Genomic DNA, 56,830 nt, shown 5'->3' on the forward strand with positions numbered 1-56,830 from the left:
CTGGCGCTCCGGAACGTGGGTGGAAGCAACGGTACAGATGCGTACCGTCACCAGTGACGGGGGGTTCGGCACTCCGGCACAACGAGGTGGCGTACGCGCAGCGTGGTGCGAACGCGCAGCCCACCGGCAGCTTGAGTGCGCTCGGCGCGATACCCGGAATCTGTTTGAGCGGTTCGCCGCGTCGGGCCTTTTCGGGCACGGAGTCGATCAGCCCGATCGTGTAGGGGTGGCGCGGTCGTTCGAGAATCTCGTCGACACTGCCTGTTTCAACGACCCGGCCGGCGTACATCACGCAAATGCGGTCCGCCAGCCCCGCCACCACCGCGAGATCGTGACTGACCCACACCATCGACGTATTCGAGCGGGCGCACAGCTTCTGCATTTCCGCGAGAATCTGCGCCTGGATCGTGACGTCGAGCGCGGTGGTCGGTTCGTCGGCGATGATCAGTTCTGGGTCGTGCAGCAGCGCGATCGCAATCGCCACACGCTGCCGCATGCCGCCCGACAACTGGTGCGGATAGGCACGCAAGCGTTCGTCCGGCGACGGAATGCCGACCGACGCGAGGGCGTCGCGCGCCCGTTGCCGCGCCGCGTGCTTCGATACGCGCGCATGAGCCTGGACCGCCTCGATCATCTGTGTGTCGATACGCAGTACCGGGTTCAGCGTCATCATCGGATCCTGAAAGATCATCGCGATGCGGTTGCCACGCAGCCGGCGCAGCGCTTCAGGCGTGAGCATCGTCAGGTCTTCGCCTTTGAACAGCACGCGCCCGCCGACGATGCGTCCCGGCGTGTCGATCAAGCCGAGCACGGAGAAGCCCGTAATCGATTTGCCTGACCCGGATTCACCGACGAGGCCAACGATCTCGCCAGGCGCCACGTCGAAGCTCGCGTCGTCGACTGCCTTCGCGACGCCCGCACCGGTAAAGAAATGCGTGCGCAGATTCTGCACGGACAAGGTAGGGGTGGACATGCGGAATCCTATTTCTGCAGACGCGGGTTCAATGCTTCGCGCAGACTGTCGCCGACTATATTCATGCTGAACACGAGCACGAGCAGCAACAGGCCGGGAAAAACACTGATCCAGTAAAAGCCCGCGATCAATTGCTGATAGCCGTTCGCGATCAGCAGACCCAGCGAGGGCTGCGTGACCGGCAGGCCGATACCGAGAAAGCTCAAAGTTGCTTCGGCTGAAATGGCGGCGGCAATCTGTACGAGGGCAATCACGATGACGGGCGGAAGGCAGTTCGGCAGCAACTGGCTGAACAACGCGCGCCGGTGGCTCAAGCCGAGGCACAGCGCGGCCTCCATATACTCCTTGCGGCGTTCGACGGCGGCGACTGCTCGCACGGTGCGGGCAAAATAGGCCCACTGCACGACTACCAGCGCGAGGATCACCTTGTCGACGCCCTGGCCGAGAATCGCGAGCATCATCAGCGCGACGAGAATCGTCGGAAAGCCGAGCATCAGATCGACGGCGCGCATGATGAGCGTATCGACGTAACGGCCGAAGTACGCGGCGACGAGGCCGAGCGTCGTGCCGAGCGTCATCGCGAAGACGCCGCTCAGCAGGCCCACACCAAGACTGATGCGCAGCCCGTACATCATCGCGGCGAACATGTCGCGCCCGAGCGCATCGCTGCCGAGCAGGTACAGATGACCGTTCACACCACGCGCGCCGGGTGGAAGGCGGCCATCGACGATATTGAGCGCGGCGAGATCATAGGGATTCTGCGGCGCGATCCACGGCGCAAGCAGCGCGATTACAACGAGCGCCAGACATACACAGGTCGCGGCGGCAACGGCCGGCTTGCCGAACAGGCTGCGCAGCACAATGCCCAACGTCGTATTGCGATCAACCTGCCACGCAGAAAAGCTTGCGCTGCTTCTCATGCCGCCTCCAGCCGCACGCGCGGATCGAGCAGCGAATAGATGATGTCGACGGCGAGGTTGAGTAGCGTGAACATCGCGACCACGATCAGCAGATAGGCAACGATCACCGGACGGTCGAGCTTCGTGATGCTGTCAATGATCAGCTTGCCGACGCCAGGCCACGCGAAGATCGTCTCCGTCACGGTGGCGAATGCGATCAACGAGCCGAATTCCATACCCACAACCGTGACGATGGGAATCAGGATGTTCTTCAGGACATGCACGAAGATCACGCGCCGCTCGCGCAGGCCTTTGGCTCGGGCGAATTTCACGTAGTCGAGCGGCAGCGTTTCGCGCACGCCAGCGCGCGTGAGACGCGTGACGAGCGACATCTTGAAGAGCGACAGATTGAGCGCGGGCAGCAGCAGATGCCGCAGGCCGTCCCACGTCGCGAGACTGGTGTGGATGCCGAATAGCATGCCGGGTTGGCCACGGCCGGCCGACGGCAGCCAGCCCAGCGTGACCGAAAAGATCAGCACGAGCATGATGCCTTGCCAGAAGTTCGGCAGGCTAAAGCCGAGGATCGAGCCCGTCATCACCGTGCGGTCGAGCACCGATCCCGCCTTCAGCCCAGCGATCAGGCCGAGCGGCAGACCGACTATCAGCGCAAGCACCAGCGCCACGAGCGCGAGTTCCAGCGTTGCCGGCAGGCGTTCAAGAATCAGCTGGATCGATGGCTGGTTGAACACGAAGGAGCGCCCGAGATCGCCGTGCAGTGCTCGTCCGATGAAATGCAGATACTGTTGCCAGAGCGGCTGGTCGAGTCCGAGCGATTGCACGGCCTGGGCGATTTCGGCCGGGGTCGCGTCCGCCGGGACGAGAATCGCGATCGGGTCGCCGATGGCGAACACGCCGCAGAAGACGAGCACGGACGTGAGCAGCAACACGCCGATGCTCTGGATGAGCCGCCGGATGATGAAGGCGATCATTGCGTGTGAAACCTCAAATGATGAAAATGCGGGGGGTCCGGTGGCGCAAACGGTACCGGGCTCATGCAACGCCCCGATCATTCGACGGCAAAAAACTGTCCGCAACCTTATGTCGAATCAACATAACCCTATGCAGAACCTGAAATGAACCTTAAGCAACTCGAAGCTTTTGTGGCGATTTCGACGCTGCATACGACTACGGCAGCCGCGCAACGGCTGGGATGCTCGCAGTCGGCGGTGAGTCGCCTGCTGAGCCAGTTGGAGGAGGATCTCGGCCTGAGCCTGTTTGTGCGCGAACAGGGCCGCCTGACGCCAACGCGTGAGGGCGACGCGCTGGTGCAGGAAGTGGAGACGATCGTCGAAGCGGCGCGGTGCCTCGAACGGCATGCCCAGCAACTGCGACTGGCCGGCACGCAGCGCAAGCTCGTGCGCATCATGGTTCCGAATACCTTTGCCCAGTTCCTGCTGCCCGCTGTGATGCAGCATTTCTACGAAACGCATCGCGACGCGGTATTGGAAGTGTTTTCGGGTACTTACGACGCTTCAGAACGCGCATTGCTGAGCCGGGAGGTCGATCTGGCGTTCGTTCGACTACCGACGCGCCTGTCCGGCTTTTTAGTCAAATGGCGGTTCAACAGTGAATCGGTGTGCGTGATACCACGCTCGCATCCGCTCGCCCGGAACGCGACCGTCACCGCGCGCGATCTGGACGGCGTACCGCTCGTGCTGCTATGGCGTCAGAGCGCGCTTCGTCACGAAGTGGACGCGGCGTTCCGCAGCGCGCGGGTCACGCCCAATGTGGTCGCAGAGGTGCATTCGGTGAGCGTGGCGTGCGCGATGGCGGCACGTGGGGTCGGTGCGGCGATCGTCAACCGGTTGATCGCGCAATGCTGCGACACGGAACAGTTCGTGATGAGGCCATTTGTGCCGACGATCAGCTTCGAGACCGGGATAGCATCTCTCGAATCCGATCCGATCAGCGGAACTTGCCACGCATTTGCCGCGTGTCTCGCCGAAGCGTTGGACAATCTCCATGCCCTGCGCGAGGTTGACTAGTTTTACTGCGCGCCGCTATCACTTGAGGCTTCAATCCCTTTGGTGGGACCCGGTTTTTCCATTGCCTCATGTGCATCGCCCACACACGGCATGTTCGACGCAGTTCGTTGAACTGGCCGAGCGAAGGACAATCTTCCGTTAGAATGGCATTTATCTGAATAAACTTCCGAGAATGCCGTGACCACCCGAAATCGCCCACTGGACAACCAGGATCGGAAGATCATGCGCGAATTGCAGAAGAACGCGCGCCTGAGCAACGCCGAACTCGCCGAGCTGGTCGGCATGTCGACCACGGCCTGCTGGAATCGCACGCGTCAGTTGGAGACGGAGGGATACATCCGCGGCTACGTCGCGTTGCTCGATCAGCAGAAGCTCGGTTTCGCCGACGTGGTGCTGCTCGAAGTCACGCTCGACCGTCACGACGACGACGCCCTCGCCCGCTTCGGCGCCGAACTGGCGACCTTGAGCGAAGTGCTGGAGGCGTATCTGGTGTCAGGCGATTACGACTACCTGGTCAAAGTCGCAGTCGACGGGACGGCGGGCTACGAGCGGTTTCTGCGCGAGAAGCTCTATAAAATCGCGGGCATTCGCCATAGCCGCTCGATGTTTGCCCTCCGCTGCATGAAGAGCATTCCGTCGATTGCGATCTAGCAGACGTCACGTTGCGCTATTCAGTGCTTATGGTGCAGCCAGTCCTTGATCGGATGTGCGTGCAGCCAGCGGGCGACCGGTTGGTCGTTGTGCTCCCGCCTGTAACGTATCGCGGTAAATATCACGATGCATAGCACCACCACGATTCCCACTACAAAACTGGTCATCGACTCGGTCATGGCAACCTCCTTTGAGGTCAGAACCATGCCTATATTTTAGGTGACCAGAGAAATCGCGCCTGGCCGTTCTCATTCGTCTGCAGGGACCGCGACTCGCTGCAGCACGGTCATCGGGCCGAGCCTCTTGATGACGTCCATCTGCGCCGCGTCTCGCACGAAGAGCGATCCCGCGAACCCCAGCGCATTCACCGAAATTCCCTCGACACGTTCCGAAGACCTAGGCACAAGCAGTATCCATCGAGGCGCGACAAGCAGGTTGTACGGCGCCGAAGTGTGCAACTCGCCATTCACCTCGATCGCGCGCAGGCCAATCGCTCCGAGCAACGCGTGATAGCAATCGAATGCGGCCTGTGCAGCGTGCCTTAGGTCAGCAGACGCCAGCTCCAGATGGGCGAACGCGTGCCTGAAAGGCAGACCGGGTACCGTGCCATCAATCGCATCGTCCATGCACGCGGACTCGAGAACGGACTCAATAGGGACCGACGGACCTGACTCTCCAAGCGGCAGCGGCACGATCTGCAGATGCTTATGGAGTTGACTCGCGCCGGCCTCCGCGCCGCCGTTGTAGAAACCCAGACCGTCGTACTCAGCCATGCACGCAACCAACGCGGCAAAGTCCGCCAGGTCGAGCAGCGCTTCCTGCGATTTGAAGCTGCGGGTGACGATCAGAAGATGATGGTCGATGACGTTGAACTTGTTGAGCAAGGCAAGGTGAGTGCCCGAGATATCGGCCACAAAAAGGTCCGGGTCATAAGGAAGGAACGGATTGAATGTCCCTGCGTCGGGCTTAGGCGCCTGTCGGGCTTCATCCTTGCGAGTGAGGCTCGATACCTGGCGGACAAGAAAACGTACGCCGCCTTCTTCAATCACCGCCTGAGAGGTCTCGATCGGTCGCAGCGCACCACAGCGCAGCGCATGCTCAGTCTGGCGCAGGATGGCCGGCCACAGGGTGCCGGACTGAATTTGCATATCGAACCTCGCTCTGCGCACTGGCTACGATGAGACGCATGACTGCGCATTTGCTGCACTAGAATTAATTTTCAGACTACCAGAAAGCGCTGGCGAGCCGTAGCTGGTCAACGCAGTTGGGAATCGTGTTGGAGAAGCGCAATGCCGACGTACCAATATCGTTGCGAGAAATGTGGCGAGTTGTTCGAACACGCTGAACATCTCGCGGAACATGAGGTCGCCCATCCGCGATGCCCGAAATGCGGAAGCGAGACGTGTCAGCACGTACCGACACCATTTGTCGCCAAGACGTCGAGAAAGAGCTGAGACCTGCTCCTTGAGCCCCCGTCAACGCTGGATGATTTTCGTTGCGAGCACAGGCGGCGCGCTCGAGGTATTCGATTACGCCGTCTATGGATTTTTCGCACAAAGCATTGGCCGCGAATTCTTCCCGGCACGAATAGGCCTGCCCGCAGAAACACTGTCGTTCGCGGTCCTGGCTGCCGGTTCCATGTCGAGGCTCGTGGGCGGCATCTTCCTCGGCCGGCTAGGCGACAAGTACGGCCGGCGCATTGTGTTCACCTCGTCGGCAATGGTCGCTGCTGTGTCGACCTTGTTCATCGCAATACTTCCTTCATACGAATCGCTGGGCGTTGCCGCGCCAATGCTCCTGGTTCTGCTGCGAATCACACAAGGTTTGTGCCTGGGCGGTGAATTGCCGGGCGCAGTTATCTATGCTGTTGAAACAGAGCACGCGAAACCCGGAATCTTATGCGGCATGGTGTTTCTCGCTGTCAATATCGCGCTCATGCTTGCCATCAGCATCAATCTCGGCGTGCAGATGATTTTCACTTCGGATCAGGTCCGTGCATTCGGTTGGCGGATCGGTTTTCTGGTTGGCGGTCTCCTAGGTCTGCTGAGTTTCGTTGTGCGGCGTACGTTGGCGGAAACCGACGAATATGCGCGGGGAGTGAGCGCCCGGCACCGCGAGCCGCTCGCTGTTCTGTTCCGCAAGCATGCCGCGTCAGTGCTGACGGGCGTCGCCGCGGCGTCACTGGTGGGGGCGTCCAGTGGTCTCTTCGTGGCGCACATGCCAGCCTACCTTCAGACGCTGCACTATGACCCGCGGAAGATTGCGAGCGCCCAGTTCCTGTATGTGGCCGCCATCTCGGGCTGCATCCTCGTCACGGCCTACTTCGGGGAGCTGCTGTCGCGACGTTATGTCTTCATGTCGGGTGCGGTACTGTCGGCTCTGTTCGCTCCTTTCTTTTACGTTGCGGTGACCCGGCATCAGGTCAGCTTGCCCCTGCTGTTTCTGATGGCCGGTGTCGTCGCTTCGTTTGCAAATGGAACCTACGCGTGTGCGATTGCGGAGATGTTTCCCGTCGACGTGCGATTCAGCGGCCTCGCCACCGCCATGAATGTCGGTCTCGCCGCACCGATGGCAATAGCGCCGCTCGCCGCAAGCATTCTTGCATCCACAACAAACTGGACATTTTCACCTGCGCTTGTCGTGGTGCTTTGCGCGACATTCGCATTCGTTGCGTCGTTCCGAATGAAGCGTCACCGCGAGGAGGCTGTAAGCGTCAAGATGGGCAATGAGTCGCTGTTTCAGGAGCGCAAATGAATCCTCAGGAGTTCGTCAGGATCGGAGACACCGAACTCGATATCCAGCGCTACGAATTGCGTCGGGCTGGACAGCAGATTCCTCTTGAGCGCCTGCCGATGGAGTTGCTGATCCTGATGGCGTCCCGCGATGGACAACTCGTAACGCGCGCAGACATCGTCAGGGCGCTATGGGGCGGTAACGCTTTCCGCGAAACGGACAACAGCATTAACACAGCAATTAGAAAAATCCGGATCGCACTAGATGAAAATCCCGACCACCCATTGCATCTGACTACAGTCAAGGGGAAGGGGTATCGGCTAAACGGCACGAGGACGTTCTCCGAGGAGCCTTTGCAAATTCCCGCGGAAGCGGTTCGCGTGCTGGTTTTGCCCTTCGAAAACAACACCGGCGACTCAAGCGAGGACAGTCTCTGCGACGCGCTTGCGGACGAGACCTCCGCGAACATCGGGGTGCTCAATCCCGAGCGGATTCTCGTCATTGCCAGGACAACGGCCGCCCGCTACCGGCGGGTGAATAAAAGCATCGCGGAGATCGCGCACGAACTGTCAGTCGACTATGTGCTCGAAGGTTCGCTAACACGGGACGGAGGAAGGGTTCGCATCCTGGCGCATCTGATCCGCTGTGTCGATCAGGTGCAGATCTGGAGCCGTGCACATGAGCCGATGACGCGCGGCGCACTGGATATCCAGAAAGAGGTCGGAACCGCCCTTGCTCAAGAAGTCTCGCCGGCGCTCGCGCAACAGCAGCAACACATGCTCGCAAGACGTCTGCCGGTCGATCCGATGGCGCACGATGCCTACCTGCGTGGCCGATACTACTGGACTCGGCGCGTTCATTTCGATGCGGGATTCGCCGCGCATCATGCGTTAAATGACGAGGACTTCATTCGCGCGCGGAGCTACTTCGAAAGTGCTGTCGATCGCGACCCGACTTACGCGCTCGGCTATGTCGGCTTGTCGAATATCTTCGGATCGACCGCCACGCATGGGTTCTACGCGCCGTCGCACGGCTACCCCAAAGCGCGCGAATCGGCACTTCGCGCCCTCGCGCTCGACGCAAATCTTCCGGAGGCTCACCAGGCGCTTGCCGGTGTGCACTACTTCTACGACTGGGATTGGCAGCGCGCGGAAGCCGAGTTTCTGAAGGCATTGCGGCTCAACCCGAGCCATGCGGAAACCAGCCGCCTGTACGGACGGCTTCTACTGGTGCTCGGGCGAGAAGCGGAGGGACGAGCGCAGTTCGAGCTCGCCGAAAGTGTGGACCCACTGGGATTCGAAGGTTCGCGCGTATTCGGGCTCATACAGTCGGGCAGATACGAGGAGGTGATCCGCGAGTATCTCAACAGCGGGCACGGGAATAGATCGCCGTTGATCTACCAGTTGCTGGCTACTGCATTCGAAGTCCAGGGGCTATACGAAGAGGCGATCGAAGCGACCGTCGATGCATTGACACGGTGCAACGAGTTTGCCCGGGCGGCGTCCATTCGAGCGATCTGGGACTCGGGCGGCTATCAGAAGGTTCTGCAGTGGTATCTGCAGGATCTACAGACAAGGAGCCGAAAGCGCTATACATCGCCGCTCCTGTTTGCGGAATTGTACGCACGCCTCGCACAGGCAGACGAGATGTTTCACTGGCTTGAGGTCGCGGTTGCCGAGCGCTCGCCACGTTTATGTGAACTGCGCACTAACCCATGGTTCCAGCACTATCGGTCGACAGGACGGTTCCGGAAAGTCGAAAAGCAGGTTGGTTACTGATCGGGTGGTCGTCGCAAAGCCCGGAAGTAATCAATGCAGTGGCTTGTCGACTGGGTCCCGCTGAGCCTCCACACGCACCGTCATACGTTGCGTGTATTACGCTCCTTCGACGTGAAGGCCCTCTTGGGACGCAGGGTGCCGGTTCGTCATTTGCCGCGGTAGAACTCGCTCCGCAAGCGGCTTTGTTCTCCGCTTTGCTGTGCACGAATGAGATCCTGGTAAACCTGTTGCCGCGAGAGCGTCGCTGTGGATCCTGATTCGCCTGTCGACGCGCTGACTGTGCCGCCGACGTCCTGAGCCGCAGGTGGTGTTGCAGACTGCACCGGGTTGTCTTGCGCCCACACTTGTCCAAGAGAGAGGGAGGCGGCGCATATCGCCACGAGTCGAAGTGTTTTCATGTTGACTGACTCCAGCAAGGTAATGCGGACACGGTCAACACACGAACAGACGGTTGGCCGCAATGGCGTTTCGAACGACTTCGCACGCGGCGTCTCGTTCGTAGCGCTTGCCTCATGTTGCGGTCGGACTGCAGAAATCACTATCGAGGCAATATGAAGAAATCGTTAACTTGCACGGGCCCACGCACACGCGTGGCGGTAGGAGCAAAGCGTGCCGGCGAAGCGCAGTCGTAAGCATGTGCTGAGGACATAGTAAACTGCGTCAATCAGGAAGTGATCCTTGTCCGGCACGGCTGGCCGCGCCGGATATCGCAAATGGAAGCAACAACACAAGGACCTCATGAGCCGTCTCGTCGTCGTTTCAAATCGCACTGCCGATCCTCGCAAGCCTGCAGCCGGCGGACTCGCCGTAGCTGTACGAGAAAGCCTGCAGCAAACCGGCGGCCTCTGGTTCGGCTGGAACGGCAAGATCCGCGAAGCCGCGGATGGCACGCAATCCGGCCAGGGGGAAGTTCATGTCCAAACGGCCGGCAACGTCACGCTCGCGACGCTCGATCTGAGCCGCGAGGATCACGACACGTATTACCTCGGTTACTCCAACGATGTCTTGTGGCCGGTATTCCACTACCGGCTGGACCTGGCCAATTTCGACACGCGATTCGCCGCGGGCTATCGGAGGGTCAACCAGTTATTCGCGCAGAAGCTGCTGCCGCTCCTCAAACCGGACGACCTCATCTGGGTTCACGATTACCAGTTGATCCCGCTCGCGGCCGAGTTGCGCGCCATGGGATGCACCAACCGCATTGGCTTCTTCCTGCATATTCCGATGCCGCCGCCGCTGATCATGGCCGCGATTCCGGAACACGAATGGCTGATGCGTTCACTCTTCGCATACGATCTGGTGGGCTTCCAGAGCGAAGCCGACCTGACGCATTTTTCTCACTACGTCGAATCGGAAGCGCACGCGGAACGCTTGAGTCCAGATCGCCTTCGAGCATTCAATCGAACGCTGCGGGTCGGCGCCTATCCGATCGGTATCGACGTCGACGATTTCAAGCGTCTTGCCGATTCGAAGGAAGGGCGCGACATGTTCGTCCGGATGCGCGACGAGTATTCGCGGCGGCGTTTGCTGGTAGGCGTCGACCGGCTGGACTACTCGAAGGGGTTGCCGCAACGCGTGCATGCTTTCCGCGAACTGCTGACCTACTACCCGGAAAACCGCGATAGCGCGACGCTGATCCAGATCGCGTCCCCTAGCCGCGAGGACGTCGGTGCCTACGACAATCTGCGGCGGCAGATGGATAGCTTGTGTGGCGCGATCAATGGCGACTTTGGTGAACTGGACTGGATGCCGGTGCGCTACATTCATCGGAACGTGGCCCGTAAGCGCCTGCCGGGTCTTTTTCGCGCGAGTCGAGTGGCGCTCGTCACACCGTTGCGGGACGGCATGAATCTGGTCGCAAAGGAATTCATCGCCGCACAGGACGCTTCGGACCCGGGCATGCTGGTGCTCTCGCGTTTTGCCGGAGCCGCCGAGCAATTGAAGGAAGCGCTGCTGGTCAATCCCTACGACACGCAAGGCACGGCGCAGGCCATTCAGCGGGCGCTAACCATGTCGCTCGACGAGCGGATCAACCGGCATGAAGCGCTGCTTAACCGCATCCGCAAGTTCGATGTGCACTGGTGGAGTTCGACGTTTCTGCAGGCGCTGGAAGACTGCGAGCCGAATGAAGTGACGGCGAACGGCACCAGCTGAACATCTGGCTGAACGGCATCAACCTCCAGACGCCAGGCGTCGCGCGTGGCGTCTATCATCACCGCCTGTCAGGCAGCAGGATCCGCTCGTCCACCTGACGGATGTCCGTGTGGCCGCAAAAGGCCATGGTGATGTCCAGTTCCTTCTGGATGATCTGCAGGCACTTGGTAACACCCTCCTCGCCCATTGCACCCAGCCCATAAAGGAAACTGCGGCCAATCAGCGTGCCTTTCGCACCGAGCGCAACGGCCTTCAGCACATCCTGTCCGGTGCGAATGCCGCCATCCATCCACACTTCAATGCGCGAGCCGACCTCGCGTGCGATCTCGGGAAGCGCCGAGATCGAAGAAGGCGCGCCGTCGAGTTGTCGGCCGCCATGGTTGGAGACGATCAACGCATCAGCGCCGCTGTCCGCGGCAAGGCGCGCATCTTCGACATCCATGATGCCTTTCAGAATGAGCTTGCCGCCCCACATCTTCTTGACCCACTCGACGTCTGCCCAGCTCAGCGCCGGATCGAACTGCTCGGCGGTCCACGAGCTCAGGGACGACAGATCGCCCACGCCCTTCGCATGACCGACGATGTTGCCGAACGTACGCCGCTTGGTGCCGAGCATGCCGAGGCACCAGCGCGGCTTGGTCGCGAGATTGATGAGGTTCGCCGGGGTCAATTTGGGCGGCGCCGACAACCCGTTCTTGATGTCCTTGTGGCGTTGGCCGAGGATCTGCAGGTCCAGCGTCAGCATCAAGGCGCTGCACCGTGCCGCTCGAGCGCGCTCGATCAGCCGCATGATGAAGTCGCGGTCGCGCATCATGTAAAGCTGGAACCAGAACGGTTGAGTGGTCTGGGCGGCCACGTCCTCGATCGAGCAGATGCTCATCGTCGACAAAGTGAACGGCACGCCAAACTTCTCCGCCGCGCGCGCCGCCAGGATTTCACCGTCGGCATGCTGCATGCCGGTCAACCCCGTCGGTGCGAGCGCCACGGGCATGGCGGCCGTCTGACCGATCATTTCCGTGCGCGTGCTGCGGCCCGCCATGTTGACCGCCACACGCTGGCGCAACTTCAGGCGTTGGAAGTCGCTTTCATTGGCACGGTAGGTACTTTCGGTCCACGAGCCGCTGTCGGCGTAGTCGTAGAACATGCGCGGCACACGCCGCTCGGCAAGCACGCGTAAATCTTCTATGCAGGTGATGACAGGCACGGTTTCTCTCAGCGCAGGGAACAAGCGATGAGTGTACGTGCTTAAGACAGTCGTCCGGTACTCCGGGAATACCTGGGGATCATTCAGTCAGGCTCTGCGTAACGGCTTCTGGCAAGCCGCCAGCAGCGCGCCGGCTGCGAGCAGCAAGGCGGAATAGACCAGCCCACGGGCGAGACCCGCGCCATCCGAGACCCAGCCGATAATCATCGGCCCGACGATCTGTCCGAACGCGAACACGATCGTGAATGCGCTAATGCCCTTGCCCCAGTGGCTCGCCGGCAGATTGTGGCGCACGAAAGCCGTGGTCGATGCAACGGCCGAGAGAAACGTCGCGCCGAACAGCACGCCGGAGACAAACGCGACCCACGGTTGCGTGAACAACGCGGGCAACAGCGTCGCCACGGCGAGCAACGCGTTGAGTATGGCGAGCGCGTGACCGCCGCGCATGCGGTCGAGCAGACTGGACCACAAGCGTGCCGACACGACCGTCGCCACGCCAAGCAACAGGTAGAAGCCCGTCACCACCGCCGCGCTCATGCCCGCGTTGCGGAGCAGTGCGACGATGAACGTCATGTAGCCGATATAGCCGACGCCGAACAATCCGTAGCCCGCCAGTGCGGGGCTGAAACGCGGCCAACGTGGTGCGTCGGCGGTATTGGAAGCATCCGCGGTCGAGGACCGGGTTGTGTGCACGCTTTCGATTTTTCTAGCGGCGCCGATGGCAATCGCGGAGAACGCCGCGCACGCGACGGCCAGTGCGAACCAGGCGAACTGCCAGCCATGCACGACGTTGAAAATCGTCAATGGCACCAGCACCGACGAAGCGACGATGCCCCACCCCGTCCCGCCGTAATACAGGCCGAGCACAAGCCCTGCATCGTGCGGTCTCGCCGACGCCAGTCGCGCCGCCAGCACGCCGCCGCTGACGAAAACCGCCGCACTGCTCACGCCGGTGATCACGCGCAGCACGAGTAGCGAATGCGTGTCGTCCAGCAAACCGCTAATGGCCATCAGCAACGCAGTGGCCACGCAGCCCGCGCCGAACAATACGCCGGCCGACCAGCGGCGTGCGAGCCGCGGATAAGCCAGCGCGCCCAGCAGATAGCCCAGCGCGTTGGCGGTATTCATCGCGCCGGCTTGAGCGAAGCTCCAGCCGAGGTCGAGTTTCATCGACGGCAACAGCAACGCGTAAGCGAAGCGCGCGAGGCCCAGCGCGATCGCGCTGCCTAACGACAGGCCGGCGGCCAGCATCAAGGTGGGGAAGCGCTGCGCCGCTTCGGTGGGCGTGGCGGTCGATGCGGCGTCGAGAGATTTTGTTGGCATTGGCTAGCGTGGGTAGACAAGGATGCGGCAGGCTTGCTGCGGCATTTCGCCATCATATCTGGGGGCGCTCTGTTCGGCTGACGGTTAGTTGCGGATCAGACGCCCGACGCACGGCTGCAAGGCCTTCCGGCCGTGCGCGTCCAGTGCCAAGCCTCGGTTAATGCCCTGTCCAATTCATTTTCTAAATGCGAATGATTTGCATTTACATGAAAATTGGCTCATTATTCGGTCCATGCCATCAGACGAATACCGAAATCATGATCACAGCCGACCTCAGCCGCCCCGAAACCAAAAGCAAACGCACAGCCGCCGCGACGCCTGACACGGCCGCTGGGTCGAAGGCAGCGGCCGCGCTTGAAGTGCTGCTGTCGCGCCAGTCCCACTGGCCGCTCACCGAGCCGGCCCCGGCCGACGCCGAGCTCGATCTGATCTTCGATGCCGCCTTGCGCGCGCCCGATCACGGCAATTTGCGGCCGTGGCGCTTCGTCACGATCCGCGGCGACGCACGCGGCCCGCTCGGCGACGTGCTGGTCGACCTCGCCTGCGCCCGTTCGCCGGGCGAGCCGCGCTCCGCGCATGCGCATCGGCGGCAGAAGGCCTACGCGGCGCCGATCGTGATCGCGCTCGGCGCGGCAGTTTCGTCCCAATCGAGCGTGCCCGAGACCGAGCAATTGCTGGCGGTCGGCGCGGCCACGATGAACATGCTGAATGCGATCCACGCGCTCGGCTACGGCGGCTTCTGGGCTACGGGCGCCGACAGCTATGAGCCGCAATTGCACGACGCGCTGGGTTTCGCGCCGAATGAGCGATTGCTCGGCTTCCTCTTTGTCGGCACGCCAAAGAACGCCGGCCAAGCAACGGCACGCCCAGCACGCAGCGAACACGTGCGTGAATGGCTGCCGCCGCAGCCGGCTAAAAATTGAAGCAAGCATCTGGCGCAAGCACTGCGTCACCGCCTATCCGTCGCGAGCGACAAGCGCTGGCCTGCGACGTGGCCTCCTCCGATCAGGCCGGCGCGACTCATTGGATCGTGTCCATTCAGGAGCCTCGATGAACTTCCGCTCTCAATACAGCAGCCGTCCCGAACTGGTCGACGATCACGTCACGGATTCCACCGACGCGCCCGATCGCACGGTCCTCAGCGCCGTGCGCACCTGGCTGCGGCCGGCATGTGAAACCGTGCGCGGCGGAGTGCATTGGCGCGACATCCTGATCGGCGTGGGCTTGCGGCAAGACGGCATTGAACATTTCGATCTGCTGATGCGTTCGCTGATGCACGTGTCCTATCGTCCGCTCGACATGCGATGCCGCTGCGCCAGCGATCTCGGCAAGGACGAAGCCGTGATCCTGCAAACCATCGCGCTGCTGCAAAAGACGCACAGCGGCGCTGCGTTGCGCATGCTGAGCGAATGGCTGCCGGCGCCGGCCGTGAGTGGCGTGTTGAAGCTGATCCGCTGGTTCGCCATCGATCTGCTCGACGCCGGTGTCGAACTCGACGTGCAAGCGCGCCGCGTCACCTATATGCATTGAGGACCCGAGCGTATGCCGTCGGAACTCGCTTATCTCGCGCCCTCGCGTGTGCGTGACAGCATCGACTCGCAGGCGACGAATAGCGCTAATACGTTGCAAGCCGATCACCCTGCTTCACTGGTTCAACCTGCTCGAACCGCACACGCGATCGTCAGCGCGGCCGCGCCGCAATTCGTCTCGCATCCGCTAACGCGCCACTATCCGCAGCGCGTCGCCGCGCTACGCGCGGGTGAATTGCATATGTGGCGATTCCGCTGCGAATGGCTGCCGGTGCCGGTGCAGGAAGGCGAAACGTGGATTTCGAAGGGAGAGCGCGAACGCGCAAAGCTTCACCCGAACTCGGCGCTACGCAAACGCTTTATCAGCGCACGCGTGGTAACGCGCTGGATCGTCGCGAATCTGTTCGACTGCGAGCCGCATGAGGTTGATCTGCAAGACGACGGGAACGAGAAACTGCGCGCGCGAAATCCGCACGACGGTCGGGGCATCACGATTGATATCGCTTACGCCGGTATTTGGATCGTGATCGGCATTGCGTCGACAACACTTGGTCTTAGCGTCGTCGTCCCTTCGCCTGGCGCTGCGCTTGACGAGGCTCAGGAAAACTCACGTCAACGCGCGCGTTACGGCAGCTTGTGCAATGCGTTGCGCTATGCGCCTGTCGATGTCGATCTGGATCTGCTCTCGAGCAACACCGCATCCTGTGCGTTCGATCTTGCCGAACATGGCCGCTGGCATGTGCTCGATCTGCCGATGTCGGGCAAGATTCGCGCAGCGGTTGCAATCGCCCAGCCAGTCACGCAGGTGCATGCGGTTGGATGGCCGAAGGCGTTGGTGTTTGGCGAACGAAAAGTTTAGCCGGCGAACGTTTTCGTCGACCAAGCCACACATGCTGCGTAGGCTTCAGGCGCTGCGATCCAGCACGCGGCGATCTCGCGCATGTCATCCGGAATCTCATTGCGTAGCGTCACCTCGGCGCTGTCACGCGGCAGCACTGTCAGATGCTGCAAGCCACGCGTGATGCCCACGCCCGTCGTTTTGACGAGCGATTCTTTGGCGACCCATGCGTCGTAAAACGCGGCGTGCTGCTCTTCCACGTCGAGGTTGTCGATCCACGCCGCTTCGCTCGCGTCGAGCGTCAATGTCACGATCGAATGCCAATCGAAGCTGTCGCTGCGATGTTCGATATCAACACCGACATGCCGCTTAGGCGACATCGCGATGAGCCCATGCGAGCCTGCATGCGATACGTTGAAGTCGAGCGCATTGGAATCGGCTAGATGCGGGCGATGGTTTGCATCTAGCGTGAACCGGACGGCCTGTGTCGCAAGCCCGAGATACTGCGCGAGTTGCTCCCGTAGCACCACACGCACGGAAGCGAAACGCAGCGCATCTTCATGGCGGTGAAATTTGCCGGCTCGCGCGCGTTCGTCGTCGCTGAGTACGGCGAAGGCGGCATCCTCTAACGATGCCTCGAAAGCGAAATCAACCCGCCACAACGAAACGTCAGACGGGCCGTCATGCGGCAAGGGAACAGGTTCGATTGAAGACATCGCGAAGGTTCGAACGCAAGTGGTAAGGTCGTAAGGAAATATTCGCGACTCTACCCGATATGACGATCGAATCGGCTCTATCTCCTGCCCCGTCGGTGTGTATAGTCAATTTTTTACAAGCGCATTCGGATGGAATGGATCAGAGTATTGGTCACATTGCGCTAAGAAGCTCGGCTGGGACACGCCGGTTTGCGGGCGCTCTTCACTAAACCAGTCTGGAGGTTGCAAGACATGAAGGCCGCACACTATGCCTCAAAAGGCTCCGCTCGAGACGTTCTGGTGGTTGACGAGCAGCCTGATCCGGCCCCTGAAGCGGGCGAAGTCCTGGTGCGCATCGCGCACTCAGGCGTGAACCCTTCGGACGTTAAATCGCGCTCGGGCCTCACCAGCCCCGCCATGGATTTTCAGCGCGTTATTCCGCACAGCGATGGAGCCGGCGTCGTCGAGGCAGTGGGGGAAGGCGTGTCGAAACAGTGGATCGGACAGCGAGTCTGGACGATCAACGGCCAGTGGCAGCGGCCATTCGGTACCGCATCCGAATTGATCGCGTTGCCCGAAAGCCAGGTTGCTCGGCTTCCCGACAATGTGTCGACCGAGACGGGCGCCTCACTCGGAATTCCGCTTCTGACGGCCTGGTACGCGGTGCATGTTTGCGGAGAACTTCTCGGCAAGACGGTTCTTGTCTACGGCGCCACGGGCGCGGTAGGCGGCTACGCCGTGCAATTGGCCGCGCTCTCGGGCGCCAGAGTGATTGGCGTGGCCGGCAGCCGGGAGAAGTGCGAGCTCGCTTCTCGCCTAGGCGCCGAGTGGGTCATCAATCGCAACGAGCAGGACGTGGTGGCTTCAGTACGTGAGGTCACCGCGAGCAAAGGTGTGGACGCCATCATCGAAGTCGACGCCGCAGCCAATGCCAGCAAATATGGCGAACTGCTGAAGTTTGGCGGTGACGTGATCATCTATGGTTCGGGGGCTGCATTGATCGAGGTCCCCTTCAGATCGATGATTGTTGGCTTCGCGAATCTGCGATTCTTTATCGTGTATAAATTGCCCGTTGAGGTAAGGAAAGCCGCCATCGATGTGCTCACCCCGTTGCTGGAACGCGGGGCGCTGCAACATCCTCAGGTCGAGGTTTTTCCTTTGTCGGAAATCGCGAAGGCCCACGAACGTGTCGAGTCGGGCGCGACTGCCAAGATCCTCGTCGATACGCGCAGATAGGCGAACACCGCAGGAGGCCCTGATGAAGGATCGCGTCGAGTACAAACGCAGCAAGGAGATTCCAGGTCTCGTGCTGAGCGAGGCGCGCTTCTCCGAATTCCGCTTCGATCGGCACTACCATCTGGATTACCACATCGCGCTGGTGACCGAAGGTGTTCAGCGGCAGGGATTCCATGGCGAAACGCTGCTACTGACGCCGGGCAGCATCCAGTTAATGCCACCCGGCGAAGTACATGACGGCAACAGCGCTGGGGACGAGTCGTACACACTCAAGACATTTCGCCTCTCACCCGAGTTACTGAACGGACTCGGTGAGGAAATCTCGGCGCAGAATCGTTTCCCTGCACTGGGTGGAGCGGTCCTTCAGGATTCGTCGCTTGCCGGTCATCTGTCGCGATTGCACGATGCACTGCGAGCGGCTCGGGCGGGTTCCGAGCCCCTGGCAGAACAGTCTGAATGGCTGACGCTACTTGACCGCCTGTTCGTCCAGACACGCATGGTCAAACCGCAGTTTGTCAAAGGCACACTCACCTCGGTGCAGTGGCGGCGCATCAAAGAGTATTGCGATGTCCACCTCGCCGAAAAAATCACGCTCGAAGAGCTTGCGGCCCTCTGCAACCTCGAGCGCTTCCATTTCCTCAAGCTTTTCAAGCAAACAGTCGGCATGACGCCACACGCCTGGGTCGTACGACTGAGGCTGGAGCGCGCGTGCTCTTTGCTGAGTCACACTGACCACGGTCTGTCGCGGGTGGCTAACGAGGTCGGCTTTTACGATCATAGCCACTTCAGTCGTGCGTTCCGGCAAGCCTTTGGTGTATCGCCGTCGAAGTATTGACAGAGCCGATCGCGGCGGACCGCGCAGCCCAAGCGCCGCACCCTCCATCACTCCCGCACCACTCGGACGAAGCTGCGTCAACGCAACGTTGACGCGGCACTAACGTCACGCTGCGCGTCCCGCGGACGACTGAACCCCACAAGCGAAAACCCTCAACTTTTTACAAGCGGGGCAGGCGCACGTCCTTTAACTTTGAGTCATGCGGAAAGTACGTTGTCTTTCCTGATGGTCGCACTGTACGAATCGCCCTGGAACACGAAATGACGAAACTCAGATACTACGACAGCGACGAACTGACGATGAACACGCAGGTACTCGACTGCTCGCCCGCCGACGATGGCAAGTTCCGTGTGACGCTGGCCGAGACCCTGTTCCATCCGCAAGGTGGAGGTCAGCTCTCAGACCAAGGGACTATCGCTGGCGTAAGAATCGAGCGCGTGATTCACGAGGGCGACAAGGTGATTCACATCGCCGACCAGGAAGTCGCCGTCGGCGATGCACTGATTGAAGTATCGCCTGAGATCCGCATGCTGCACGCACGACTCCACTCTGCCGGCCACCTGATTTCCGGCGTCGTGGAGCAGATGGGGTGGTACGCGAGCAAAGGTCACCACTGGCCCGGTGAAGGACGAGTCGTTTTTGAGCCACGCGACAACCCGCAGCCGCTGACTGTCGAGGGCGTGGAACAGACCGTCAACCAGCTCATCGCGGATGATGTGCCGCGCCATCTGGCCGTAAAGGATGGCATCAGGTCGGTGTGCTTCGGTGACCAGCCGATGCATGGCTGTGGCGGCACGCACGTCAGCTCCGCTGGACAGATCGGCCGTATCAGGATCCTGAAGATCAAAGAGAAGAAAGGACAGCTCTCGATCCAGTACGACATCGAATCCTGATTCCCCAAATTTCACTTGTGCCGTGTGCGTCACGCGCCGGCACCTATTTCATACTCAAGGAGATCTCATGAACCGCGCTGAACTGGATGCCCGTCTCGCAGAACTCGGCATCGAACTGCAACCGCCGAAGGCGGCGATCGCCAACTATGTACCCACCGTTCTGGCAGATAGCTTCCTGCACATTTCCGGACAGGTCGCCTTCAAGGACGGCAAGCCGTTTGCGCTCGGCCAGGTCGGCCAAGAAGTGAGTATCGAGCAGGCGAAAGAAGCCGCACGGTTGAGCGGCATGGCGATTTTGTCGCAACTTCGTTCGCAACTGACGGACGACCTGAGCGTGATCCGCGTCTGCTCCGTGACAGGCTACGTACACGCAGCCACGGAATTTACGGAGCACCCGGAAGTCATCAACGGCGCCTCGGAGGTCCTCGTTGAAGTCCTCGGTGAAAAGGGAAGGCACAGCCGCGCCGCCGTAGGCGTATCGAGCCTGCCGTTTCGTTGCCCGGTTGAGGTTTCCGCTGTCATCCAGCTCGGCAAACGATAACGCCTTTCACAAACGAAGTCCTGCTATGACACTGCATATCGAAACACCGCTAATCAAGTCGCGCGCGCTCTCACTCAAGACCGGCAGAACCGTTCTCCTGAAGCTTGAAGGGCTGCAACCGAGTGGTTCATTCAAGCTGCGAGGCGTTGGTTTCGCCTGCGAAGAACACAAACGCCGGGGTGCGTGCCGCTTCGTTGCTGCGTCAGGCGGTAACGCGGGGTACGCGGTCGCTTACGCTGGCCGGGAGCTTGGCATTCCCGTGACGGTCGTCGTGCCGCAGACGACATCCGAGCGTGCCAAGGCGCTTATTCGTGGTGAAGAAGCAGAGGTCGTGGTTCATGGGGCGTCGTTCGCTGAATCCAACGCCTATGCGCTTTCGATTCTGGGCGATGGCGACGCGTACCTCCATGCGTTCGACGACCCGCTGCTGTGGGAAGGCCACGCGACGATGATCGAGGAGATCGCCCGGCAAACCGAACGCCCTGACCTGCTGGTTTGCTCGGTCGGCGGTGGCGGTTTGCTGGCAGGCGTCGTTGAAGGACTGCAGCGAACCGGCTGGAGCGATATTCCGGTGTTGGCGGTCGAGACCGACGGTGCAAGCTCCTTCCACGAGGCGCTCAAGGCGGGTGCGCCAGTCGCATTGCCGAAGATTCAGTCCGTGGCCACCTCGCTGGGCGCCAACAAGGTCGCCGCACGCATCGTAGCGCTGGCCAAGGAACATCCGATCCGGAACTGCCTCGTGACTGACGCGGAAGCGATTCAAGGCAGCGTGACCCTGCTCGAAGAACATCGCCTTCTGACCGAGCCGGCCTGCGGTGCATCGGTGGCCGCACTTGCCCACGTTCCCGAGTATTTCCCGGACGCGCAGCGCATCGTGGTCATCGCCTGCGGTGGCGTCGGCACAACAAGCCAGCAGTTGCTGGAGTGGTCCGACTTTTACCGGCTGGAGGGCGAGCAGGTCGCCGTCAGTCATTCCGACGAAATGCATTCGCTCGAGAGTCCACAACGATGAACGACGCGCTGATCCATTCGCTTGGCGACGAGCTGTACACCGCAGCAAAAAACTGTCGCGCGCTCGACCCGCTCACCAGCCGCCACACCGATCTGACGATCGACGACGCGTACCGCATCCAGCAACGTGTGAACGCTCGCCGCACTGCAGCGGGGGAACGCATCATCGGCAAGAAGATCGGCGTGACCTCGCAGGTCGTGATGGACATGCTCGGGGTCTATCAACCCGATTTCGGCATGCTCACCGACGCGATGCTTTACGAGGAAGGCGATGCGATTCCGATTGCTTCGCTGATCCAGCCCAAAGCTGAGGGCGAGATTGCCTTTGTGCTCAAGCATGATCTGCGGGGAGCTGGCGTGACTGCCGCGGATGTCCTCGCCGCCACCGCAGGCGTGATGGCTTGCTTTGAGATCGTCGACTCGCGCATCCGCGACTGGAAAATCCGCATCGAAGACACGGTAGCCGACAACGCGTCGTGCGGCGCCTTCGTGCTGGGCAAGCGCGTTGTCGATCCGCGCGAGGTCGACCTGGTCGGATGCGCGATGAAGCTGGAGAAGAACGGTGAAGTGGTCACCACCGGTTCGGGTGCTGCAGCGCTTGGGAACCCGCTTGAAGCAGTGGCGTGGCTGGCCAACACATTGGGCGAATTGAACGAGTCATTGAAGGCAGGTGAAGTCGTGCTGTCCGGCTCGCTGGCGGCGATGGTTCCCGTCGCGGCCGGCGACAGCCTCAATGTTTCTATTGACGGCATCGGCAGCTGCTCGGTGCGATTCGTTTGACCCGAAGGAGGAGACATGGTGATCGAAGACACCGCGCTCACCCTGGCCAAGGAGAGATGATGCGACTAAGTGATTTTTTGGATGTCCACCCGGAAGTCGCTGCGGCGTTGGACGCAGGGCGACCGGTTGTGGCACTTGAGTCGTCGATCATCTCGCATGGCGCCCCTTGGCCAAAGAACGCCGAAACTGCGCTTGTGCTCGAAGCCGAAGTCCGTGCCCACGGCGCGATACCTGCCGCCTGCGCGATTCTGGACGGCCGTATCAAGGTCGGACTCACGCGTGAGGAGATTGAGCGCCTCGCTCGCGGCGGCCGCGATGTGGCCAAGGTCAGCCGACGCGATATTCCGATTCTGGTTGCGTGTGGCGCAGATGGCGCGACGACAATCTCGGCGACGATGCTCATCGCCGACCTGGTGAAGATCCGTGTATTTGCCGCTGGCGGTCTCGGCGGCGTGCATCGGGGCGCACAGGAGAGCTTCGACATCTCAGCTGATCTGCAGGAGCTCGCTCGCACGCCGGTCGCATTGGTGTGTGCCGGCATCAAATCGATCCTCGACGTCCAGCTCACCCTGGAATACCTTGAGACGCACGGCGTACCGGTGATCGGCTACGGCACCGACAGTCTTCCCGGATTCTTTACGCGCGATAGCGAGTTCGGTGTCGATGTACGCCTCGACGATCCTCAACAGATAGCGCGTGTCATGAAAGCCAACTGGGCGCTAGGCCTGAACAACGGCCTTGTGGTTGCCAATCCGATTCCCGAGCCATTCGCCTTACCACGTGAGGACATCGATCTCGCGATTGAGCAGGCACTGGCGGAAGCAGATGCGGAAGGTATCACCGGTAAGGGCGTGACACCGTTCCTTATTTCCCGTGTAAATGCATTGACCGATGGCGCAAGCGCGGAATGCAGCGTTCAGATCGGTCTCAACAACGCCAGGCTGGCGGCTGCGATAGCGGTTGCTTATGCGGCTCTTTAGAGCGGTACCGATCCAGACATCATCAACGCGTGTTTGATCAGCGGCCCGCACACGTCTTAGATCCGCTTCGCTTCCTTCGGCACGCCGAGCAGCAACGCCACGCCGCTGACGAACAACAGCGCGGTCAGTACATACAACGCATTGTCCATGCTGCCCGTGTGCGTCTTGATCAGACCGATCACCCACGGGCTGACAATCCCGCTCGTAATGCCGATGCTGCTGATGAGCGCAATTCCGGCCGCCACCGCAGTGCCCGATAGATAGCCCGACGGCACCGTCCAGAAAATCGGCAACGCCGCGAAGATCAGCACGGCCGCCAGCGAGAGAATCGCAAGCATCGCCAGGAAGCTGCTCAGATGCAGCGTCAGCAGAGACAGTGCGATGCCGCCGCCGATCGTGCAAACCGCAAAGTGCCTGCGCCGTTCGCCACGACGATCCGAGTGCCGCGCAATCAGAATCAGGCCCACTGCGCCGACCGCATTCGGAATCACGGTATATAGACTGATCGCAAGCACATCGTGAACGCCGAAGTCGCGAATCATCAGCGGCATCCAGAAGCTCAGCGTCAGCGACGCGCAGGTCAGCGAAAAATAGATGAACGCGAACAGATACACCCGCGGGTTACGCAGCGCTTGCATGACGGAGCGCGATGAATGCGCGTCCGATGAAACGCGGCGGTCTTCATCGCGCTGCGCGATCAGTTGTGCCTTCTCAGCGTCGTTGAGCCACGTTGCATGCTGCGGACCGTCAACCAGATAAAACGCGGCAAGCAGGCCGAGTACGATGGCAGGCGCACCTTCGATCACGAACATCCACTGCCAGCCGAACAGCCCCATTACGCCGCCCATATCGCGCATGATCCAGCCGGACACCAGGCCGCCGAGCACACCCGCCACTGCGACGCCAGCGAAGAAAATCGACAGCACGGCTGCGCGCCGCCGCGCCGGATACCAGTAGGTCAGATACAGCACGATGCCGGGAAAGAACCCCGCTTCGAACACGCCGAGCATGAAACGCAGCACGTAAAAGTGCGTGGGTTTCGACACCAGCATCATGCCGACCGATGCGATGCCCCACAGCAGCATGATCCGCGTGAACGTGCGGCGCGCGCCGAAGCGCGCGAGCAGCATGTTGCTCGGCACTTCACACAACACGTAGCCGATATAGAAGACCGCCGCGCCCAAACCGTACATGGCATCGCTGAAACCAAGGTCGTGCTTCATCTGCAATTGCGCGAAGCCGATGTTAATGCGGTCGAGGAACGACACCACGTAACACAGAAAAAGAAACGGAATGATCCGCATCGAGACCTTGCGATACAGCAGATCGTCGTGCGCAACGGCGGACGCGCCCAGCGCGGGGGCGAGGGATTGGCTCATCGGTTATCTCCTAACGTGAGGGTCCAGCGGACCCGCTGGGTCCGGCGTCTTGATGCGCCGCGTTTCGGTCTTCTACTGGAGACGGCATGCGGCGGTATAAATACGCCGCGCGCCGTGGTGAATTGCACGTGGCTCGAACGGCCACGCGCGTGCAGCGTTATATCGTTACTGCTTGTCGTGATTCATGTTCAGGCAACCAGCGAATGCGTCTGCGCACCTTGCCCAGAAATATCGGTCACACCTTCACGTGCGTGCCGCATCGCTTCAAGCAACGTCGCGTGATCGCCGATATGGTTGGCTAGCAACAAGATCAGTTGCGCGTTGGCTGACTGACTCTGCGCATCGTCCAGATCGCGATGCATGTCGATCAGCGCCTCGTAGAAATCGTCGGGGCGGGCGAGATTGGGTTGCGTGTTCAATGCCATCACTGTCTCCTGCTATTTTCTTTTGCCGATGTGCCGCGTTTGCCCTGCCTTCAGGCCGTACCCTCAACGCACAACGCTCGCTTCAACGCATCTTCCACAAAGCTCGCGTCGAGTTGCCGACGACGCGCACACACATGCTGGTCCGGCCGGATCAAATAGAACGTGCCCGGTTTGCCGTCGTAACGAGCGGCTGCAAGACCGTCGACGTCGTGCACCACCTTTGCACCCGAAGCCACAGCGACCTGGACATTGTTACTCGTCACCACGACGACGAGCTTCAGCGGAATCGGCCCACTTTGCAACGCATCCAACGCAGCTTGCGTCATCTGATCGATACCTTCCGAGCCGCAGAACAACACGCCTGTGAACTGCTGACCGAGTTGCTGTAACAACCATGCGGATTCCCCGGCGACATGAACCGGCGCATCGACGCACGATGCCCCCGGCACCATCAGACCTTCAAAGCTGTCGCTGTCCGCCGTATTCAACGGGGAATCACGCAACACCGCCGGCACCGACAAGCGGCCGCTATTCGTCAACTGCCGCGCAAACGGGTGATGCCGCGCGAGCTTCAACACAGCATCGCGGAATACGCGGCTAACCGGGCTCTTCGGCGTGATGAAATCGGTCGAACGCGTGGAGTTGCGGATGTTTTCATCAGCGGCGAATTCACGCTCGCTTGCATACGTGTCGAGCAAGGCATCAGAGGCTTTGCCTTCGAGCACCATCGCCAGTTTCCATGCGAGGTTTTCCGCGTCCTGCACGCCGCTATTCGCGCCGCGTGCGCCGAACGGCGACACGCCATGCGCGGAATCGCCCGCGAATAACACGTTGCCGTGCCGGAAACGGTCCATGCGCAAACACGAAAACGTATAGACGCTGACCCATTCCAGCTCGAACTTTGCATCCGGTCCGAGCAACGCACGCACGCGCGGGATCACGCGTTCCGGCGTTTTTTCCAGCACTGGATCGGCGTCCCAGCCCAACTGAAAATCGATTCGCCACACGTTATCCGGCTGACGATGCAACAGCACCGATTGATTCGGATGGAACGGCGGATCGAACCAGAACCAACGCTCGGTCGGAAACTCCGCTTCCATCTTCACGTCCGCGATCAGGAAGCGATCTTTGAACGTGACGCCGTGGCTGTCGAGTCCCATCAGATTGCGCATCGGACTGCGTGAGCCGTCGGCGGCCACCACATAGCGGCCACGCAACGGGTACTGACCATTCGGTGTATCGATCGTCAGCGTCACACTGGCATCAGCAGTACCAGCCGTGCCGTTCTGCTGCACGCCGACCACTTTGCTCTTCCAGCGGATCTCGAGATTCGGCATCTCCTGCGCGCGTTCAAGCAGAAAGCCTTCGACGTAGTACTGCTGCAGGTTGATGAACGCTGGCCGATTGTGGCCCGCTTCCGGTTGCAGATTGAACGTGTACACCAGTTCATCTTTCAGGAACACCTTGCCGACATTCCAGCTGATGCCCTTGTCTACCATGCGCTGCCCGCAGCCGAGCCGGTCGAAAATATCGAGCGAGCGCTTTGAGAAGCAGATCGCCCGCGAACCGGTGGACAGCGAACAGTCGTCGTCCACCAATACGACCGGCACGCCCTGTTGCGCGATATCGATCGCGGTAGCGAGGCCTACTGGCCCCGCGCCGACCACGATCACGGGATAGGCCACCTGTTCCGCGTCGCCCTGCTCCGCCTGCTCCCGGCACGGCTTATAGTCGAACGACAGCGTCTGGTAGTTGATGCTCATCTTGTGTCTCCGTCCTTCTCTGCTCTGCTTGACGCTTTCCGGCGTTTCTATGCTGTTATCAGGCTTGCAACGCGTCCCACATTTCCTTGTCGCGTTGCGCCGTCCAGATGCGCGGATGCGTGATGCCGCTCGCTTCGTCGAAAGCACGCGAGACGTCGAACGGCAGGCAGTGTTCGTAGATGAACACGTGGCCGAACTTCGGATCCATTGCCTTGCGCGTGTGCGCCATCGCGGCCTTCAGGTCGAGCTTCTGTTCGACGGCTTCGCGGCCTTGCTGCAATAGCGTGGTGACGAAGTCTTTCGTGTAATCGAGGCCCTTGTTGACGTCTTCCGGCGTGGTCAATGCAGGACCGCGGCCCGGCACCAACTTGTCCGCCTTCAATGAGCGCAGCGCTTCGAGCGTGGCCGGCCATTGTTCGAGTTGGGCATCGCCGCAATAGCAGGCTGCGTCGTATTCGACCAGGTCGCCGGAGAACAGTACCTTCTGCGAAGGCAGCCACACCACCGTATCGCCCTTCGTGTGGCCCGCGCCCAGATGCGCGATGCGCACTTCGAGCTTGCCTAGGAACAGCGTCATTTCTTTTTCGAACACGAGCGTGGGCCACGTCAGGCCCGGCACCGTTTCGACACCGGCGAAGAGACGCGGGAAGCGCTCGATTTCCGACTTCATGTCTGCTTCGCCGCGCTCGACAATCATCTCGTACGTGCCGCGGCTCGCGATCACCTGTTGTGCGCCTTCTTCGAAATACGCCGACGCACCGAGCACGCGCACCGCGTGGTAGTGCGACAGCACGACGTATTTGATCGGTTTATCGGTGACGCTGCGAATCTTCGCGATGAGGTCTTGCGCCATGGCCGGCGTGGCGGTGGTGTCGACGATCAGCACGCCGTCGTCACCGATGATCACGCCCGAGTTCGGATCGCCTTCAGCGGTGTACGCGTAGGCGTTCTCGGATAGCTTGGTCCACGTGACTTTCTTGACTTCCAGGTCGGCCTGGGATGCGAATGCCTTTGCCATGCTTGTCTCCCTCAAAAGTTGGACGTGAGGCGAGACGGCCGGCTGCGCGTTCCGATTTCAGAGGCGCGGGCTGACGGTATTGGGGGTTGTCTCGCCCCGTTTTGACTCTGTGACTGCACCGGTATGTCGGGGTGAATGCATCTTATGGCCGGGCCAGTTTATTTGTCAATAGCGAAATGTATCGCTATACGCAAATCACAGAACGCCTAAGATAAGGGCAGGAAGGCGCGGCTTTCGCGCAGGGCTTCGGCTAACATGGACCCTTTTTACGGACGAGCGCAGGTGTGAGCAAAGCAGCGAAATCGGCCACCGACAAAGGCGCGGGCGGCAGCGAGACGGCTGATGGCGGCAAGACGCAGCGCGGGATTCAGAGCGTTGAAGTGGGCGGCCGCGTGTTGCTGGCGCTCGCGCAGGCGCGCAGCCCGCTGGCTTTGTCCGATCTCGCCACTGCCGCGCAGATCGCGCCGGGGCAAGCGCATGCCTATCTGGTGAGCTTGAGCCGCTTAGGTCTGATCAAACGTGACGAACTGTCGGGCCGTTATGAACCCGGTCCGCTGTCGTTGCGGCTTGGGTTAATGCATCTGGAGAATCAGCCGGCGTTTCGCGCCGCCGTGCCACGCGTCGCCGCTTTGGCCGAAGCGATCGGGTTCAGCGTCGCGATCTGTATTGCCGGGCCGCAAGGGCCGACCATCGTCCGCTATGAGCATGCGGGCTTTCCGTTGCATGTGAATCTGCACGTGGGCACGGTGATGTCGCTGCCGGCGACGTCGACGGGTCGTGTGTTTTGCGCTTATCTGCCACGCGAGGCGTTGGCGGGGATGTGGGCGAATCAGTCGGGCTCGCTGGATAGCGCGATGACGCCGGCTGATGAACGTGCTGCGTTCGAAGCCGCTTTGGATGCTATCCGCGCACGCAAGTTGGAATGCAGCGTTGATGCGCCGAGTCCGGGCATCAGCAGTTTGAGTGTCCCGGTGCTCGATGCGGACGGCCGCTTGTGCCTCGCGCTGACGGTGATCGGCTCGACGGGCGTGATCGACGTTGCTGCCGATGGTCCAACGGCGCGCGCGCTGCTTGCCGCGGCTCATGACATTAGCGCTGAGCTTGCGGCGTCACCTTCCTTGTTAGCTTCTTCCGCATCGTGACCGATTCTTCCGACACTTCTTACGCTGCCTCAGGCTCTTCCGCTGCTTCTGCCGATGCGAAGCCGCAGCGCGGTATCCAATCGCTCGATAGCACCGGCGAACTGCTCGGCGCGCTGGTTGCGGCTGCGCGGCCGTTGAGTTTGCGCGATCTCGCGGCCGCTGCGGGCATGCCGCCGGCTAAAGCGTTTCCGCATCTGGTGAGTCTGCTCAAGATCGGTTTGCTGAACCGCGATGCTGCAGGTTGTTTCGAAGCCGGGTCTTTAGCGCTTGAGCTTGGGTTGATCGGTTTGCAGCGTTTGTCGCCGACGCGGGAAGCTGAGCCGGAAGTGGTCGAACTGGCGGTATCGACTGGGATGAGCGTAGCGATGGCGGTGCTTGGGCCGCTCGGGCCGACCGTCGTGCGTCTGGAGGAGTCCGCGCGGCCGCTGCATGTAAGCTTGCGGGTCGGCACGGTGATGTCGCTGGTGAATACGGCGATTGGGCGGGTGTTTGCTGCTTATATTGCGGATGATGTGCGTCATGGGCTGCTGGCGCAGGATCATTTGCGGTTGGCGGGGGCTGCTGAGGCGGGGGAGACGAAGGCTTATGCGCAGCGGCTCGCGCAAATCCGCGCGGACGGTATCGATACGGCGTTGAGCCGGCCGGTGCCAGGTATCAATACCTTGGCCGCGCCGGTGCTGGACCATACCGGCAGCATCTGCCTGGTGCTCGCGGTGATGGGGCCAAGCGGCAGCTTCGATAGCGAACTCACGGGCGGCCCGGCGCAGACTTTGCGCGCGGCGACGCTGAGGTTGTCGCGGCGGTTTGGGTGGATGGCGGCGGCCTCGTAAAGCGTCGGCAATTCAAAGCTTGAGCGCGCCGAAGTCATTTCAGCAAGACAAGGCGCCATCTCGTAATCGTTTTGCGAGAAAACAGGCCGTTTGTAATCGTTTTGCGAGCGAAGTAATCGAAACACTGAAAAAATGCCGCGCTGTAACTATTCGATTGACTCGGCCCCAAGGGCCAACTCCATGATGTGAGTGGTCAGCAAACGAAGAGGTGACTCATGCGTTGTCCCACTCCATTTTTAAGTGCTTCCGAAGCGGCGAGGCAGCTCGGCGTTTCGACCAAGGCCCTGCGGCTCTATGAACAGCGAGGCTTGGTGACGCCGGCACGCACAGTTTCCGGGTATCGCACCTATGGTCCCGACGAGATGAGTCGAGCCGCGGAGATCGTGGCCCTGCGCGCGCTCGGCCTCAGCCTCGCCCAGGTGGCACAGGTGTTGAAAGGCGACCCGCAGAGTCTGGGACCCGCGTTGGCTGTCCATGAGGCGACGCTTGAAGCTGGAATTCGGGAGCTCGTGGAAACGATAGCCAAGGTCCGAGGGCTTCGTGCTGATCTTGCCCGAGGTCAGGCGCCTGCCGATGGAGAGCTGGCACGCTTGCTCAATCCTTCCTCGGAATTCACCACAGCTTTTGATCTCCCGTGGCCGTGGGGTGGCGAACGGTTCGAACTTCGCGACATCCGGCCGCTGAACTACATCATCGGTCCGTTGGGAAGCGGCAAGACACGGCTGGCGAAGTGCCTAGCTGAGAACATACCGAATGCCGCATTCCTAGGTCTTGAACGGCTGCAGGATGGAAATGCCGTGACCGTAGGCCGCCTTGAAGCGGATGCGGCTCTCAAATCGCGAGTGGATCAGACTCTGGCGTGGCTCACTGGAGAAGGCGCGGCAGAATCGGAAGCGTTAATTGCTCTGCTCGTCGAACTGGAATCCGAAGGCCCAGCCGCCCTCGTCGTCGACATGGTGGAGCAAGGCTTAGATCAGGCGACGCAGGAAGCATTGATCATCCATCTTCGCCAACGCGCCAATGTGGGTGGACGTCCGCTGTTTCTGATGACGCGTTCGTCGGCGATCCTGGATCTGGCAGCAATCGGCCCTGACGAGTCAATTATTCTGTGCCCCGCCAATCACCGCCCGCCGACGCTAGTCGCCCCCTATCCAGGCACGCCGGGATACGAAGCCGTTGCGACCTGCTTAGCCTCGCCGGAGGTTCGAGCACGAACGGCGGGCATGATCGCCTGGCGTCCTCAAGCAGCGTAACTGTTCACGCGTTCGTCGCAGGGCTGAAGAAGCGGTCCATCCTTCCCCGTCAATCCCCCGCCGCTTCCGGCTCATGCGACGACAACCGCGCCTTCGCGTGCCGCATCTTTTCAAGCGTCTTGGGCCGCGCCTTCAACGCGACGCCGATCGCCAGCGCATCCATGATGCACAGATGCACGAGCCGGGACACGCCTGGCGTATTCGGATCGATCGGACTTGGCACGCGCAGCAGCAGCGGAATATCGACCAACCACGCTAACCGCGAGCCAACATTCGTCAGCGCAATGGTAGTGGCGCCACGCTCCTTGGCGATCTGAATACTTTCATTCACTTCGACGCTGCGCCCCGAATGCGAAATCGCAAACGCCACGTCCCCCGGTTCCATGAGCCCCGCATAAAGCCGCTGCAAATGGCCATCGGTAAACGCAGTAGCCGCAATATCCAGCCGCAAAAATCTCAAAGCCGCATCTTGCGCAACCAGCCCCGAACCCGACCCAACGCCAAAGAAGAAAACCCGGCCAGCACTCGACAACGCCGCAATCGCACTCTCAACCACCGCCGGATCCAACGCAGCACACGCATGCGTGATCCCATCGACTGCTGCCTCACCCACCTTGTCCATCAACGTCTGCACGTCATCGTCACGCGCAACCGCCGTCGACGCATACGGCACCCCGCCCGCCACGCTCTGCGCCAATTGCATCTTGAAGTCGCGCAGACCATGTGCGCCGATCGCGCGGCAAAAGCGCGTGACGGAAGGCTCGGACACGTCCGCACGCTGGGCGAGCTCGGTGATGCTCGCGCGCATCGCAAAGTCGACGTCGCTCAGCACCATCTCGGCAACCTTGCGCTCGGCGGGCCGCAGATTGGCCAGCGCGCCGCGGATGTGGGGAATCAAGTTCGGTGCGGACACCCGGTGTTCCTTAAGGGTTAATTGAATCCGCGTCGCGTCGCAGCTTCAGTCAGCTTGAATCAGCCTCAAGCGGCAACACGCGGTTCAGACCAGCCTGCGTCCACTCTCCGTATCGAACAGATGAATATGCTCAGCCGGCAGACGCAGCGTGACGCGCTGACCGGGCTCGACTTTCGAGCGCTGGCGAGTTGTCACGCACCACGTGTTGCCGCCTATTTTCCCGTACAAATGGGTCTCGGCGCCAGTCGGCTCGACCACTTCGACTTCCATCGTGGTGTCCGGTTTGTCAGCCATCGTTTCAATGTGTTCGGGACGCACACCAAGCGTGATTTTTGCGCCGACCACCGCCGAGTCCGGCGTGCCTTCCAGCACGACCTCGCCACCGTCGGTGAGTTTTAACGCGAAACCCTGTCCATCCGTGCGATTGACCAACACGCCTTCGGCGAAATTCATCGACGGCGAGCCGAGGAAGCTCGCGACGAACAAATTCGCCGGATGGTCGTACAAATCGAGCGGACGGCCGACCTGCTCAATCCGCCCCGCGTTCATCACGACGATGCGGTCAGCCATGGTCATCGCTTCGATCTGATCGTGCGTGACGTAGATCACCGTATTCTTCAGACGCTGATGCAGCGCCTTGATTTCCGTGCGCATCTGCACGCGCAGTTTGGCGTCGAGATTGGACAGCGGTTCGTCGAACAGAAACAGCGAAGGCTCGCGCACCACCGCGCGGCCCATCGCCACCCGCTGACGTTGACCACCCGACAGCGCACGCGGCAAGCGATCCAGATAACTGCCGAGGTTCAGCATCTTCGCGGCAGCTTCGATCCGCGGCTTGAAACTCGCCGACGATTCCTTGCGAATCCGCGGCCCAAACGCGATGTTTTCGTAGACCGACAGATGCGGATAAAGCGCGTAGCTCTGGAACACCATCGAAATATTGCGCTGCTGCGGGGCGAGCGTATTCGCGCGCGTGCCGCCAATCATCAGATCGCCGCCGCTGATTTCTTCGAGTCCCGCCACCATGCGCATCAGCGTGCTCTTGCCGCAACCCGACGGGCCGACCAGCACGACGAACTCGCCGTCGTCGATGTTGAGATCGATGCCGTGCACCACTTGCGTGTCGCCATAGCGTTTGAAGATGCCGCTTAGTTGCACTGCTGCCATGCTGTCCTCATCGTCGTGCTGTCATGCGAACGTGTTGCCTTGCTTCATCGAGCAAAGCACACGCCGCGCTATCGGGTCAAAGCAGTTCAAAGCGAATCCAATCCATTCAAAGCGATTCGAGCGTCAGTTCTTCCGCCATCAAACGGTTGCCGGCCATCAGTCCACCGTCGACCGGCAACGCGACGCCGGTAATCACGCGCGCCATCGGCGATGAGAGGAACAGCACCGCATCGGCGATGTCGTCCGGTGTCGCAAAGTCGCGCAACGGGTACCACTTTTTCAGATCCTCGAAGACCTGCGGATTCTTGTCGACGCGCGCCTGCCACGCCTGCGTCTTAACCGTGCCCGGACAGACGATGTTCGCGCGGATGCCATAGCGGCCCAGTTCGATCGCCAGCGCTTTCGTGTAGCTGATGAGACCCGCTTTCGCCGCGCTATACGCCGGATGTCCGAGCGCGGCCATGCCGTTCACCGAGCCGATCAGCACCAGCACGCCCTTCTGCCGTTCGATCATCGAGGCGCGCACCGCTTCCACCGAGTGATACGTGCCGTTCAGATTCAGATGGATGTCGCGCTGCCAGCTGGCGGCATCCGTCGTGGCGAGCGTCAAACCTTTGGCGGCACCCGCGTTGGCGACCAGCACGTCCACCGGACCGCGCGTTTTCACCGCTTCGGCAACCGCTTGCTGCACTGCGGCAGCGTCGCCCAAGTCGACCGCGATCGGCGTGACATGCGCGGCGCCGAGTTGCGCAACCAATCCGTGCAGCGCGACCGCGTCGACATCGAGCGCCAGCACCGTGTCGCCCTGCTCCACGAAACGCTTGCACAACACGCTGCCGATCCCACCGCAAGCGCCCGTCACTAACACCACACGATTCATGTCTGCCCTCGCCCATCAACCTCGTTGCAGAGCCGGTTTAGCGTGTAAATTTCCTACAAAACCGGCATCGAACAGTTGTCTAGTCATCCCGAAGATTGGGTATCCGTGACTTCGCGCAATGCAGAATACCCCTGCTTTACAGCATCTTATGCACAAAACTGGCTGAGAAAAAATATGGCAGACCCTACGTGACAAGCTATTTTGCGTCATGTAGGATTTTTTCAAACAATTTAACCCAAAGCGGCCGGCGACGGCAGCAGACCACCCCCACCATCATCGGATGGGACCGGAGCAAGCGCCAAAACGCTAACTCCGATCGACACAGGAGAGAGAAATGTCGTTGCATGCCCGTGCTTCCCTCGCGCTAGGCAAAGTTGCCGTGGCGCTCGCGTTTGCAGGTATCGCCGTGGCGGCTCACGCCGACACGGTTCGCGTGACGGTCGCGCATTACAGCGATGCGACCGCGCCGTACTTCGAAAAGATGGCCCGTAACTTCGAGAAGGCCAATCCCGGCACCACGATCAAGATCGAAGACGTGAACTGGGACACGCTGCAACAGAAACTGCAAACGGACATCTCCGGCGGCGCCAACGCCGACCTGGCGATTGTCGGTACGCGCTGGCTGCTCGACTTCGTGAAGGACGACGTCGCCGAGCCGCTCGACGGCTACATGGACGCCAGCTTCAAGGGCCGCTTCATCGGCCCGTTCCTCGCACCGGGCGAAATCAACGGCAAGGTGTACGGCCTGCCGATCGCCGCGTCCGCACGCGCGCTCTACTACAACAAGGATCTGCTCGCGAAGGTCGGTTATCCCGACGGCCCGAAAACGTGGAATGACGTGATCGAAGCGTCGAAGAAACTGAAGGCGCAGGGCATTGCCGGCTTCGGTCTGCAAGGCAAGGAAATTGAAACCGACGTCTACTATTACTACGCCCTGTGGACCAACGGGGGCGACGTCGTAGGCAAGGACGGCAAGGCGGCGTTCAATTCGCCGGCCGGCATCAAGGCGGCCACGCTGTACAAGACGATGATCGACGACGGCCTGACGCAGCCTGGCGTGACCGGCTACAGCCGCGAAGACGTGCAGAACCTGTTCAAGCAGGGCCGTGTTGCGATGATGATCTCCGCACCGTTCCTCGCCAAGCAGATCAAGAAGGAAGCACCGAACCTGAAGTACGGCATCGATCCGATCCCGATGGGCACGACGCACGCCACGTATGCGGTGACCGACTCGATCGTGATGTTCAAGAACTCCAAGGTGAAGAAGTCGGCCTGGAAGTTCCTGGACTATCTGTTCACGAAGGAACCGCGCGTCGAGTTCACGACGACCGAAGGCTTCCTGCCGACCACCAAGGCTGAGGCGACCGATCCGGCGTTCAACGATCCGGATACCAAAGCTTTCGTCGCGCTGCTGCCGACGGCTCACTTCGCGCCGACTGTGACCGGTTGGGAAGACACCGCGAAGGCTGTGACCGATGCAATGCAATCGATCTACCTGGGCAAGGCGAAGCCGGCTGACGCGTTGAATGCCGCAGCCACGCAAGCGAACAAGTCGCTCGGTAAGTGATCGCGTAGTCTCGTAGTGATTTGCTGAATACGGAACGCGCGCCGCCGTTGCGAAGGCGGCGCGCGTTTCGGTTGTCATGTCCGTAGTGCACTATCCGGCCCATCCCGTCGCGTCCGCTTTTTAATGTGGATGCGTCTTACGATCGAGCACGCATGAGCCGTTCCGCTTCTTCGCGCCTCCAGGCGCCCTGGTTGCTGATTGCGCCGAGTCTGGTGTTGGCGCTTTTCATCATCAGCTATCCGATTTTCAACATCGTGTGGCAATCGCTGCACGAGGTCTCGCGCTTCGGCGCGATCCGCGATTTCACCGGTCTGCAGAACTTCTATACGATTTTCACGGACCCCTCGTTTCTCGCTGCTGCCAAGCGGACGATTGTCTGGACCGTGTGCGTGGTGGGCGGCACGGTGCTGATTTCGGTGCCGGTCGCGCTGATACTGAATCAGGATTTCTATGGACGCGGCGTGGCGCGCACGATTGTGATGCTGCCGTGGTCCGTCTCACTGACAATGACCGCCGTGGTGTGGCGCTGGGCCTTCAACGATGACTACGGCATGGTCAACGTCACGTTGCAGCGACTTGGCTTGATCAACGGCCCGATTCATTGGCTCGCGACGCCGGAGCTCGCGTTTCCGGTGGAGATCGCCGTCGGTATTCTGGTGTCGATTCCATTTACGGTGACGATTCTGCTGGGCGGGTTGTCGTCGGTGCCGGGTGACATTTATGAAGCGGCGCGGATGGATGGCGCCAGTGCGTGGCAGCAGTTTCGCAAGCTGACGATGCCGCTCTTGCGGCCGTTCATCAACATGACGATTCTGTTGAACGTGATCTATGTGTTCAATTCTTTCCCGATCATCTGGGTGATGACGCAAGGCGGCCCGGACAACGGCACGCATATTCTCGTTACGTATCTCTATGAGCTTGGGTTCCGGCTGGGACGTCCCGGCGAAGCCGCGGCGGTGTCGCTGATCATGCTCGTCATGCTGTTCGTTTTCTCGATCGCCTATCTGCGCCTGCAGCCCGCGAAAGAAGGAGAGACGTCATGAGTCTCAGCGTCAAGATGAAGCGCTCGCTGTGGTGCTGGTTGGCACTTTCGCCGCTGATTGTGGCCGTATTGTTTCCGTTTGCTGTGATGTTGTTTACTGCGTTGAAGCCGGCTACGGAGATCTTTGTTTATCCGGCGCGGTGGTTGCCGGTGCATTGGCAGTGGAGCAACTTTTCGGATATGTGGGTTGCGGCTAACTTTGGCGTCGCGCTGAGGAATAGTTGTGTGATCAGCTTTTTGTCGACTGCGTTGGCGTTGGCTGTTAGCTTGCCGGCGGCTTATGCGTTGGCCAGGTTTCCGTTTCGTGGGAAGGGGCTGTATTCGCAGTTTCTGCTCGTGACGCAGATGTTGTCACCGATCTTGCTGGTTGTTGGCTTGTTCCGGCTGGCTGCGATGATTCCTTATGGGGATGGGAATCTGGTTGACTCCAAGATTGGCGTCATCGTTTCTTATGCTGCGTTCAATATCGCGTTTGCGGTTTGGATGTTGTCTTCTTACTTTCAGACAGTGCCGCGGGATCTTGAGGAGTCGGCCTGGTTGGAGGGGTGTGGGAGGACGAGGGCTGTTTTTAAGGTTTTCTTGCCGTTGGCTGTGCCGGCGATTGTTGTTACGGCGATCTTTACTTTTATCAATGCTTGGAATGAGTTTGCTGTCGTCTACACGTTGATTCGGTCGCCGGAGAATAAGACTTTGACCGTGCAGGTTACGGATATGGTGGCTGGGAAGTATGTCGTTGAGTGGCATTTGGTGATGGCTGCGACTCTTTGTGCGACGTTGCCGGTTTCGATTGTGTTTGCTTGGTTGCAGAGGTTTTTGGTGAAGGGGTTGGCGTTGGGGGCGGTGAAGTAGGTCTTATGAAGTGCGGCAGGGGCTGACTCGCTGCGTTCGATGCTTTTCTGCTCGGTCAATGTTTTGATCAACCGCTGTACTCGAAAAATCCGACATCCCCGGTTCCAAATTCAGCCAACAACAAAAAAGGAACGCTGAAGTGATCCACCGACTCTACACTCTGATAGCGTCGGCCTATTGACTCGGGCGCCTCCCCGCCGCCCGAGTCAACATTGTCGATTTCAGGCAGCACTAATAGTCAAATCTGACTCGACTGTCGCTTCCTCCGACTCATAGTCTTCACCTTCCTCACGAACGTCGCCTGTGTAGGCGCGCTTACCCATTGCTTCTTCAATCAACATCAACAGCTGGCTCTGCCTGTTCGCCATGAATGCTTCAAATGAATCACTACGCAGCAGTTCGGGATTGATGAAATGGGAACGCAGATGTTCGTCCAGTCGCGTGCGATTGATTGGCGGGCTCGTCGAGTTTCCTGCCTCAAGCTTCCCAAGATACTGGGACGGAGCGGCCCCGCCAATAATGCGATTTGTGCGATATGACAAAGGCGTTTTATTGATAATTGAGTCGAAGACTGCTGGCTTAACTCCTTGGGATTTGCACCAGTCCTGCGGAAAAATGTGGTGGATGTCGACGTTCTCTCCGAAGAACACTATGTGGTCGAACTGCTGACCAGAACGGAAATCCTGTGCACCTTTCTTCATCAATAGGGCATTGACGCCCTTGTATGCTGCTGACAGGCGCATGCGCATAGTCTTTAAGCGGTCCGCTCGGAACGTCGTTTCGCTGACTGTCGTCGGTTCAGGCCCCCCGTTGAGCCACGCAGGCACTTCGAGGAAGTCACGCGAGAAGCGCGAATCGACCGCCGAGCCATATAACTCCCCGAAGACGCCATTCCAATACCACTGAACCAGCTTTGCGCGAACGGTGTCGTGTTCCCACGCGCTTCCGATGTCGGCCAAAATTGCCGCCAGCGGAACGATTTGCGACTGATAGGGAAGATCGAACAGCCGATAAATGTGCAACATGTGCAAGAACTTTGCCGCTTGAACAAAACCAGTCTCGACCCGTGCTTCGTATTTTTTATATGCACTGAGTGGTAGGCTCAAAAGCGCTTGCCGATTGCCGGTTACGGCCGGCAGATCTTTCCCAGATTTCCCGGCTTGTTCTGCCTCCCTCCGTTTCTCGCGTGTATGGAACAGCGAGATAGCTTGCAGAAAATCAGTATTGGTCACATTGGCAATGATGCCAGACGTCGCCCCTGCGGGACGAAGAGTATCTACGAAGCGACTCTGCCGCCCCTTCTCCTTATCTTTACCAAACCAGTCTTTGCGCAGCTCATGCCCGTCTGCAGCGTACATTGCAGTGACAAGCTCAAATGCATCGAGTGGCTTGCCACCCGTATTCACCTTCTCAAACACAACACAAACAGCTTCCTTCGACGTGGACCTGTCAAGCGCGATAACAGGAACGCGATACTGTTTGAAGTTTTCTAGGATGGCCTGCTTGAATGCACGAAATAGTCTCCGAATTTCTGCGTGCGCGTCCCCGCTCCAGTACTCGTCGAAACCGTCCTGCCATGAGTCCCACTCAAACACCTGCGATACAGGGTACATCAGAGTTTCGTACTCACGCTTCGGCGTCGTAAGATCGAGCACCTCCAAGCGACCAAAGTCGGTACGAATGACCCTGTCTTCCGGAACCCCGATAATTGCGTCTTCTCGGTCGCACGAAGGGTCCATGGCTTTGTTGATGTCGATGTAGAACCAGCGCTTAACTTTCTTGTTCTTTGGTGTCACGGTTTCCACGACCTTGCCACGCAACGTCACCTGATACAACGATGTCATGCGCTGCTGGCCGTCAAGCAGCAAGGAACGCGGTCGAGCGGCTTTTGCGTCGTCGGGTGCACCTTCGACCGGTCGTGGCTTGAATTCAATGTCGCCACCCGTCTCAAGCGTCATCAACGCCCCTACAGGGAATGCGCGTGAAATTGACGCGATGAGGCTCTTGATGCGATCCTCGTCCCAAACCCAACTGCGTTGAAAGTCGGGAAGTTGCAAGGCTCCTTCGTGGCAATCATCGAGAAGCTCTCGAAGGGATATCGGGTTCGTTTGGAATGCGGACCTAGCCATGGTCGATTTATTTTCCTTTGTTAGGTTGCACGCGCGGCATTCAGGATGTACGTAGGCGCGTAAAGCTGGACGAGTGGGCTTGTTGGGGCCGTTTCGCTTAGTAGTTGTTGTCGGCGTAAACTTGCTGATATGCTCTTTCAGGACACAAACTGTTTCGGCGCCTAAAAGTGATATCGGGCGATGAACGCTTTGTACTCAGGCAGGTTTTTCATATGTCCATGCATGGGTTCCTCTGCGTGGCAACGGATACAAAGTACATCAAGGTTTATATCACTGTTGTCGTACTTCTGGCCGTTCCGGTGATGTACATGAAGGAATTTGGAATCCGATTGCCGCAGCATCGTTCTGCAGGTACCGCATCGGTATCCACGTTCTCGCTTTGTTCGCTCCGATACCTCGGCCCAATCGTGCGTATAGTCATTCAACGGCGCGGTATCGAACGTGTACTTGGGTCTGACAGACATGAGGTCACGCGGATATTTCTTGAAAAAGTCGGGCAGGGCGAACGTGGACACCAAGGCGCCCCGAGTTGGGCGTGGCGTCTTCATGTCAAACCCATTCCAGTGGATATGGGCCAGACAGTTCTGGCAAACGTTCAATCTTACATGCTGGGTTCGGATGTCGTTCTCGATGACATTGACCAGGAATTTCCCGCTTTCACCGTTCGCCACCACGTATCGGTCGAATCTCGAATTCCGGCGCATCGTGTCGAGCGTTCGGCAGTAGGCGAGATGGTATTTCGGCATGCTCTCCTGTTGACCAACGGTTGAAATATCCCTGATGTACAGTAAGACACGGTATCCCTTGTAGGCCAGCGTCCCGTCGCTGAGCACTTCGACTTCATCGAACTTGACATCAACGCCCGTGTTCTGAAGGCGCTCAAGTACGGGAAGGTCAATCTCTTTGAATCTGTGGTCTGGAATGAAGCTAGTGGCAAGCGGAGCACCCATCTCTTGCCGAAGGACGTTCAGCGAATTCCAGCTTAGGAAGTTGGGTAACTGAAAGCTCATTTTTTTGAAAGCTTGTCTGCGATAAGGTCCATCTTCTCGCTCGCGTTCGTAACGATGCGAAATTCGACACGCTGATTTGCTGCCTGAGAAGCGGCCGATTGAGAGTCAGGAGCGAGCGGCCGTGACGACGAAAGCCCGTTTGCTGTAACGTGTTGAACAAGCCATCTCTCGTCCCCCCGAACGGCCGGCAGAGACAACAGATATTCCAGTGCGCTCCGTGTACGCGCCTGCGAAAGCTCCATGTTCTTAAAATAGGCGGTTTTTTCGTCTGTTGTGCCGGTCCAAGCTGCGCTTGTATGGCCTTCGATGCGAATCTCCTTGTTGCCTTTCGCCGTAAAGGAGCCGGGTGTTTTCGGCGTAATGGCGCCAGCGGAAGGCGCCTGATTCGGGGCTCGAACGGGGATCAAGAATCCTTGTTTTTACCTCCTTTCGCAAGTGCTGATTTGTTGTTCTCGGGCATCGGGCGTGGAACACGGTAGCTCTCGCCGTCGAGCACGACGCGGTACGCGGCATGTCGGAGGCGATCAAGCGTTGCGGCGCCGAGCATTTTGTTGGTCGCGAACGCATCACCCCATTCCGTAAAATCAAGATTGCTGGTCAGGACGGTCGATGTACGTTCGTACCGTTCGGCGATCAGATCGTGGAAGTCTTCATCTTCGGGCGTGCGCATGGGTTTCAGTCCGAAATCGTCAATGATGAGCAGTGGCACCTTGGCAAGCGCCTGGAAGCGCCGTTCGTAGGAGCCGACAGCCTGTGCGTTGCGCAGCGCGCCGAGAAGCCGGGTCTGGGTCATGAACAGGACATCGTGACCTTGCCGGGCCGCCGCATGGCCGAGTGCCTGCGCCAGATGGGATTTGCCCGTTCCACATGGACCGGCGATCAGCACGCTGACCTTCTCATCGATGAAGCGGCAGGTCGCGAGATCATGGACGACGGCGCGATTAAGATTGGGTAGCCGGTCGAAGTCGAAACCTTCCAGTGTCTTCTGGCCACGGAAGTTCGCGCGGCGCATGCGGGCGTCGAGCTTTCGATGATCGCGCCGCGCGATCTCGTCCTGGATGAGCAACGTCAGGAAATCGGTATAGGCGAGCTTACGGTCGATGGCTTCACGGTTGCGTGCTTCGAGCGTGTCGAGGATGCCCGACAGTCGCAATTGCTTAAGGGAGGACGTGAGTTCAGGAATTGGATTCATGTTCAGTGGATCAGGAGAGTCTGGATATCGCGGCAGAAGCGGCCGCCGTGGGTGTAGGTGGTCGCGCCCGATTCAACAGGTTCGGTCGACAGCCAGGTCTGATCGAGGCCTTTCTGCAGAATCAGCTTGACGGCTTTGTAGCTTGGCGTGCCGAAGTGATTCGCGCGACGGCAGGCCGCCTCCAGGCGAGACGCGCCGAACTGCTGGGCGAAGCGCAGCACGCCCTGTACGGCGCGCAGCTTGATGAGAACCTGATCGCCGAAGAGCGCGTGAACAAGCGCGTAGCAGGACGGCCCGATACGCTGCGCTTCTCTCAGGCACCATTGGGTGTCGTGCAGTTGCCAGGCCTGTGCTGCTGGCGGCATGTGATCGGCCACCGTGCTACGCGTTCCTGGCGCAGTCTGGCGCACATGCGATGCCGACAGTTCGTGCTCGTAGTAGAGCTGCACCATGGTGGCGGTTGCCTTGAGCCACAGATCTTTACCGGCAAGCCGGAACGGCACGGAATAGTAGGCACGCTGGAACTGCACATGGGCGTCGCGATGGACCTTCACGCGCGCCCAGGTTGCCAGCTCGGGCGGCACATCGGGAAGCGGCAGCAACAGCGCCTGTTCAACGTCGTCGAAACGCTGGAGCGGCACCTCGCGCGTCGTGCCGTGCGTCCGGGTGCCGGCCTCATGCATCACCCATGATTGCGCTTGCCGGTTGGCGTCATCAAGATCACGGAATTCGCGAAGAGGAAGGAAGCTCGACTTCACGTATTTGACGCCCGATTCGACAATTCCTTTTTTAGCCGGGTCCCTCGGCGGACACGGATCGATCTTGAACGAATACCCTTCGGCGCATTGCGCGTAGGCGCGCTGGACTTCGGGTTCGTAGATACAGGCCTTCACGATGGCACACTTGGGGTTATCTATGATGACGCGTGCGACCACGCCATTGAACCATTCGAAGGCATGACGATGACATAGCAACCATGTGTCGACGCTCTGGTCGCGGACAAATTCCACGTATTGATGCCGCGACCAGCACAGCGTCATCACGAAGAACCACGTCTTGTGGATCTCGCCGGTGTGCGCATCGGTGATGGTCGGACCTGCGCCGAAATCAACCTGTGCGGCTTCAGCAGGTTTGAACTCCAGCCGCATCGGTACGTCCGGGGTGAGCTCTGCCTTCAACTGCTGAAGCAGCCTGTGCACGGATGAGTAGCTTCCCTCGTAGCCGTGATTGCGCACCAGCGCGCTGTGAATCGTCGTGCCGGGGACGCCCGCGTTGTGCCACTGGGCAATCTGTTCGCGCCACGGTTCGGCCGACGAGATACAGCTCACTGGCAGGAATTCCTTGCGACTGAACGCTGTAGCGAGCTGCGCGTCATCCGGCAGAGCGTTGCCCGGAGAAAGCCACCCTCGCTCCGTTGCGACCTCCCGCACGGCTGCCAGCTTCTTACGGCCCATGATCTTCGACCGGTCGATATCCCGGTCGGAGTCACCCTGGCGCATTCGCACCAGAACCTGTCGATATTGGTACATCTCGAACTTCCTCTTCAAGCCACCCTCCGGAGCAAATGCGTGCCGGGAGGGTAGCGGTTGGCGAAGTTCGAGCGCCCGACTCAGACGCCAGTGGCGCCATTACGGCGAAAATTTACTGGCGCCTATACGCCGAAAGACTTGTGGCGCCTAAACGCCGAAAAGTCCCCGGCGCCTTTATGCCGAAAACGGTTTGGCTCCTTAACGGCGAAAGTTCACACTCCTTAACTGCGTCCTTGTATTGACCGGAAGTCAGCAAGGCGACATAGCGGGGGAAGAACTGACTCAGCACCTGCTTGAATCGAGGCCGGAGTTCCGATGAACCCGTCGCAAATAGCACCGTCGGGTCATTAAAGCGAATCGTCATATCACCCAAAATCTCAGCGTTCCACTGCTTCAGGTCCTTCGCGAATTCCTTCTGTAACGCGAGCTGCATATCCCGTTTCGTCGACTCATACTCTTTGACGACTAGCGTGGTCGTCTGTTCAACTCGAAGCATGAACGCAGCTGTCAACAACATGAATACCATCATCAGACCCGTCATGAGGTCTGCCATTGGTATCCAATGCGACTGGTTGCTTTGCTCTAAATCCATCTTGACCTCACGCAGTTCCAGCGATTCGAACGACTTCCCTCAGGCGGTCTGTCAGCGGGGTGTAGTCAGAGACGAATTTTTCTGAAAGCGAAGCTAGCTGACGTCCAAGCGTTTCAAGGCTCTTTGTGAGTTCTTCCTGCAATCCCTTGTCCAGAGTGACGACGCTTTGGCGCACGACATCCATCGAGCGGACGAGTCCATCGCTCACCTCCGCCTGGGATTTTCGAAGAGTATCGGTCAGAAGTTGTTTCATTTCCGATGACGACGACTGCACCTGGATGCCGAAGTTTTTGACCACATCGCTGACGTCGGCCTGAATTTTCCCCACACCCTGCTTCATCGATTCCGTCATCTCGTCGATTTTCCGCGAGAATTGAGGTGTCACATCTTTCATCTGCGATAGGACGTCTGCCAAAGAACGCTGGGATTGGTCAATTTGCTGGTGTTGGTGTGCCAAGCCCCTGAGTGTCTCTTCGAGTGCGCCTGCCGTCTGAGCGAAGCTGGAGGCTCGGTCGATGAAAAGTGCCAATCCCGAGGACGCGTTTCGAAGATCATCGGCGGAGGATCTCTGCAGTGCCTGAAGCTTGTCGAGTTCTTCCTTGTATTGCTGCTGCCAGATGACTAGCTTCTCCACCGCCGCGTTGAGGTGCTTGAAATTTTCTCCGAACTGCTCGTTAATTTGAGAGTTGAAGTCTCGAATCACCTCTTTTAGAGCCTCGATGAGAGCCTTGGATCCGTCCTCGGTCATCTTCTGCGCGAAGGCATCAAAGGAGCCTCGAAGCTGGCGAAGCTCATCACCCTGCTCTTGCCGCATCAGTTTCAGTTGGGAAAGAAGACTGCCCTGCTCATTCCCAGATAGGCTGAGTTGCAAGGCTTGTGTCGCAGCTACGACGTCGTCAAGAGTGGCAGACTTCGGTGCACCTGCCGCCTGTGGGATGGGCGTTTTGACGAAATAGTGTTTCGCTCGAATGACAAGCGAGCCGGCAACGCCGCTGACAGACGCCCAGAAGGCTGTTTTCACGCCCTCAAGCAAATGCGGCACGCTGTCCGAAACATTTGAAGCGTCGAAGTGCAGTAGCGCCAGAGCAATTCCGAGAAAGCAACCAAAAATTCCGACGGTCGTCAGTATCTCGGGACCATGAACGACGGCAAAACGATCGAACCTGATGAAGGCGAAAAATACCGTTAGCCCTATGTTGACCAATATGAACACGGTGGTCGGAGTATCTGCAAGCACTGTGCCAACAGAGCCGGCCGCAAAGGCATACGGTATCCACGCTGCACACGACAGTAAAAGTAAAACTCTAGTTTTCATAATCCTGGACTGATCTATATCCTGCGCGAATCTATGTTATTTAGATGAATTCAAGCCGCCGTCGCTGTCACCATGGCCTGATACTCTCCCGAACAACTATGCCTCTGCTTCATTAATCAAGCTTTAAATCGCTACTTCGTATATCGGCGGATGCCAAGAGAACTTGAATAGGCCTATCATGACCGATGCCTTTACCCCTTGCCACGCTAAGATCATCCACGTTTTTTGGGGAGGAGGAATCGACCGGTTGCGGGATCTGGCCGGCGCTAGATGTCCATGCACTACGGGTGCCGCACGCAGTCGGGGCTAATCGCTAAGCGTCATCCGGGATGAGACTCATCGGCGTAACGAACGAACGCCTACCCACTGAAAAGGAAAGTCGTGCAGGATATTGAGGCACTTCTAGAAGAGTTCCGTCAAAACGTTAGCGGCCCGGTTTTCAGTTGCCGCTCAGCAATTTATAAAATCCACCCGCGGCGACGCCGGCAAACGACGAAACAACTAAAACAAAGTGGACGTCGTGGCTAAAGTCATCCGTAGAAAAGCCGATATCAAGTAATGGAAGCGAGCAGACGGTTGACGCGCGCATGAAATAAGCGCGATTTGATGCTTATTGCTTAACGCGAAACGTATCTAGGCGATACGACGGACTGGTGGGTGCATGAAGCATTGACCCAAACCCCATGCCGATTGGCCCTGATGTTTAAGCGCCAGCCCGCTAAAGACTCATACTCCACAACAAAAAAGGAGAAAAAAATGCACTTGAAGAAATTGATTCCACTCGGTGTCTCGTTGCTGGTTATGGCAGGTTGCGCATCCGTACCGATGGGCGATCCGCAGAAGGACGCTGCACTGAAGACCTTCAATGCCCCGCAGAACAAAGCGGCGATCTATGTATATCGGAACGAGAGCATGGGCGGTGCAGTGAAGATGCCGGTGACGATTGATGGCCAGGTTCTCGGCGAGACGATGGCCAAAACGTATCTGTATACCGAAGTCGAACCGGGTTCGCATGAACTGGTGTCTAAAGCGGAGAACGATTCAACGCTTAAAGTCGACACGGAAGCCGGCAAGAACTACTACGTCTGGCAAGAGGTCAAGATGGGTATCCTGTATGCGCGCAACAAGCTGCAATTGGTCGACGATAAAACCGGTCAGGATGGCGTGAAGGAATCGAAGTTGACAGTTGCGCCGACGGCTCAAGCCACCGCGGCCAAGTGATGCTGATTTGCTGAGTTCGCAGCGGATTCCGACTAGCAACGCCCGCATAAAGCGGGCGTTGTTGTGTCGACGTGAACGGTTATGGCAAGAGCGGGAAATTCACTTTAACCCCGTCGCCCATCAGGGCGGTGGTGGAGGCTCGCTAGATAATTTTTTGTCGAGGTTACTTCGCCAGCAACGAGCGCGCCGACACTGACCACCACCGAAATGCTCAGGAATCGCCTTTCGGTGTCGATAATAATTTGGCGGGCAAGTGCCCGTTCACAGATATTTTGGCTAAGTCATGAAGCGAGCGCTATTCTCTCCAATTCTGTTCCTGTTCGCCTCGATGGCACACGCTGGACTCGATGTCACCGCGTACAGTGGGTTGACTTTGGTTGATTCGCCGGTCCTGTCATCCGACGGGTCGCCGCAAGCAAAGAATCAAGTCATCCTGTCTCCAGTGGATTTCCCTGACCGCTTTCGCGGACTCGAGAGTGACAAGGTGTACCAGTTCGGGGCGTCTTTCGACTTCAGGGCTGGCTCCTATTCCGGCTACAACATTTGGCGAAATGAACTCGCCAAGCTTGCCGGATATCCGCCAAGCGTGTCGTTTCGAAACAAAGTCATCGAAGTGAGATACGACGAAACGGCGTGGAAGGACAATCATGGACCATTTTGGGAACTAATCGATTTCTCTGACGCGGAAGGCGTGATCGGCCCAGAGGTGTGCCGAAAGGTCTACCAGGATTTCGTCCAGTATCGCAATCAGGCGGCCCAAGTACCTGATAAATACTTTTACGAGTCTTACAGTGACTGGATGAAGGCCTTTGAGATGTGCTCGAAAAATGGCGCAATCGTGTTTCACTAGGGCCTTCGCAGGGGGAAGATTTCGGTGTTGATTGTCGAGCTCTCTTCGCGTACCACGACCGCAGCGGCTAATTCTTTGGTGCGAATGTCTGGTTTTGAGAAACGCGGAAGACCGCTCCTGGTCGGGTACGGAAGTTCAGCGTGAGCCGAGACTAATGATATCCCGGCGGACCTTGGACTTCCGGGTTCGTTTAGGTTTGTTCGACGCCTGCCCTTGTCTGCTGCCGCGTGAGCGCACGATGACGCATGCGGGCAGACGTTGGACAAGCCTAAACGGAAGCGGCCGATCAACGCCCGGAGCTAATTCGTGCAAGCGAGATTGAGTCACAACTCAGGCAGGGTGAAGCGACGAAACTGGACGTTCAAAGGAATTTTCCCGCAGATGCGTAAACACCCGATTGCCCTTGTTCTTGCTGCTGGCCTAGCGTGCCTCAGCAGTTACTCCTCCGCAGTTGAAGCACAAACACCATGCGCACACTTCGGAAAAAAATTGTCCCGGTTGCAACAGCAGCATCCACATGTCGATATCTCGAACCTAGGCTCGCGAGAACTATGTTTCGATAGCTGCACTGGAGACCAGACCCGGGCTGCTCGGTTCTGGGAACAAGCTGCACCGGTTTCGGCCGACGCGATCCGAACTGAGCTGACTCAATACGCCGATACGACTGGTTATGCGACAGAAATAGCGATACCCGGCCGATCCCAGCCTATCGTCAGAATCTCGCGACGTGTGGGAACGGCCTATTGCGTCCGCGATACCTATCTCACCCGCGCTGCCGATGGCTACCGTTTGATAAGTAACTCAATTCTCGATGATTTCTCTCAAGAAGCCGGGTACTGTGGCAGATCGTTTGTCTACTTCGAAACGTGGCGAAGCCGCTCTTACGCCGTTCTCTGGGACGAAGGAGAAACCAACACGGACATAGCTGCTTACCGCGTGACGCCGTCGCTTGATGTGGAGAAAGTTTGTTCTATTCAAAGAACGAGCAGAACAGCGGCCGATGAGTAGCCGCAGGAACAGGAGCCGTGGCCTGCGTTGAGGATCGCGAAACGGATGAAGGGCCGCTATCAAGAACGTTGAAGGACCGTTCCGGGCCAATCTGAGCCGATCGGCGTCGGGCAGAGTTCAGCCATCGACAGTCGTTCGACAACACTAAAATGGAGATCTGAGTGGCCACAAGTGATGTTTAAGCGAGAGCTAAGAGGCTGGCGCATATCGGACAGCATATAAGCGCCACAGATTTGCCGGAGCTGATTCGCTCTATCGAGACCAACACCGGCGACCCACGCGCTTGTGTGATGCTCCTAAGGTCGCATGCAACCGCCGAGGCAATAGCCACCTGGTTTCGTCATCAGGACCTGACTGCAATGAAACAATGGTTCTATATTGCAGGCAACCTGACCAGCATGGCCTATCGAATGACCAGTGACACGTTTTCTCCAGGTGCGAAAATGTTGGCGCTGTTGCCGCCTTTGTTGTCCGACAACGATTTGCTCGTGAATTGGTTTCTTGGTCACGATGCCGCTTACGATCTACGCCGAATCGAAAATCACATGACCCACGACTTCTGGGCGTATCAGGCGACCATAGCAATTCGGGGAGACTGGCAGCGGTTGGTAAGTCGATGTGAGCGCGTGCTTGCAGAACCGCCAGGAGCAAGTGGGGAAAAGAAGTATCTAGGTGATCACCGATTTTATATAGCGCTTGCACGGGGCGATATTCCCGCCATGGAGGACGCTATCCGCCAGATCGTCACACCAAGAGCACTTTCAGCTCGAGCTAACGACGAAGGCGGATTCACTGAGGATCTGATCTCGACTCCAGCGGTGATTTACGCAAAAATTGCGTGGCGACATGGATATCAGCTCCAGATAGACTCGCCTTTTATTCCGCAACAATGGCTGCCGGTTGCGCCCTTGGACTTGTACCGCAATCGTTACGATTTCTTGGCATAGCCGCTTGCGAACGTCGGTTTTGCGCTTCTGGAACCGTCCGTCCCTTACGGGTCAACCACGGTCTTATACCTACCACGGAAGCGGCCATTTGCTGCACGCGGGAAACGATGCGTCGCGAGCGACCGCTTCTGCCGATGAACCTCCATCGCCTGCTAAGTCCGGGCACTGACGAAAACCGCTACGCCTGCGCGCTGACTGTCGACGTAGAGACGACTAATCACGCGTCCTCTGTGGTCTTCGAATTTGCGACAACACGCCAACGTCCGCCGAGGTCTTATCCAATTGGCCAAACGCAAACACTTAGCCTGCCTGGTTGATCGCTACGGCGCTGCCTTGATTTATAATCATCGAGCCATCGGGAAACACCCGGCGGTCAGGTTTGGAAGCCTGTCTTGTTACGTCCGCACCCCCGCTCAGGCGGGGCGTGCGTCTACCTCTGCGCGTCTATATTCCAATGGGCGGGCCGTGGTGGGGGAGCCGCAAGGCTCGCCGGCGTGACGTAACACCGGTCTTCCAATCCCGCCACGTGCCCGCTCACCCACTTCCCCAAGCAAGCGAGTGTCGGGCGATCCAAGAAGTACCAGGGAGGTCGCACCATGAGCAGCAAACCTACAAAACAATCTCAACCCGTTTCACGCCCGCCTGTCGACGCGCTCCAGTACGAAAAGCTTGCGCTGTCCACCTTCGATTTATGCAACCGGCAGTTGAGCCAACTCAACACATTGATCACACTTGCGTCCTCAATGTGTAGGAATCCTGCCATCACGAGCGACGAAAGACGGCGTCAGCAGACCATGCTTGAATTGCTTGTCGACACAGCAGAGCAATATCAGCGAGAGCTCGAGTGTGACCGTGAGCTGTATCAGGTGATCGCGCTCGATGCGAAGGGCATCCCGCAAAGCCGCATCACCGCGAGCCGTGCAGCACGCCTTCTTGCAGAGGCGTCACAAATAGCGGCTACGGAGACATCCGCAGCCACGAAGCCGCGCCAGAGCAAACAAACGTCAGCCAAATCCGCGACAGACGAAGAAGCAGACGCTTCCCAACAGCCGGCTCCGACGCAGCACTAACCATCAAGAAGGCGAGCGACTTCAGTCGTTCAGATTTGTAGGATGCCTGCCCTCAGTCACGAGCATGGGCGAGCGCCACAAGCTAATGTGGGCAGGCGTCGTATAAACCTAAACACGTTCAGACGTTCAACATCGGTGCACAGATCGCCGACAATCGATAGCACGTCTCGACGACGCCGTTGGCACAAACAGCGTCCGAAAGAAACCGTCAATCCTTCCCTTACGGCATGGCGCACGAATATCTCGTCATTCAGGAGCCGCTGCCGAATCCGTTTTTCTCGAACACGACGGGAGGCATCGCCGCTTCGTTAACATGCAGACGGAAGATATCCGGACGCGAGTAGTGACCCGTGACGTCAAAGTCATATTTCGCCCGGGCAAGGTCGTTGAGGTCCAGGTCGGCCACGAGCAATGCGTCTTGCTCAAAGATGGGACCGGCAATGAGCTGGCCAAGCGGGCCGACGATGCAGCTTCCACCGCTCATCAGCACAGTGTCCGGATCGTTACCCTGGATTGCGGCATAGTCGGTTGGACAATCCGATCGGCGCAGGTGCTGGCAGGCCGACAACACAAAACAGCGCCCCTCCAGGGCAATGTGCTGCATGGAGGAAGCCCATGTCGGTCGACTGTCAGCGGTGGGCGCACAGTAAATCTGAACACCTTTGGCGTACATCGCCATACGCATTAATGGCATGTAGTTTTCCCAGCAGATGACTGCGCCGAGCCTGCCGAACGGTGTGTCGAAAACCGGGAGCGTCGACCCATCGCCATAGCCCCAGATCAGCCTCTCGCCAGCAGTTGGCATCAGCTTGCGATGTTTGCCGAGCAGCGTACCGTCCGGACCAAAAAACAGCGCAGTGCAATACAACGTGCCATGGTCCCGTTCAATTACGCCGATCACAACGTATTGTTTGTGGTCGGCGGCAAGCTCACTCAGCCGCTGAGCGCCGGGACCCGGTACTTCGACCGCGCTGTCGTAGTAACGCCGATAGTCTTCGCGCCCAGCAGCGGTTCTCCCGCCAATTGTCGAGCCGAAATCGAGCCCCTTAGGATAGGCTGAGACGAATGCTTCGGGAAATACGATGAGTTGAGTGCCTTGTCGCGCGGCGTCGGCGATGAACGTCGCGACTTTATCGATGGTTCTGTCCGCATCGAAGACGACGGATCCCGATTGCACAACCGCAGCACGTAATCTCTGTTGCATCAGAATGCTCCATTAGATGTAAGGGCTTGCAATCGAAACGCTTAGGCTCGCTCGCAGATAACGTGTGCCCACGGCCGTGGATTGCAAGCCGATCTCGCTCATCGCAAGCTCAATCGCAACTAATTCGAGCTGGAAAATTCGTTGATTGCGAACACGGTCGCCGAGGATCGCGGCCACTACGAGTATAGGTCGCCAGCAGGTAAAGCTTGCTGCCTGTTCGTCGGGATAGAGCGAAACGTTCGACGATTGGTTGTTCAGGCCCCAGCGGGAGTTCGCAGTCGGGAGGTTGAGTGGCCGGTTTATCGGCAGTGTTGGGACATTCGGAGAAGCTCACTGAAGGGCGGCAAGCCGCGCACGAGGTCAAGGCACGGTAACCGTCGCATTACGGCTTACCAGTGTGCACCCGCAAGTTGCATGATGTCCGTGCAGGGCAGTCGGGGCTCCGCCAATCATGCTGTTCCCGTCACCTTCCGCTATGGTCTGTGTTCCGTGTTCCTTGCATTCAACCGTGTCACCCTTGCGGGCAACCGGCTTGCCGTCCACGGTGTCGGCGTTCGAACCAGTTGTAACAGAGCCGCCGTGCGGGGCCAGCGTATCGCCTACTACAATGACCTGACGAGCCATCCGTTCACTCCACGAAAAATACCCGGCTCATGATGCAATGCCGTTTCTGAAACCCGCTGGCGGTCATTCGATCAACCGCACGACCCTAAACATTGGACCGAAGATAGTGCGATAACGAAATACGCTAACCACGTACCGCCTGTCGCTGCGACAATAATCACGAGTATGCTGACCACGCGCGGTATGCGTTTGCGTAGGAGCCAGCTTGCAGCGGCCACGCCGATAAACGGGAGGAGAAGAATGACCAGTTTGACGATCATCGGCGCCTCAAATGACGCGTGCCATCAGGCTGTCTACAAGACTATCTCGCGTATGCCGGGCATGCCAGTTTCCGCGTTCGGGCTGCCCAGATATGTCCATTGCAGGTCGTGGGCGGCGACGTCGATGAACTGCGCCCCGGGCTGCGGAAACGCGTGATCCTTCTCGACGAACGCCTGGCGGTCCCACCGGTTGTACAGCGTGGCCATCGGATGATCATCGGCTATACGACCTTCCCATATTCCGGTTTGCGGGCAACGCTGCTGGCCGTCGCACCGGACAGGCAAAGTCTGCTCAGGGACCTCGCGCAGAAACCCGGTATCGATCATCTGCTTCAGAAAATCGTACCGCTGCGGGGGCAAGGCATAGGCTTCGCCAAGGTAGTGCCATTGCACATGGTCGGCGGTGAGCCATTCGAATGACGGCGCCTCGAAGCGCTCGCCAGCCTGGTAGCGTTCAGGTGTGTTTCGCCGGGCGGGAGTCAGCTGGGTTTTTGCAGCAGATACCGGACCGTAGAGAGCAAGCCAATAGCCGTCACGCGGCACAATCTGGTTACCCATGATCGCCATCGTGCTTTGTTCCAGCGGTGGCACCGCGTACCCGTGCGAGACGAATTCACGTCCTTGAAGCGCCGCGCCCTGCTGCGCCTTGGGCGTCGCCGTGACGGCCTTTGCAGCGTCGATCAGCGCTTGCACATCGCCGTTCCATTTAGGTAGCGGCGCCGGGGGTAGCGGCAATACCTTGTCTAGGTTTGGCAGTTTCAGCCGCCCGTCATAGAGCTTCAGGACATCGGCAATCTTGCGGTATCGTTGGGCACGTGCCTTGTCGATATGACCAACCAGGTTGGTCCCGTTGTCGAGGTCCATGCCGTTAAACTCCGGAACCAGACTGCTGGCACACTTTGCACTTCCCAGCTTTACGCCCTCGTGCAAGATGTTCAGCGCTCGGAGTTTTGCCTCACCCGTGTTTGCGCGGGCGTAAATTAGGCCCAGCTTTTCGGCTGCGTCTCCATACCCCTGAGCAAAAGCACATTCGAGCATCTTGGTACCGACTGGTAGATTGCCCCAAAAACCTTCACTGGGGTTGTCGTAGGTTGCTGCCAGCTTGTAACCTAGAAAAGTCATTGCTGCTGGACTTCCCATATCCGCCGCGCGCTGGAAGAACGCGTAGGCACTCGTGGCGTCACCGCCCTTGACCAGCCTGTTGAGGTGATACACACCCATCCGATCGTAGGCATCGGGAATACCCAGCTTCATTGCTTTCTCGACCCACTGGATTGCGGCTTCCGGATCCTGCTCCGGCACCCCAGGGCGTTTGCTCAGGATCAGTGACGCGAGATTGAGCATCGCTTTCCAGTGGTTTCGATCAGCGGCCTGCAAATAGAGCTGATACATCTTTGCGTAGTCGATCCTGTCGATAGGGACGTTCGGATCATCCAGCGCCATTGCCTCCTGAAACCACATCTCGGCCTGCGGATCGAGGGACGGCACTTGTTGTGCCTCATATACGCAGGTGAAGTCCTTGCGATGCGGGTCGAAGAGCGGGAGTTTTTCGTAACGTGGCAGGTCAGACATGGCAGTGGTCAGCTTGTTACCCAGGGAGGTCAGGGCGCCTGCGTGAGCCGGGGCTACCAGCAGCAGCAGCAAGGCAGAGGTGGCAATACGCAACGCATAGAGAAGTGCTTTCATGCGGGGCCCGATTAGGCAGGGACGGGATCGTTTGAGGACGGTACGGAGATTGAGCCGTACAGCGTGGTGGTCGAACGGTGATCTTCAAACGGGAGCAGGAAACCAGTCATCTGCTGCGTACCTGCCTGCTGGGCATCCTGATTCTTGTTCATTCGGCGGTTCCAACTGTCAAATGCATCGGGCAGATCTTTCGCATCACCACTGTATTTGATATCGCCACCGTAGTGCAGCGCAAATACGCGCTGACGCAGGTCAGCGGCGTACAGTGCTCCGGTCGCAGCAATATTGATCTCGCTGTCGGCCGACATACTGCGCTGATTCAGGTTGGCGCTGCCTACGGTAATGAATACGTCATCGATGATCATCAGCTTCGAGTGGATGTAGATTTCGCGATAAGCCATGTTGTGGTCTGCATCAGCGCCACTTGTGCGCAGGCGCGCGACACTCACCTCAAGGCCTAGAGTCCGTTCAAGCTCTTCCGCACTCGGACGGTCAAGCACCTCGCCGCGACCTCGGGTAGTTTTGCCATAGACGGAATCAAGCTTGCCGTTATCCGCCAGATCTCCTTGTTCAGCCATCGATGTACCGGCTCCGAGCAAGGTCAGCGCATCGTAGGTACGCGGCACCATTTCTCCGCGCTCCGGATGTGGAATCACAATGAACAGGTGCAGCTTCGGCATCTCGGTGACCGGTTTTTGTGACGTTTTCATCCAGTCGTTGCAATGCTTCTGTCGCGTCTTGATCAGATTCCGCGCAAACTCCGGGTAAAAGAAGTACTGGTTTTCGATGTAAATATAGTTGCGGGCGCTACTGGTTGCCTGGAAATAGACCTCCTTGATGGACTTCTCCCGCTCATGGGGCTGCGTGCGCAGGATCTGGACAAGATGCGCCGGATTTCCCGCCACCTTCGGCATCTTCGCCGGTGGCTCTGGTGGCGTCTGGAACGGAAGCGACTGACCGAGTGCCGCCGCCCATCCGTTCTCGAAGTTGAAGTGCAGTTGCGCAAGCGCCGGCCCTACCACCCGGCATGCGTAGTCCTGATAGGGACGACCATGCACATAGTGTTCGTGACCTTCCCCGTGTGGCGCTTCCTGTTTCGACACGCTGTTTTTCACGCCTTGGTAAAGCCTGGTGGCCAGGTTGTCCTTGGTCGGCGCTTGCTGCGTTGCTAGTTCACGGGCCAACTCGTCGCTGATCTGTTTATCCGAGAGGACCTCACGTTTCGGGTCATCGATCGCATGAGCAGTCCGGTCCCAGTAGTCCGTCACCGAATTCAGGCCCATGACGTAGCCCACCGCCTTGCTGCCGCTGTCGTAGGCGTAGTCGATCAGGACTGGTTTCTGGTGGTGTGTTGCAAATTTTTCCAGCTGGCTTTTCTCGTCGGTTACGCTGAGCGTGCTGCTGACGGGCTGGTCCTCTTCAGCCGGTGCGACTGCCCGCAAGGCGGTCGCATCGGCTTGCGAGACACCACGAAGGACAACCTGCAACCGCGGATTCGTGCCGCTGCCACTCTTGCCGCCCGGTAAGTTCACGTTCCACCAGTCGATGCAGTATTGATTGCGCGTTGAATCCTTGTACGGTGGGTCCTGCTGCAACCCGTACCGCTGGATCGGGTGCCCCAGGCGGGAGACTGGGACGTCGGTCAATCCGGGCATGTTGTTCTGGACCTTGGATCCATCGTCGTCGTACCAGATCAGCAGGCGCACCGTGACCGGACTCTCCTTACGCTTCGTGATTTCGTCGAGCAGCTCGCCATAACGGATGCCGCGCGGCCAGGTGTCGCTGCCCCGCTCAAGCTCCATGCCTGGATCGAAACCCCAGCAGACGATGTCCGCCGACTGCTTGGCTTCCCGTAGGTCTTTGGCGATCTGCTTGAATCCATCTTCACCGCAGATCATGAAGCTCAGGGTGTTACCCCTGGTGATCGGGCTCGTACCGTCGCCCTGTCTCTCTTTGATGTCCCTGTGCTCAACGAGAAACTGAAGCGCACTCTTCGCCTGCCGGGTCTGCTCGTCGATGGCGACCTTTGCGTGCGTGTGAGTCTTGAGTGGAAACTGGGCCACGTCTACGTCCTCTTTGATAAATAGGGTGAGCGTCGCGCTCAGCTATACCGTTCGCCCATGTTGGTGCGCTGGTCAACGTGATCAGGATCAGATTCGAGCGCGTCTTTCACGTTCAAATCATATTCCGCGCCGTTGCTCAGTCGGGCCGTGTAGGCCGGTGTGCCGGCCTGGTGATCCTTCACGACAATCCGGCCAAACTCATCTGTCACACCTTCACCGATCTTTGCGCTGCCTTTGTACAGCTCGTACGGCTCGCTGACAATCTGATGCCCTTCGCCCTGCAGCGCCTGTAACGCGAAGTGCAGTTGCTCCTTCTCAGGCGGCAACGCAGGAATGGCCGGTGTGCTCACGCTGTCAGGTCCAACAAACGTCCGGTTTGCCGAGTGCACCTCGAAGCCGCCCGACGTACCGTGCTTGATCTGCCCAGAAGTCCAGCGGGTGTAGCTGCCGCCGCCGTTGATCTCGACCTCCTGCTGCGCGCTGATCGTGATCTTGTTCGCGGTCACCGTCACGTTGAGCTTCGCCAGGAGATTGATGCTGTCCTTGAGCGCCTTCACGTCGATATCGCCTGCTGCAGCAACGAGCCGCATGCCCGCCTCGGCGACGAACAGGCGAAATGCTTTTCGCGCGCTGGCGAAGAAGCCACCGCCCGTGCTGATCGATACGTGCTCGCCGGTCGTGACTGAGGTGGTCTTGCCGCTGCTCAGATGAATCTGCTCTGATGTGCTGGTGGCGACACCAGCGGGACTTGCCAGTACGAGATGGGGTTGCTCGAACTGCTTCAATGCGCCGCCGCCCTGGATG

At 59.1% G+C, this 56,830-nt stretch carries 53 protein-coding genes (2 of these 53 cut by a window edge); 26 read left to right on the top strand and 27 right to left on the bottom strand.

Features of this window, described 5'->3' with window-relative positions:
• The 3 genes in view from M0D68_RS01010 to M0D68_RS01020 are tightly spaced (at most 8 nt apart) and all read right to left on the bottom strand, a layout consistent with a single transcriptional unit that may run on beyond the window.
• On the bottom strand, window positions 1-973 hold the 5' portion of the coding sequence (locus tag M0D68_RS01010; protein WP_093642050.1) for an ABC transporter ATP-binding protein. Its footprint begins 5 nt before the window's first position; the window shows 973 of its 978 coding nt (coding positions 1-973); it begins with the start codon at window positions 971-973; its stop codon lies beyond the left edge, outside the window.
• Between the two features lie 8 nt (window positions 974-981).
• Entirely contained in the window at window positions 982-1,893 is a 912-nt protein-coding gene (locus M0D68_RS01015; protein ID WP_093642047.1) for an ABC transporter permease, read from the bottom strand.
• Window positions 1,890-2,861: an ABC transporter permease gene (locus tag M0D68_RS01020; RefSeq protein WP_093642044.1), complete on the bottom strand. Its 972-nt coding sequence runs from the start codon at window positions 2,859-2,861 to the stop codon at window positions 1,890-1,892. Before M0D68_RS01020 ends, M0D68_RS01015 begins: the two co-directional genes overlap by 4 nt.
• A gap of 144 nt (window positions 2,862-3,005) precedes the next feature.
• Here M0D68_RS01020 and M0D68_RS01025 point away from each other — a divergent pair, with 144 nt between their 5' ends.
• Window positions 3,006-3,917: a LysR family transcriptional regulator gene (locus M0D68_RS01025; protein ID WP_200653893.1), complete on the top strand. Its 912-nt coding sequence runs from the start codon at window positions 3,006-3,008 to the stop codon at window positions 3,915-3,917.
• Window positions 3,918-4,094: 177 nt separating this feature from the next.
• Window positions 4,095-4,568 carry an Lrp/AsnC family transcriptional regulator gene (locus M0D68_RS01030; protein ID WP_054035587.1) on the top strand — a complete coding sequence of 158 codons (474 nt, stop codon included), beginning with the start codon at window positions 4,095-4,097 and terminating at the stop codon, window positions 4,566-4,568.
• A gap of 20 nt (window positions 4,569-4,588) precedes the next feature.
• On the opposite strand, the gene M0D68_RS01035 is transcribed toward M0D68_RS01030, so the two are convergent.
• Together M0D68_RS01035 and M0D68_RS01040 are read right to left on the bottom strand one after the other, a co-directional pair.
• A complete protein-coding gene (locus M0D68_RS01035) occupies window positions 4,589-4,747 on the bottom strand; it encodes a hypothetical protein (protein ID WP_167378482.1) in 159 nt (52 codons plus the stop codon).
• A 69-nt stretch (window positions 4,748-4,816) separates the two neighbouring features.
• Complete coding sequence (locus tag M0D68_RS01040; protein WP_266223546.1) at window positions 4,817-5,716, bottom strand: phosphorylase; 900 nt, start codon at window positions 5,714-5,716, stop codon at window positions 4,817-4,819.
• A 141-nt stretch (window positions 5,717-5,857) separates the two neighbouring features.
• Between M0D68_RS01040 and M0D68_RS01045 the strand changes: the two genes are divergently transcribed.
• The 4 genes from M0D68_RS01045 (at window position 5,858) to otsA (ending at window position 11,233) form a co-directional block, all read left to right on the top strand.
• Entirely contained in the window at window positions 5,858-6,022 is a 165-nt protein-coding gene (locus M0D68_RS01045) for an FmdB family zinc ribbon protein (protein ID WP_093642035.1), read from the top strand.
• A 10-nt stretch (window positions 6,023-6,032) separates the two neighbouring features.
• A complete protein-coding gene (locus tag M0D68_RS01050; protein WP_266223547.1) occupies window positions 6,033-7,322 on the top strand; it encodes an MFS transporter in 1,290 nt (429 codons plus the stop codon).
• Window positions 7,319-9,079: a winged helix-turn-helix domain-containing protein gene (locus tag M0D68_RS01055; RefSeq protein WP_211700258.1), complete on the top strand. Its 1,761-nt coding sequence runs from the start codon at window positions 7,319-7,321 to the stop codon at window positions 9,077-9,079. Before M0D68_RS01050 ends, M0D68_RS01055 begins: the two co-directional genes overlap by 4 nt.
• A 738-nt stretch (window positions 9,080-9,817) precedes the next feature.
• On the top strand, window positions 9,818-11,233 hold the full coding sequence (gene otsA / locus M0D68_RS01060; protein ID WP_266223548.1) for an alpha,alpha-trehalose-phosphate synthase (UDP-forming): 1,416 nt from the start codon (window positions 9,818-9,820) through the stop codon (window positions 11,231-11,233).
• A 58-nt stretch (window positions 11,234-11,291) separates the two neighbouring features.
• Here the strand turns inward: otsA and M0D68_RS01065 are convergent, their stop codons facing one another.
• Window positions 11,292-12,437 (bottom strand): alpha-hydroxy acid oxidase, encoded by a 1,146-nt coding sequence (locus tag M0D68_RS01065; RefSeq protein WP_266223549.1) that lies wholly within the window; start codon window positions 12,435-12,437, stop codon window positions 11,292-11,294.
• A gap of 87 nt (window positions 12,438-12,524) precedes the next feature.
• Complete coding sequence (locus tag M0D68_RS01070; RefSeq protein WP_266223550.1) at window positions 12,525-13,760, bottom strand: YbfB/YjiJ family MFS transporter; 1,236 nt, start codon at window positions 13,758-13,760, stop codon at window positions 12,525-12,527.
• A 257-nt stretch (window positions 13,761-14,017) separates the two neighbouring features.
• Between M0D68_RS01070 and M0D68_RS01075 the strand changes: the two genes are divergently transcribed.
• The 3 genes from M0D68_RS01075 to M0D68_RS01085 all read left to right on the top strand — a co-directional run bounded on the left by M0D68_RS01075 (window position 14,018) and on the right by M0D68_RS01085 (window position 16,148).
• Window positions 14,018-14,683: a nitroreductase gene (locus M0D68_RS01075; protein ID WP_266223551.1), complete on the top strand. Its 666-nt coding sequence runs from the start codon at window positions 14,018-14,020 to the stop codon at window positions 14,681-14,683.
• 127 nt (window positions 14,684-14,810) lie between these two features.
• The gene (locus tag M0D68_RS01080; protein WP_154562377.1) at window positions 14,811-15,290 is read left to right on the top strand and encodes a hypothetical protein; all 480 of its coding nucleotides are present in this window, start codon (window positions 14,811-14,813) and stop codon (window positions 15,288-15,290) included.
• Window positions 15,291-15,302: 12 nt separating this feature from the next.
• Window positions 15,303-16,148: a hypothetical protein gene (locus M0D68_RS01085; protein WP_266223552.1), complete on the top strand. Its 846-nt coding sequence runs from the start codon at window positions 15,303-15,305 to the stop codon at window positions 16,146-16,148.
• Here M0D68_RS01085 and M0D68_RS01090 read toward each other — a convergent pair.
• Window positions 16,145-16,843, bottom strand: a complete 699-nt coding sequence (locus M0D68_RS01090; RefSeq protein ID WP_266223553.1) for a 4'-phosphopantetheinyl transferase superfamily protein — start codon at window positions 16,841-16,843, stop codon at window positions 16,145-16,147. The two genes, M0D68_RS01085 and M0D68_RS01090, sit on opposite strands and share 4 nt — an antisense overlap.
• A 231-nt stretch (window positions 16,844-17,074) precedes the next feature.
• On the opposite strand from M0D68_RS01090, the gene M0D68_RS01095 reads away from it, so the two are divergent.
• From M0D68_RS01095 to M0D68_RS01125, 7 genes are all read left to right on the top strand, one after another.
• On the top strand, window positions 17,075-18,058 hold the full coding sequence (locus tag M0D68_RS01095; protein WP_266223554.1) for an NADPH:quinone reductase: 984 nt from the start codon (window positions 17,075-17,077) through the stop codon (window positions 18,056-18,058).
• A gap of 22 nt (window positions 18,059-18,080) precedes the next feature.
• Entirely contained in the window at window positions 18,081-18,893 is an 813-nt protein-coding gene (locus M0D68_RS01100; RefSeq protein WP_093642003.1) for an AraC family transcriptional regulator, read from the top strand.
• A 260-nt stretch (window positions 18,894-19,153) separates the two neighbouring features.
• Window positions 19,154-19,786, top strand: a complete 633-nt coding sequence (locus tag M0D68_RS01105) for an alanyl-tRNA editing protein (RefSeq protein ID WP_266223555.1) — start codon at window positions 19,154-19,156, stop codon at window positions 19,784-19,786.
• A 67-nt stretch (window positions 19,787-19,853) separates the two neighbouring features.
• A complete protein-coding gene (locus M0D68_RS01110; RefSeq protein ID WP_211705970.1) occupies window positions 19,854-20,327 on the top strand; it encodes a RidA family protein in 474 nt (157 codons plus the stop codon).
• A 25-nt stretch (window positions 20,328-20,352) separates the two neighbouring features.
• Window positions 20,353-21,339, top strand: a complete 987-nt coding sequence (locus tag M0D68_RS01115) for a pyridoxal-phosphate dependent enzyme (protein WP_266223556.1) — start codon at window positions 20,353-20,355, stop codon at window positions 21,337-21,339.
• A complete protein-coding gene (dmpE, locus tag M0D68_RS01120) occupies window positions 21,336-22,118 on the top strand; it encodes a 2-oxopent-4-enoate hydratase (protein ID WP_266223557.1) in 783 nt (260 codons plus the stop codon). Before M0D68_RS01115 ends, dmpE begins: the two co-directional genes overlap by 4 nt.
• 56 nt (window positions 22,119-22,174) lie before the next feature.
• A complete protein-coding gene (locus M0D68_RS01125; protein WP_266223558.1) occupies window positions 22,175-23,098 on the top strand; it encodes a pseudouridine-5'-phosphate glycosidase in 924 nt (307 codons plus the stop codon).
• Between the two features lie 56 nt (window positions 23,099-23,154).
• Here the strand turns inward: M0D68_RS01125 and M0D68_RS01130 are convergent, their stop codons facing one another.
• From M0D68_RS01130 to M0D68_RS01145, 4 genes are all read right to left on the bottom strand, one after another.
• Window positions 23,155-24,477, bottom strand: coding sequence for an MFS transporter (locus M0D68_RS01130; RefSeq protein WP_266223559.1), 1,323 nt, complete (start codon window positions 24,475-24,477; stop codon window positions 23,155-23,157).
• A gap of 188 nt (window positions 24,478-24,665) precedes the next feature.
• Window positions 24,666-24,902 (bottom strand): DUF2783 domain-containing protein, encoded by a 237-nt coding sequence (locus tag M0D68_RS01135; RefSeq protein WP_093641973.1) that lies wholly within the window; start codon window positions 24,900-24,902, stop codon window positions 24,666-24,668.
• 50 nt (window positions 24,903-24,952) lie between these two features.
• Window positions 24,953-26,665 (bottom strand): FAD-dependent oxidoreductase, encoded by a 1,713-nt coding sequence (locus M0D68_RS01140; protein WP_266223560.1) that lies wholly within the window; start codon window positions 26,663-26,665, stop codon window positions 24,953-24,955.
• 58 nt (window positions 26,666-26,723) lie between these two features.
• Complete coding sequence (locus tag M0D68_RS01145; protein WP_266223561.1) at window positions 26,724-27,683, bottom strand: MBL fold metallo-hydrolase; 960 nt, start codon at window positions 27,681-27,683, stop codon at window positions 26,724-26,726.
• Between the two features lie 284 nt (window positions 27,684-27,967).
• Here M0D68_RS01145 and M0D68_RS01150 point away from each other — a divergent pair, with 284 nt between their 5' ends.
• From M0D68_RS01150 to M0D68_RS01160, 3 genes are all read left to right on the top strand, one after another.
• Window positions 27,968-28,825, top strand: coding sequence for an IclR family transcriptional regulator (locus M0D68_RS01150; protein WP_211700242.1), 858 nt, complete (start codon window positions 27,968-27,970; stop codon window positions 28,823-28,825).
• Window positions 28,822-29,655 carry an IclR family transcriptional regulator gene (locus M0D68_RS01155; protein ID WP_266223562.1) on the top strand — a complete coding sequence of 278 codons (834 nt, stop codon included), beginning with the start codon at window positions 28,822-28,824 and terminating at the stop codon, window positions 29,653-29,655. Before M0D68_RS01150 ends, M0D68_RS01155 begins: the two co-directional genes overlap by 4 nt.
• A gap of 215 nt (window positions 29,656-29,870) precedes the next feature.
• Window positions 29,871-30,908 (top strand): MerR family transcriptional regulator, encoded by a 1,038-nt coding sequence (locus M0D68_RS01160; protein WP_266223563.1) that lies wholly within the window; start codon window positions 29,871-29,873, stop codon window positions 30,906-30,908.
• A 49-nt stretch (window positions 30,909-30,957) separates the two neighbouring features.
• Here M0D68_RS01160 and M0D68_RS01165 read toward each other — a convergent pair whose 3' ends face one another.
• The 3 genes from M0D68_RS01165 to M0D68_RS01175 form a co-directional block, all read right to left on the bottom strand.
• Complete coding sequence (locus M0D68_RS01165; RefSeq protein WP_054035598.1) at window positions 30,958-31,821, bottom strand: MurR/RpiR family transcriptional regulator; 864 nt, start codon at window positions 31,819-31,821, stop codon at window positions 30,958-30,960.
• Between the two features lie 84 nt (window positions 31,822-31,905).
• Complete coding sequence (locus M0D68_RS01170) at window positions 31,906-32,988, bottom strand: ABC transporter ATP-binding protein (RefSeq protein ID WP_093641955.1); 1,083 nt, start codon at window positions 32,986-32,988, stop codon at window positions 31,906-31,908.
• A 106-nt stretch (window positions 32,989-33,094) separates the two neighbouring features.
• A complete protein-coding gene (locus tag M0D68_RS01175) occupies window positions 33,095-33,868 on the bottom strand; it encodes an SDR family oxidoreductase (protein WP_200576451.1) in 774 nt (257 codons plus the stop codon).
• Between the two features lie 334 nt (window positions 33,869-34,202).
• Between M0D68_RS01175 and M0D68_RS01180 the strand changes: the two genes are divergently transcribed.
• The 3 genes from M0D68_RS01180 to M0D68_RS01190 all read left to right on the top strand — a co-directional run bounded on the left by M0D68_RS01180 (window position 34,203) and on the right by M0D68_RS01190 (window position 37,326).
• The gene (locus M0D68_RS01180; protein ID WP_054035600.1) at window positions 34,203-35,435 is read left to right on the top strand and encodes a sugar ABC transporter substrate-binding protein; all 1,233 of its coding nucleotides are present in this window, start codon (window positions 34,203-34,205) and stop codon (window positions 35,433-35,435) included.
• A 152-nt stretch (window positions 35,436-35,587) separates the two neighbouring features.
• Window positions 35,588-36,478, top strand: coding sequence for a carbohydrate ABC transporter permease (locus tag M0D68_RS01185; protein WP_054035601.1), 891 nt, complete (start codon window positions 35,588-35,590; stop codon window positions 36,476-36,478).
• Complete coding sequence (locus tag M0D68_RS01190; RefSeq protein WP_097395558.1) at window positions 36,475-37,326, top strand: carbohydrate ABC transporter permease; 852 nt, start codon at window positions 36,475-36,477, stop codon at window positions 37,324-37,326. Before M0D68_RS01185 ends, M0D68_RS01190 begins: the two co-directional genes overlap by 4 nt.
• A gap of 221 nt (window positions 37,327-37,547) precedes the next feature.
• Here M0D68_RS01190 and M0D68_RS01195 read toward each other — a convergent pair whose 3' ends face one another.
• From M0D68_RS01195 to M0D68_RS01225, 7 genes are all read right to left on the bottom strand, one after another.
• Window positions 37,548-39,455, bottom strand: coding sequence for a DUF262 domain-containing protein (locus tag M0D68_RS01195; RefSeq protein ID WP_266223564.1), 1,908 nt, complete (start codon window positions 39,453-39,455; stop codon window positions 37,548-37,550).
• Window positions 39,456-39,616: 161 nt separating this feature from the next.
• On the bottom strand, window positions 39,617-40,465 hold the full coding sequence (locus M0D68_RS01200) for an HNH endonuclease (protein ID WP_266223565.1): 849 nt from the start codon (window positions 40,463-40,465) through the stop codon (window positions 39,617-39,619).
• Window positions 40,462-40,872 carry an OmpA family protein gene (locus M0D68_RS01205; protein WP_266223566.1) on the bottom strand — a complete coding sequence of 137 codons (411 nt, stop codon included), beginning with the start codon at window positions 40,870-40,872 and terminating at the stop codon, window positions 40,462-40,464. The genes M0D68_RS01200 and M0D68_RS01205 overlap by 4 nt, the downstream gene beginning before the upstream one ends.
• A complete protein-coding gene (gene istB, locus M0D68_RS01210) occupies window positions 40,869-41,657 on the bottom strand; it encodes an IS21-like element helper ATPase IstB (protein ID WP_201130340.1) in 789 nt (262 codons plus the stop codon). Before istB ends, M0D68_RS01205 begins: the two co-directional genes overlap by 4 nt.
• Before the next feature lie 2 nt (window positions 41,658-41,659).
• Window positions 41,660-43,186 (bottom strand): IS21 family transposase, encoded by a 1,527-nt coding sequence (gene istA, locus M0D68_RS01215; protein WP_201130337.1) that lies wholly within the window; start codon window positions 43,184-43,186, stop codon window positions 41,660-41,662.
• A 112-nt stretch (window positions 43,187-43,298) separates the two neighbouring features.
• The gene (locus M0D68_RS01220; RefSeq protein ID WP_266223567.1) at window positions 43,299-43,739 is read right to left on the bottom strand and encodes a hypothetical protein; all 441 of its coding nucleotides are present in this window, start codon (window positions 43,737-43,739) and stop codon (window positions 43,299-43,301) included.
• A 46-nt stretch (window positions 43,740-43,785) separates the two neighbouring features.
• The gene (locus M0D68_RS01225) at window positions 43,786-45,093 is read right to left on the bottom strand and encodes a hypothetical protein (protein WP_266223568.1); all 1,308 of its coding nucleotides are present in this window, start codon (window positions 45,091-45,093) and stop codon (window positions 43,786-43,788) included.
• Between the two features lie 756 nt (window positions 45,094-45,849).
• On the opposite strand from M0D68_RS01225, the gene M0D68_RS01230 reads away from it, so the two are divergent.
• From M0D68_RS01230 to M0D68_RS01245, 4 genes are all read left to right on the top strand, one after another.
• Window positions 45,850-46,314, top strand: coding sequence for a DUF2846 domain-containing protein (locus tag M0D68_RS01230; RefSeq protein WP_266223569.1), 465 nt, complete (start codon window positions 45,850-45,852; stop codon window positions 46,312-46,314).
• Between the two features lie 283 nt (window positions 46,315-46,597).
• On the top strand, window positions 46,598-47,164 hold the full coding sequence (locus tag M0D68_RS01235; protein WP_266223570.1) for a hypothetical protein: 567 nt from the start codon (window positions 46,598-46,600) through the stop codon (window positions 47,162-47,164).
• Window positions 47,165-48,531: 1,367 nt separating this feature from the next.
• Window positions 48,532-49,119 carry an Imm49 family immunity protein gene (locus M0D68_RS01240; RefSeq protein WP_266223571.1) on the top strand — a complete coding sequence of 196 codons (588 nt, stop codon included), beginning with the start codon at window positions 48,532-48,534 and terminating at the stop codon, window positions 49,117-49,119.
• Between the two features lie 596 nt (window positions 49,120-49,715).
• Entirely contained in the window at window positions 49,716-50,189 is a 474-nt protein-coding gene (locus tag M0D68_RS01245; protein WP_200654146.1) for a hypothetical protein, read from the top strand.
• Window positions 50,190-50,439: 250 nt separating this feature from the next.
• On the opposite strand, the gene M0D68_RS01250 is transcribed toward M0D68_RS01245, so the two are convergent.
• From M0D68_RS01250 to M0D68_RS01270, 5 genes are all read right to left on the bottom strand, one after another.
• Window positions 50,440-51,393, bottom strand: coding sequence for a carbon-nitrogen hydrolase family protein (locus tag M0D68_RS01250; RefSeq protein ID WP_266223572.1), 954 nt, complete (start codon window positions 51,391-51,393; stop codon window positions 50,440-50,442).
• Between the two features lie 360 nt (window positions 51,394-51,753).
• Window positions 51,754-52,017, bottom strand: a complete 264-nt coding sequence (locus M0D68_RS01255; RefSeq protein WP_211707887.1) for a PAAR domain-containing protein — start codon at window positions 52,015-52,017, stop codon at window positions 51,754-51,756.
• Between the two features lie 293 nt (window positions 52,018-52,310).
• Window positions 52,311-53,963 (bottom strand): tetratricopeptide repeat protein, encoded by a 1,653-nt coding sequence (locus M0D68_RS01260; RefSeq protein WP_266223573.1) that lies wholly within the window; start codon window positions 53,961-53,963, stop codon window positions 52,311-52,313.
• Between the two features lie 11 nt (window positions 53,964-53,974).
• Window positions 53,975-56,026, bottom strand: coding sequence for a phospholipase D-like domain-containing protein (locus tag M0D68_RS01265; protein ID WP_266223574.1), 2,052 nt, complete (start codon window positions 56,024-56,026; stop codon window positions 53,975-53,977).
• Window positions 56,027-56,064: 38 nt separating this feature from the next.
• On the bottom strand, window positions 56,065-56,830 hold the 3' portion of the coding sequence (locus M0D68_RS01270; RefSeq protein ID WP_308187546.1) for a type VI secretion system tip protein TssI/VgrG. 1,907 nt of this gene lie beyond the right edge of the window; the window shows 766 of its 2,673 coding nt (coding positions 1,908-2,673); its start codon lies off the right edge, out of view; it ends in the stop codon at window positions 56,065-56,067.

The sequence above is a fragment of the Paraburkholderia sp. SEWSISQ10-3 4 genome (assembly GCF_030464785.1).
Lineage (GTDB): Bacteria > Pseudomonadota > Gammaproteobacteria > Burkholderiales > Burkholderiaceae > Paraburkholderia > Paraburkholderia aspalathi.

What these genes read in the sequence shown, in the direction of transcription:
- M0D68_RS01015 (WP_093642047.1), bottom strand. Translation starts at nt 1,893, where the DNA reads ATGAGAAGCAGCGCAAGCTTTTCTGCGTGGCAGGTTGATCGCAATACG.
- M0D68_RS01020 (WP_093642044.1), bottom strand. Translation starts at nt 2,861, where the DNA reads ATGATCGCCTTCATCATCCGGCGGCTCATCCAGAGCATCGGCGTGTTG.
- M0D68_RS01025 (WP_200653893.1), top strand. Translation starts at nt 3,006, where the DNA reads ATGAACCTTAAGCAACTCGAAGCTTTTGTGGCGATTTCGACGCTGCAT.
- M0D68_RS01035 (WP_167378482.1), bottom strand. Translation starts at nt 4,747, where the DNA reads ATGACCGAGTCGATGACCAGTTTTGTAGTGGGAATCGTGGTGGTGCTA.
- M0D68_RS01040 (WP_266223546.1), bottom strand. Translation starts at nt 5,716, where the DNA reads ATGCAAATTCAGTCCGGCACCCTGTGGCCGGCCATCCTGCGCCAGACT.
- M0D68_RS01045 (WP_093642035.1), top strand. Translation starts at nt 5,858, where the DNA reads ATGCCGACGTACCAATATCGTTGCGAGAAATGTGGCGAGTTGTTCGAA.
- M0D68_RS01055 (WP_211700258.1), top strand. Translation starts at nt 7,319, where the DNA reads ATGAATCCTCAGGAGTTCGTCAGGATCGGAGACACCGAACTCGATATC.
- otsA (WP_266223548.1), top strand. Translation starts at nt 9,818, where the DNA reads ATGAGCCGTCTCGTCGTCGTTTCAAATCGCACTGCCGATCCTCGCAAG.
- M0D68_RS01070 (WP_266223550.1), bottom strand. Translation starts at nt 13,760, where the DNA reads ATGCCAACAAAATCTCTCGACGCCGCATCGACCGCCACGCCCACCGAA.
- M0D68_RS01075 (WP_266223551.1), top strand. Translation starts at nt 14,018, where the DNA reads ATGATCACAGCCGACCTCAGCCGCCCCGAAACCAAAAGCAAACGCACA.
- M0D68_RS01080 (WP_154562377.1), top strand. Translation starts at nt 14,811, where the DNA reads ATGAACTTCCGCTCTCAATACAGCAGCCGTCCCGAACTGGTCGACGAT.
- M0D68_RS01085 (WP_266223552.1), top strand. Translation starts at nt 15,303, where the DNA reads ATGCCGTCGGAACTCGCTTATCTCGCGCCCTCGCGTGTGCGTGACAGC.
- M0D68_RS01090 (WP_266223553.1), bottom strand. Translation starts at nt 16,843, where the DNA reads ATGTCTTCAATCGAACCTGTTCCCTTGCCGCATGACGGCCCGTCTGAC.
- M0D68_RS01095 (WP_266223554.1), top strand. Translation starts at nt 17,075, where the DNA reads ATGAAGGCCGCACACTATGCCTCAAAAGGCTCCGCTCGAGACGTTCTG.
- M0D68_RS01100 (WP_093642003.1), top strand. Translation starts at nt 18,081, where the DNA reads ATGAAGGATCGCGTCGAGTACAAACGCAGCAAGGAGATTCCAGGTCTC.
- M0D68_RS01105 (WP_266223555.1), top strand. Translation starts at nt 19,154, where the DNA reads ATGACGAAACTCAGATACTACGACAGCGACGAACTGACGATGAACACG.
- M0D68_RS01110 (WP_211705970.1), top strand. Translation starts at nt 19,854, where the DNA reads ATGAACCGCGCTGAACTGGATGCCCGTCTCGCAGAACTCGGCATCGAA.
- M0D68_RS01115 (WP_266223556.1), top strand. Translation starts at nt 20,353, where the DNA reads ATGACACTGCATATCGAAACACCGCTAATCAAGTCGCGCGCGCTCTCA.
- dmpE (WP_266223557.1), top strand. Translation starts at nt 21,336, where the DNA reads ATGAACGACGCGCTGATCCATTCGCTTGGCGACGAGCTGTACACCGCA.
- M0D68_RS01125 (WP_266223558.1), top strand. Translation starts at nt 22,175, where the DNA reads ATGATGCGACTAAGTGATTTTTTGGATGTCCACCCGGAAGTCGCTGCG.
- M0D68_RS01130 (WP_266223559.1), bottom strand. Translation starts at nt 24,477, where the DNA reads ATGAGCCAATCCCTCGCCCCCGCGCTGGGCGCGTCCGCCGTTGCGCAC.
- M0D68_RS01135 (WP_093641973.1), bottom strand. Translation starts at nt 24,902, where the DNA reads ATGGCATTGAACACGCAACCCAATCTCGCCCGCCCCGACGATTTCTAC.
- M0D68_RS01140 (WP_266223560.1), bottom strand. Translation starts at nt 26,665, where the DNA reads ATGAGCATCAACTACCAGACGCTGTCGTTCGACTATAAGCCGTGCCGG.
- M0D68_RS01145 (WP_266223561.1), bottom strand. Translation starts at nt 27,683, where the DNA reads ATGGCAAAGGCATTCGCATCCCAGGCCGACCTGGAAGTCAAGAAAGTC.
- M0D68_RS01160 (WP_266223563.1), top strand. Translation starts at nt 29,871, where the DNA reads ATGCGTTGTCCCACTCCATTTTTAAGTGCTTCCGAAGCGGCGAGGCAG.
- M0D68_RS01170 (WP_093641955.1), bottom strand. Translation starts at nt 32,988, where the DNA reads ATGGCAGCAGTGCAACTAAGCGGCATCTTCAAACGCTATGGCGACACG.
- M0D68_RS01175 (WP_200576451.1), bottom strand. Translation starts at nt 33,868, where the DNA reads ATGAATCGTGTGGTGTTAGTGACGGGCGCTTGCGGTGGGATCGGCAGC.
- M0D68_RS01180 (WP_054035600.1), top strand. Translation starts at nt 34,203, where the DNA reads ATGTCGTTGCATGCCCGTGCTTCCCTCGCGCTAGGCAAAGTTGCCGTG.
- M0D68_RS01185 (WP_054035601.1), top strand. Translation starts at nt 35,588, where the DNA reads ATGAGCCGTTCCGCTTCTTCGCGCCTCCAGGCGCCCTGGTTGCTGATT.
- M0D68_RS01190 (WP_097395558.1), top strand. Translation starts at nt 36,475, where the DNA reads ATGAGTCTCAGCGTCAAGATGAAGCGCTCGCTGTGGTGCTGGTTGGCA.
- M0D68_RS01195 (WP_266223564.1), bottom strand. Translation starts at nt 39,455, where the DNA reads ATGGCTAGGTCCGCATTCCAAACGAACCCGATATCCCTTCGAGAGCTT.
- M0D68_RS01200 (WP_266223565.1), bottom strand. Translation starts at nt 40,465, where the DNA reads ATGAGCTTTCAGTTACCCAACTTCCTAAGCTGGAATTCGCTGAACGTC.
- istB (WP_201130340.1), bottom strand. Translation starts at nt 41,657, where the DNA reads ATGAATCCAATTCCTGAACTCACGTCCTCCCTTAAGCAATTGCGACTG.
- istA (WP_201130337.1), bottom strand. Translation starts at nt 43,186, where the DNA reads ATGTACCAATATCGACAGGTTCTGGTGCGAATGCGCCAGGGTGACTCC.
- M0D68_RS01220 (WP_266223567.1), bottom strand. Translation starts at nt 43,739, where the DNA reads ATGGCAGACCTCATGACGGGTCTGATGATGGTATTCATGTTGTTGACA.
- M0D68_RS01225 (WP_266223568.1), bottom strand. Translation starts at nt 45,093, where the DNA reads ATGAAAACTAGAGTTTTACTTTTACTGTCGTGTGCAGCGTGGATACCG.
- M0D68_RS01230 (WP_266223569.1), top strand. Translation starts at nt 45,850, where the DNA reads ATGCACTTGAAGAAATTGATTCCACTCGGTGTCTCGTTGCTGGTTATG.
- M0D68_RS01235 (WP_266223570.1), top strand. Translation starts at nt 46,598, where the DNA reads ATGAAGCGAGCGCTATTCTCTCCAATTCTGTTCCTGTTCGCCTCGATG.
- M0D68_RS01240 (WP_266223571.1), top strand. Translation starts at nt 48,532, where the DNA reads ATGAAACAATGGTTCTATATTGCAGGCAACCTGACCAGCATGGCCTAT.
- M0D68_RS01245 (WP_200654146.1), top strand. Translation starts at nt 49,716, where the DNA reads ATGAGCAGCAAACCTACAAAACAATCTCAACCCGTTTCACGCCCGCCT.
- M0D68_RS01250 (WP_266223572.1), bottom strand. Translation starts at nt 51,393, where the DNA reads ATGCAACAGAGATTACGTGCTGCGGTTGTGCAATCGGGATCCGTCGTC.
- M0D68_RS01255 (WP_211707887.1), bottom strand. Translation starts at nt 52,017, where the DNA reads ATGGCTCGTCAGGTCATTGTAGTAGGCGATACGCTGGCCCCGCACGGC.
- M0D68_RS01260 (WP_266223573.1), bottom strand. Translation starts at nt 53,963, where the DNA reads ATGAAAGCACTTCTCTATGCGTTGCGTATTGCCACCTCTGCCTTGCTG.